Origin of the sequence: Pseudomonas sp. 21615526, assembly GCF_013386245.1 — a bacterium.
Taxonomy (GTDB): domain Bacteria; phylum Pseudomonadota; class Gammaproteobacteria; order Pseudomonadales; family Pseudomonadaceae; genus Aquipseudomonas.
This window is the reverse complement of sequence record NZ_JACAOM010000113.1, coordinates 1-42,004: the sequence shown is the minus strand read 5'-3', so window position 1 is coordinate 42,004 and position 42,004 is coordinate 1. Positions and strand designations below refer to the sequence as shown.

Genomic DNA, 42,004 nt, shown 5'->3' with positions numbered 1-42,004 from the left:
GTCACGGGCCCGGGTGTGTCGTCAAGGTAACTGCGCAGGTTGCGCCGGGCCCGTGACAGCAAGCTCTCCAGTGCCTCGACGCTGATGTTCATCAGCGCCGCGGCGTCGATATTCGACAGCTCTTGGTAATACTGCAACACAATCGCCTCACGCTGGCGATCAGGCAGCGACGCTAACGCCGCCGCCATGTGCTCACTGCGGGCGGCCGCTTCCAGCTGTTCATCGGGCGCAGGCGCTGTGTCGACCACCTCGCTCATCGCCTCCTCATCGCGCAACGGGCGCTCCTTGCGCCGACGCAAATGGTCGTGGCACAGGTTGAGTGCCACGCGGTGCAGCCAGGTGTCGAAACGCGCTTCGCCACTGCGCCAGCTTGCAGCCTGGCGCCAGATACGCAGAAAACTTTCCTGGGCCACGTCCCTGGCCTCGTCGGCATCCCCGAGGATCCGACTGGCGAGCGCGAGCAAACGCGGCAGTTTGCGCGTCACCATTTCGTTGATGGCCGCCGGTTCGTTGTTACCGATGCGGGCCAACAGCTCAACGTCCGGATCAGTGTCTTTCAATAGGGCAAGTCTCGGTCCGGTGGCTAAGGGTCAGGTTGACGGAATGCTCAGCGGATCCAGTGCCCTTCTCTCCAGTACCAGTTGGGGCCGCGCGATTCCCAGTGGCCAGGTTCCCAACGGGCGTTGCGCATCACCGGCTGCCAGTGGCCCGGTACCCAGGCATAACCGCGCCCTTCGTAGCGCCAGTGCCCGCGATCCCACACATAGCCAGGGCGTTCGACGGGAACGGCCTCGACGCGCATCGGCGGTGGCGCTTCGCGGATGATCACTTCGGTCTGGGCAAAGGTCGGCGTGCTGACCAGGGCGGCCAGTGCCAGCGGGATCAACAGGGCATAACGTAATTTGGCCAGCGGTCGTGCAAGTCTCATGACAACTCCTTCATCGGCGATCGCCAGTGATCGCAGTTGTAGGGTTGAACGGCAGGTGTCCGAAAATCCGTCGCAACAAAAAGAACTTTTTATCGCGACCGCTCAGGACGGCAGGCAGGGCCAGTATTGCCCAGGGTTTGCGGGGAGTTGATGAAATTGTTGAAAGGTCGCGACGGATTTATCCATATGGCCGCGTTCAAGGGCTAACCGTTGGTAATCGACAGGCGCTTTCTGTTGGTTGGCGACGTCCATCACCTTGAGGAAATCACCATGTCTCGTCGAATTTCACTGCTGGTTGCCGCCGTCCTGCTCATGAACCTTGGCGGCTGCGTGTTCCTGCCGGGGCACCGCGAGCATTGCTGCTGGCGCGGTTACGGGGTAGTGACTACCCCGACGGCACAAGCGATCTCCTGATCCGCTAACTGACCGCTGCAAAACCCCTGCGCCCGGCCTTGATCTCGGTGCGCAGTTCGCCAATCAGGTTTGAGATGGAACGGATGCTGTCCAGACCCTGGGGCGACACACGGGGCAGCAGCAGGTCGACGCGCCCGGAGGCCGGGTCGAAGATGTTGATGCGCAGCGAACCGTCGCTGTTCAATGAGCAGTCACAGGCGAGGGGCAGGAAGCCCGACTCCATGATGTGGCGAAACTCGGCGATCGAAATCATGCGGGCACCCTTCCCTGTACGGGGCTCGGAGGACGTGATCCGTCTAGGGTAGATGAGCTTTTTCAAACTGCCCGGGAATTAATTCAAAAGTGATACTTGGTGCGCATTTCGGCTAAAACCGCTGGCCGGCTGACGCCAGAAAAACCACACAGCCCCCCTCTTATCCGATGCCACGCGAAGGGCTTGCTTCCTGGCGATGATGGCCAGATGCTCTGGTTTTTTCCGACACCGAGAGCACCCCGCATGAGCATCGAACCTTTGATCGAACCCGACAGTGCTGTGTACAAGACGTTGCTGGAATCGACCAAGGCCATCCCCTGGCGCATCGACTGGCCGACCATGACCTTCAGCTACATCGGCCCGCAAATCGAGGCGCTGCTGGGCTGGACGCCACAGAGCTGGGCCACCGTGGACGACTGGGTGGAACGCATGCACCCGGATGACCGCGAATACGTGGTCAACTTCTGCGTCTCGCAGTCCCGGGCCGGGGTCGATCATGAAGCCGATTACCGGGCGCTGACCGCCAGCGGTGAGTACGTGTGGATTCGCGACGTGGTGCACGTGGAGCGCAAGGACGGCGAGGTGCAGGCGCTGATCGGCTTCATGTTCGACATCAGCGAGCGCAAGAAGACCGAAGAACACCTGATTCGCCTGCAAAAACAGCTGGAGGAGTATTCGTTCCAGGACGGCCTCACCGGCATCGCCAACCGGCGCATGTTCGATACCGTGCTGGCGCGGGAATGGACCAGCGCCCAGCGCAGCCAGTTGCCGCTGTCGCTGATCCTGTTGGATATCGACTATTTCAAGCAGTACAACGACCTCTACGGGCATATCAAGGGCGACGAATGCCTGCGCCAGGTGGCACGCACGCTGTCGCAGGCGGCCAACCGGCCACGGGACTTCATTGCGCGCATCGGCGGCGAGGAATTTGTGTGGTTGTTGCCGGAAACCGATGCCGAGTCGGCACGGCGCGTGGCCGAACGCTGCCTGCACTTGATCCGCCAGCAGCAGATCGCGCATGAGCACTCGGCGGTGTCGGACCTGCTGACACTGAGCCTGGGCGTAGGCACTTGCACGGTAACGCCGGGCGGCGCGGCGCTGGCCTTTGTCGAAGCCGTCGACAAATTGCTGTACCAGGCCAAGCGCAATGGCCGGATGCGCGCAGAGTTTGCCGACGTAGAGGATTGATACAACGCTCAAATCGCGGGCAAAAAAAATCCCAAGTAGCTGATGGAAACTTGGGATTTAAAAATGCATAAACCGTGGGAGGTGAACGCCCGGCTATATTACCCAGCGGGAAAACTTGTAACAAGATAATTTTCAACCTTTCGTCGGATTAAAACAGCGCTAAGTCATTCAATAACCACACTTTTTTAATGGATCCGATTATTGGAAATGCCACTTTTTGGTGCAATAACAGCGCATCGTTAAACAAACTTCGCTGTTTAATTCCGCGATAAAAATAAGGTTATTGATTAAAAGTGCGTGGGCTTCTTCAAATAGTGCTGATACAGGTGTTTGCACGGATCCACCAACACAAGTTCGTCCTGGGGCGTGGCGCGCGAAACACTGGCTGCCTGACGGCATAACGCCAGGCGCTCCGCCGCCTCTTCCCGCTGCCGGTCGACCTGGGCATTGAGCCGAACGAAATAAGTCCCCAACAACACCGCGACACATAGAACGCCGACGCCAAAATAGCGCAAGGCGTTGGATTGAGGGGGTTCCAGCTCACTCATACACTCATTGCACCTTGTGTTTCTGATAGCGAACATCGTCGCCCAGCTTCTCACCGAGACGCCCAATTGTATGTAAATTGAAACACATCGGTTGTGGTGGATTTGTAAAACAGTCAGCCGGATTGCGCGTTAATCCTGCTCACGCCGCCTGAACTGCCCCGGCGCCAGCCCGTGGGCCTTGCGGAAACACCGGGAAAAATACGCCTCGTCGGTAAACCCGCAACGGTGCGCAATCGCGCCGATCATCTGCGGGCTGTTGAGCAGCAGCGTGCGCGCCAGTTGCATGCGCCGGTCGAGCACCAACTGGGAGAAGGGTTTGCCGGTTTCCTTGCGCAACAGGTGGGTCAGGTAGTTGGGCGACAGGAACGCCGCCGCCGCGGCATCCGTCAGGTTCAGCGACGGCTCGTGCAAATGCTCGCGGATGTAGCCTTGCACCCGGGCCAGGGCATCCTTGCGCCCACGCCGGGTGGCGTTGTTGGCGGCGAACGCCTGGAGCGGTTCGGCGTACTGTTGGCACACCAGCCCGATCAACTGGAACAGGTAACCCTTGAGCCGCTCCCGGGCGCCGAAGCTGCGGTGGGCGTCCAGGCTACGCATGTGTTCCAGCCAGGTTTTGACTTCTTCGAAGGCCGCGTCGTCGAGGATGAAGTCCAACTGCTCCTGGAAGCGAAACGGCGACAGCTCCGGCGCCTGGCCGATGGGGATGTCTTCCAGGTCCAGCGGGTCGCAGGTCAGTTGCGGCAGGAAAAAACCCTGGCTGAAATTGATCAGCATGAAGTCGCCGTCTTCGGGATGGGGAATCACATGCAGGCGATGGGGCAGGATAAAGGCCAGGGCCTTTTTCGGGAACGGGCGCACCGCACCGCCGATGTGCTGCACGGTGTCGCCACCCAGGTTGATCTGGATCTGGAAATATTCGTGGCGATGGGGACTGGTCAGCGCCGCCCTGCCCCGCTTGTCGCGGATGTAGAAGTCGGAGCGGTCGCTGCGTTGTTCCATGCCATAGGTGGTGATGCGGGTGCCGGGCATACGTACTTCTCGGAGGGCCTGGGCACCACTGTAGCGTCAACCCTGGCCGAGGGTGAAGCTCAGTTCCGCCAGGCCGTCGATCCCGGCGGTCACCACATCGCCCGGTTGCAAGGCGCCAACGCCCGCCGGGGTGCCGGTGAAGATCAGGTCGCCGGCTTTCAGCGCCACGGATTTGGACGCATGGCTGATCACCTCGCTGACCGACCAGATCTGGTCCGCCAGGTCGCCCACTTGGCGTTGCTCGCCGTTGACCTTGAGCCAGATACGCCCGCTGGCCGGATGGCCGACGGCGCTCACCGGCTGCAACGGGGTGCAGGGTGCCGATTCATCGAAGGCCTTGGCCCATTCCCACGGCCGCGACAGCTTTTTCGCCTGGGCCTGGAGGTCGCGGCGAGTCAGGTCGATGCCCAGGCCGTAACCCCAGATATGCGCAAACGCATCTTCCGGGGAGATGTCCACGCCGCCCTTGCCGATGGCCACCACCAACTCGACTTCATGGTGCAGGTCGGCGGTCAATGGCGGATAGGCGATCACGCCCTCGGCAGGCACCACGGCATCCGCCGGCTTCATGAAAAAGAACGGCGGCTCGCGGTCGGGGTCGTGGCCCATTTCGCGGGCATGTTCGCTGTAGTTGCGCCCGACACAGAACACCCGGCGCAGCGGGAAGCGGGCGTCGTCGCCGTGGATGGCAAGGGACGGGGTTTCGTTGGGAGTGATGACGTAGCGGGTCATGGCATGTGCCTCTTCGGTTACCTGGGGCCAGTATGAGGACTGGCTCCGGGGCGAAGTTGGACAGGCTTACGCAGATTTTGTACTGGGCGGTGCAATCATTTACGCGCCAGCTTGTAGCGCAAACAGTCCTGATAAAAACTCTGGCGAATCACTTCGGGCTTGACCCGCGAACGGCTGTCGTAGGTCTGCTCGGTGATGCCCATGGCCATCATGTGCATCCAGGGTTTCTTGAACTGGTAGGTCTTCAGCTTCTGCCGCGCGGCGTACAGCGAGACGCCCGACAGCTTCAATTCCTGGGCCCGGGCGGCGGTGCCAGCCCCCCAACTGCACATGTACTTGTCGTTGTCCCGCAGCTCCCGTGCCTCAACCGAAACCGCCCCACCCGCCAGGGAACAGGCGATCAGCATGATTCCAACATTGCGCATTTGCATCCCGCCTAACCACCTGAAAATAAAAGTGATTTTGGCGAGAATTTTGTTACAAAGGGGCCAGCAAATTGCCTTCTCGATGAATTTTCCGACCTGAAACCGAACCAAGTAACAGCGCTGCCACTCAGGCATTTTGCCACTATTGGTTGCCGATGGCCCATTGCCTGACGATAATCGCGGCGCTCTCCCACACTCACGCAAGGAAACGCCGTGAAAAAGCTTCTACTGTTGACCCCATTGCTCGCACTGCTGTTGCAAGGCTGCGGCGTCACCATGACGCAATACGAGCCGAACTTCGATAACGTCCAGGTCCTCAAGCAAGCAGCGCCGCTGCAACCCGTCAGCAATGCCCAGGTGACGGCCGCGTCGGGCGAAGGCTCGTTGTCTGTACGTGCCAACCCGATCCGCTCGCCCAGTGGCAGCATCCCGGCGCATATCCAGGCTGCAATCACCCAGGAACTGCAACTGGCAGGCCTGCTGAACCCGCAAGCAGAACGTCATCTGCAAGTGCTGGTGGTGAAGAATTCGCTGTCGGCAGGCATGGGCTCCGGCAACGGCACCCTGGCCGCGCGGTTTACCCTGCTCAAGGGCAATGACGTGGTGTACGACGCGACCAAGGAAGTGAATCACACCTGGCCCAGTTCGTTCTTCGGGTTCATTGCGATCCCGAATGCCGCCAACGCCTACAACCCGATGGTGCGGGATTTGCTCAAGTCGCTGTACAGCGACCCGTTGTTCATCAAGGCGCTTAAGTAAGGCCTGGGCTGCGAGGATCGGCCACCCTGCCCTCGCAGCTGTTTCAAACGTTCAGTTACGTGTCACGCCCGTGGCACGCCGGCATCCAGCGCCGAATACTTCAGGTTATTACCGTCGACCATTTGCTTGAGCAGGGCATTGACCTGGCGGGTGAAGGTATCGGTCACCGCGTCTTTCGGCGTATTGGCCATCAACGGGATGAACCAGATGCCCATCCAGGTATTGATCGAGTCGTGGTTGGAGCCGGTGCTCAGTGCCTGGCCTTGTGCGTCCACCGATTCCAGCTTCATGGTGTACTGATCAGTCCCCAGCGCCGGAATGATGGTGAAGGTAAAGCCGCTGATAAAGGCCAATACCAGTTGGCCGCCACCCGGTGGATGGTTGTAGACCTTCAGGCGCAGGCTGTAATCGCCTGGCTGCTTCTGGAATTCATCCAGGGTCACGCGACCAAACAGGCCGGAGTCAGTCAGGACTTTCTGCAGCTGTGGCTTGAGCATGTCACGCGCTTGTGGGACTTCGGCCGCGGCGGCATTTGTCGGCTCGCCCTGGTAGAACTTGAAGTCTACGTAGACGTTCGGTTTGTTGGCGTAGCTGGCCTTCGACGGCAGCGTGACGGGTGCTACTTCGTCTTTCGTGAAGCTGGCGCAGCCGCCCATCGACAACGTGATCAGGGCCAACCCCAGCATTTTTCCAATGTGCATTACGACTTCCTTAGTGAATGGAGCGTCTCCATGGCCGGAGTTGCTGGGGGCGGATGATAAAGAGTGGGTGGGAATGTTAAAAGGCCATCTCCGAGAAATACCCGCTCGCAGGCAGCACTAGTTGGCGGAGACCAGTTTCAGGCCGATCACGCCGGCCAGGATCAGCACGATGCACAAAACCCGCAATGGCGCGGTGGAATCGCCCAGCAATGCCATGCCGAGGATCGCGGTGCCCGCTGCGCCGATTCCAGTCCAGACCGCGTAGGCGCTGCCCACCGGCAGGGTGCGCAGTGCCATCGACAGCAGGATCACGCTGGAAACGCCGGTCACGACGGTGAGCAATCCGGGGGTGAATCGGGTGAAACCGTCCGAGGCCTTCATCGCGAACGCGAAGGCGATTTCAAGGATGCCGGCCAAGCCGAGCAGTAGCCATGCCATGGGATGAGCCCTCAGGAAATACAGTGAGTGTGTGGCGAGCAGCCCCGCCACACCGAATCAGCGTTGGCTATGCCTTGGCAGCCGCCGCTGGCGTGGTACGGAAGGTGATGCCCAGTCGGTTGAAGGCATTCATCAAGGCGATGCCGTAGGTCAGGTCAGCCAGTTCCTTGTCGCTGAACTCGGCGGCCGCTGCCGCATAGTCGGCGTCCGAAACATCACTGGCGGTCACGGCTTCGGCAAAGGCCAGCGCCACGCGCTCACGCTGGGTGAAGACTGCGCCAGCGTCGTGCCACACTGGCACCAGCACCAGCTTGTCCACGGCCAGGCCTTGCTTGAGCAGGTCCCGCGAGTGCATGTCGATGCAAAAGGCGCAGCCGTTGACTTGCGAAACCCGCAGGTAGACCAGGTCGATCAGCTCCTTGGACAGGCCGCTGTTTTGCAGGTAGACGTAAACCCCGCCGAACGCCTTGTAACCTTCAGGGGAAGCTTTGGAGTAGTCGAGACGCGTTGTCATGGTGAAATCCTGTAGCGGTTGGATGAAGCCGCCATCTTGCGGCGTCATGGCCTACCCCAAAAGATCCATGATCTGGCTTGAACACCAGACCATGAATGCGCGGATATGGCCTACTCTGAATCTTGATTCTTGGCTCTTTGGCATGGGTCATGGGGTTCGTAGACTGAGGGCCATCCATCCAGGAAGCAACGCACCATGAATATCCTCCATGTCAGTGCCAGCCCTCGCGGGCAAGCGTCGGAGAGCAACGCCCTCTCCCTCAAGATCATTGAATGCCTGCGCCAGCGGCACCCGGACGCCGAGGTGATCCAGCGCGGCATTGCCGCAAATGCCCTGGCACCGGTGGACGAGCCTTATGCAACGTCCCAGCAGTCCCTCGTGGACGTCTCGTCCGAGGGGTCGATGGCCCAGTCCGAGCGGCTTGTTCAGGAACTGGAGCTGGCCGACATTGTGGTGATCGCCACCCCCATGCATAACTACTCGGTGCCCGCGGCCCTCAAGCTATGGCTCGATCACATCGCACGGGTGCGCCGCACCTTCGATATCTCGGCCCAGGGCAAGATCGGCCTGTTGCAGGACCGGCCAGTGTTCGTCGCGATCGCCTCAGGCGGGCGGTTTTCCGGGGAGCGCGCGCACCAGCCGGACTTCCTGACGCCGTACCTGAAAACCATACTGGGCATGATCGGCCTGCATGACGTGACCTTCTTCACCGTCGAAGGCACCGCTTCCCGCCCGGAAACTCTGGCCCAGACGCGCCGCCAGACCGACCAGGCGCTGCACGATTATTTCGCCACCTGAACAGGACCCGCCGCCGGATGAGCACTTCGATCAAGGCCTTTTCACCGCTGGACGCCGGCGCCGCGGAGCCGATTTACCGGCAACTTTACTGGCGGTTCCGCAGCGCGATTGCCGACGGTTTGCTCAAGCCGGGCGAACGCATACCCGCAGCCCGGGCCCTGGCCAAGGAGTTGGGGTTGGCCAGGGGCACCATCGACACGGCGTATTCGCTGCTGGCAGCCGAGGGCTATATCCAGGCCCGAGGCCAGGCCGGCACGGTGGTGGCTGAAGGGATCAAGGCCAGCCTGCCGGAGCGCCCCATGACGGCCAGCGACCAGAATGCCGTGCGGCACAAGGCCGCCGTGTTGCCGTTTCAAATGGGGCTGCCCGCACTGGATGCGTTCCCTCGCAAGATCTGGTCGAAAATCGCCGCCCGCTGCGTGCGGGCCACCCAGGTCGCCGACATGGCCAACCCGTGCGTGTTCGGCCTGCACTCGCTGCGCACGGCGATTGCCAGCTACTTGCAGGTCGCCCGGGGCATCCACTGTTCGCCGGCGCAGGTCTTCGTCACCTCGGGCTATCGCAATACGCTGGGGCTGATCGCCCACGCACTGCTGGAACCGGGCGATCGGGTGCTGGTGGAAGACCCGGGCTACCTGTTCACCCGGCCGTTGCTGGATTACCTGAATATCAAGGCCATACCGGTGCCGGTGGACCCGGATGGCATGCAGGTATCCCAGGCCGTGCAACAGGGCAAAGGCGCCCGCGCCGCAGTGGTCACGCCGGCCCATCAAAGCCCGCTGTGTGTCTCGCTGGCCTTGCCCAGGCGCCTGGAGCTGCTGGATTGGGCGAGTCGCCAGCAGGCCTGGATCATCGAGGACGACTACGACGGCGAATACCGCTACGTGAGCCGCCCGCTGCCGGCCCTCAAGAGCCTGGACCGAGACGGCCGGGTGCTGTACGCCGGAACCTTCAGCAAGGTGTTGTTCCCCGGCATCCGCCTGGCCTATCTGGTGGTGCCGGCAGCTCAAGTGGAACGCTTCGAACATGTCAGCCAGACCTTCCTCGGGGGCTGCCCGGAGTTGACCCAGGCGATCGTCGCAACGTTTATGACCGAGGGGCATTTTGCGCGGCATATCCAGCGCATGCGCAAACTCTACGGTGAGCGTCGGGAGGCCACCGCCAGGGGCTTGCGCAAGGCCTTGGGCGAGCATATTTCGATTGACGCCCAGCCGGGCGGGATGCACTTGATCCTGCGCCTCAATGCACAACAGTCAGACCGCCTGTGCGTGGAACGCCTGGCGCAGGCCGGCATTTATGCCGAAGCCTTGAGCGACTGGAATATTCAAGGCCAGACCGGCCCCGGCCTGCTGCTGGGCTTTGCCAATATCGAGTCCGAGGCCATCGCCGAAGCCCTTGGAAAACGCATCCTGGACGCACTCATGGCCTGATCCGCCAGCCGGTTCTTGGCTCTTTTGCCCACCGGCGAGTGGCGCCATGCTGGACAGCCTGTCCTCACCCGCCTGGAATGCCCATGCCCACTCCCCTGCGCAGCCTCGCAGTTTTCTGCGGTACCAATTTCGGCTTCAACCCGCGCTATGCGGATGGCGCCCAAGCCCTCGGCCGGGAAATCGCCCGGCGCGGCATACGCCTGGTCTACGGCGGCACCCACAAGGGCTTGATGGGCGTGGTGGCGGACGCTGCGCTGGCTGAAGGTGGCGAAGTCATCGGCGTGATCACCGAGTTACTGCATGAACGCGGCCATTCCCACGCCGGGCTTACCCACCATGAAGTGACCCAAGACATGCGCAGCCGCAAGACACGCATGAGCGACTGCGCCGACGGTTTCATTGCCTTGCCCGGCGGGCTGGGAACCCTGGAGGAGTTGTTCGAGGCGGCCACGCTGACCCAGGTCGGCGAACACCACAAGGGCGTGGCGTGCCTGAATACGGCGGGGTTCTTCAACCCGGTGCGCGCCCTGCTCGATCACGCTGTGCAGGAGGGCTTCATGAAGGTCGAACACAGCCGGATGCTGATGTTCAACGCAGACCCCGGCGCCCTGATTGATGCCCTGGAGCAGTGGCAGGCGCCGGTGGTTTCCAAGCTGATTGAGCCGGTGGCGAACTAACGTTTTTCGGCCTTGGCGATGCTGCTCCCGAATCCTTTCGCCAAGGCCTTTTTATTTACCACTGATAGGTCGCGCTGGCCTGCACGGTACGCTGTGAGCCATACCAGCACCACGAGTAGGAATAGCAGGACGCGACGTACTCTTTATTCGCCAGGTTGGTGGCGTTCACTGCCAGGCGCAGGTTGTCACCCTGACGATTGATGTGCGGGATGTCGTAGTGCACCGCTGCATCGAACAAGGTGTAGCCCGGCACCTTCAGGGTGTTGGCGGTATCGCCCCAGGAAGAACCGACATAGCGCGCACCGGCGCCTACGCCGAAGCCCTTCAGCGTGCCGTCGTGCAGGGTGTAATCCGCCCAGGCCGACGCGGTATGACGTGGTACGGCGTAGGTAGTAGTGCCTTCGGCAGCCACCGCCGGGCCGACACCGATGTCGCTGATGGGCGCATAACGCACGGTGTTGTTGGATTTGCTGATGCGGTTATCCAGGTAGGCATAGGCCGCAGTGATATCCAGGTTGTCGTTCAGGCTGGCCTTGCCTTCCAGTTCAAACCCGCGGGATTGCACTTCACCGTCCTGAATCTGGCAGCGGGAGCCGTTGCACAGGTGGGAAGCGTCCGGGTCCAGCGTCGGTACGTTGGTCTGGCGCAGGTCGAAAATGGCAGCCGTGATGAAGCTGTTGCTGCCCGGCGGCTGGTACTTGATGCCGATTTCCGTCTGCTTGCCCTCGGTCGGCTGGAACGTCGAACCGCCGTAGCCCGTGCCGGATTGCGGCTGGAAGGATTCCGAGTAGCTGACATACGGCGCCAGGCCGTTATCGAACAGGTAGACCAGGCCCAGGCGGCCGGTGAAGGCCTTGCTGTCCTGGGACGACTTGGTCTTTTTCTGGGTGGTCATCGCCAGGGTACTGTTGTCGGTGCTGGCCCAGTCATAACGCCCGCCCATCAACAGCACCCATTTGTCCCACTTCATCTGCTCTTGCAGGTACACCCCCGTTTGCTCGCTGCGCGAGGTGGCGTCGCTGGTGTACGCCGGCACCGGCACTGCCGCACCGTAGACCGGGTCGAAAATATCCAGCGTAGGCCCTGCCGTGTACACGCCGCTGCCCGACTTGGTGTCGGTGCTGGTGTTCTGGTAATCGGCGCCCATCAGCACGGTGTGCTGCAACGGCCCGGTGTCGAATTTGGCCTGCAACTGGTTGTCGAGGGCATAGGCGTCGATATTCACGTCGCTGGCGATGGTCGAGCGGCGGATGGTGCGGTAATCGCTCTCCAGGTAGTTGCTGTAGAGGCTGCGGTATTGCCCTTCGCTGCGCAGGTAGCGCGCATTCTGGCGCACGGTCCAGACATCGTTGAAGTGATGCTCGAAGGCGTAGCCGATGGAGTAATACTCGCGGTCGCTCTTCTCGAAGTTTTTCTCGCCGTCGTAGAAATCCACGTCGATCTTGCGCCCCGTCGGGCTGTGCAGCACCGAGCCCCAGGCTGGCATCGAGCCGTAGGACGCGCCCTTGGGGTCCTTCTGGAAGTGCCCGAGCAAGGTCAGCGAGGTATTCTCGTCCGGTCGCCAGGTGAAGGCGCTGGACAGGGACTGGCGACGGGTTTCGGTGTGCTCGATCTGCCCGTCGGCATCGTCGAACAGGCCGGCAACGCGGTAGGAATAAACGCCTTGGTCGTCCAGCGGGCCACTCAAGTCAAAGGTCGTGCGCTTCTTGTTGAAGGTCCCGTACTCGACGCCGACTTCATGGAACGGCGTGTCCAGCGGGCGTTTGCTGACCATGTTGATCACACCGCTGGGGGTGCCCTGCCCGTACAGCACCGACGCCGGCCCGCGCAGCACTTCGACGCGCTCCAGGTCGAAGGCGTCTTTTTGCGGCAAGGCATCCCGGCTCGACGGCATGCGCAGGCCGTCGAGGTAGGTCGCCGGGGTGAAGCCACGGATGGTCAACTGGTCGAGACGCGAGGCGGTGGAGCCACGGGTTTCCGGGATCACGGCAGCGCTGTAGCGCAGGATCTGGTTGAGGCTCTCGGCGTTCTGCGCGCGCATCTGGTCCTTGGTGACCACGGAGATCGACTGCGGGGTTTCGATCAGTGCGGTGTCGGTCTTGGTGCCCGACAGGCTGCGGGTGGCCACGTAGCCAGACACCGGGCCGGTGGGGCTTTCCGACGGGTACGCGCCGCTGATGGTGGTGGCCTGCAACTCCATGGCGCCATCGGTGTGCGGGATGGCTTCGAGACGGTAGCGGTCGTCGGCGATCTTCAGGGCTTGCAGGCCGCTGCCGGCCAACACTTGGGCCAGGGCGGCGTCGGTATTGTATTGCCCGTTCAGGCCATTGCTGCGTTTGCCGCGGGTCAGGCTCGAATCAAAGGCCAATACCAGGCCCGCCTGTTCGGCGAGGCTGTTGAGGGCCTGGCTCAGGTCACCGGCGGGAATGGAGAACGCAGCGCTTTCAGCCGCGTAGGACGCTTGAACGGTCAGCAGGGGTACGGCGGCAAACGCCATCGCCACTGAAAGGGTCAATGGCTGTAAAGGACGAGCAAGGCGCGACATGAGAAGTCCTGGGAAATGGGGGTTCTATTAGTCATGACGGCCATGTCGGAAAATCGGGTATGAATGAGAGCAGTTTTTATTCAGACTTTTTACCGAGGCTTGATCACCACCACCAAATCGGTGAAGTACTCGACCTTGATCGGCAGGTTATCCGCCAGTGACGCCAGGGCCGCGCCGGTGTCGTCGAGCTTGAATACCCCGGACACGCGCATCCCTTGCAGCGCCTGCGGATCAAAGCGCACCAGCCCATGGCGGTAACCGGCGAGGGTTTGCAGGACCTCGCTCAGGGGTTGGTCGTCGACCTTGAGCAAACCACGGGTCCAGGCGTCCGGGTCGGCGTTGCCGATGGGTTGTGGGGTGCCGGCACGGCCGTCCTGGAGCGTGGACTTCTGCCCCGCCGGCACTTTCACGTCGCCCGCAACGGTGCCTTTGACGGCCACGGTGGACTCGATCACGGTGACCACGGTCGCGCCATCCTCGGCCTTGCGCACCAGGAACCGCGTGCCCAACGCCGTGGCCGTGCCCTGGTCGGTGTGCACCACGAACGGCCGTTGCGCGTCCTTGGCCACCTCGACCCACATCTCGCCCTGCAACAGTTCGATCACCCGTTGGTGGCCGTCAAACTTCACGTCCAGTGCCGAGTTGCTGTTGAGCTGTACCTGGCTGCCATCGGTCAGTGCCACCTGGCGCCGTTCGCCCACGCTGGTGCGTTGGTCGGCCATCCACACCGGCAGGCGCTCAATCCCGGCCCAGCCGCACAGCAACACACCCAACAGCGCGACGGCCTGGGTGCTACGGGCGGCAAACCTTGTTTTCTGTGGGGCAAATGCACGGTTCAGGGCCATGCGCGCCGGGGCGGCGGGCAACTCGTCGAGGCTGCCCCACAGGCTGCGCATGCGCTCGATGGCGACGGCATGCCGTGGATCGGCCTGGCACCATTTCTCGAAGGCCGCGCGGTCGGCCTCGGTCACGTGGTCGTCGTGCAACAACGTCAGCCAGCGGGCGGCTTCACTGATGATCTGCTCGGAACTCACGACAGCGGGTCCGCCCCGTGCAGGGTGTGATAGCAATGCACCAACGCACTGGAGATGTAGTTCTTCACGGTGCTGGAAGACACCTGCAGTTGTTCGGCGATTTCGCTGTAGGTCAGCCCGTCGAGGCGACTGAGCAGGAATGCCTCGCGGGCCTTGGCGGGCAGGCCGATGAGCATTTCGGCAATGCGTTCCAGGGCCTGCAGTGCCACATGAATCGCCGCCGGGTCCGGCATGCCGGCATCTTCGCTCTGGATCGCCAGGGCTTCCATGTAGGCCTTTTCGATGCGCCGCCGACGCGCGCCATCGATCATCAAGCGCCCCGCCGTGGTGGCCAGGAAGGCGCGGGGTTCCTTGATGGTATGGGGATCGGCCAGCAGCAGGATGCGGATAAACGCGTCGTGGGCCAGGTCGGCGGCATGTTGCGAGCAGCCGAGTTTCTTGCGCAGCCAACCGTGCAACCAGGAATGATGGTCGCTGTAGAGGGTGGTGATGGTCTGCTGGCGACGGGTTGTATCACCATCAGCTACAGGAAAGTCATGCATGCGCAAAAATTTCTCAAACAAGAAAGATTACCAATTGCGCGAACGATGACAGTAAAACGAAGGGGGAGCAAGGATGGAGTGATGGGTTGCAATGAATCTGCGACTTGCTGTGCCCACCTTGAAAGCGACCAGTGCGCACGCGACACTTCTGCGACTCATACAAGGACATCACGCATGACAACCTTCGCCAACACGGTCTCTACCCGCGAGGCCTATCAACTGCTCAAGGACGTGGCATTAGAGGTTCGAACGCTGAAACCCGTCAGCTCCAGCGACGAGCAAATGGTTGTCGACATCGACGGCTGGCAGGTCACGCTGTCAACCTGCGGGATGGCTCTGGAGTGCTGCCTGCGCTGTATTGCACCGGATAACAGGCAAGGTTCACTGGACACCTGGCAACGTTACGGCACCAATCCGCTCGATCTGATGAGCCTGTGGGAGCGAACGCAGCTGCAGCGCCTGGTGCATGCAGCCTTCGTTCGCTGAACGTGCCCTTTGCCAGCAATCACCCACTGCCAACATCAAACACTTTATGGATTAACGCCAGCTCCAGGAAACCCCGGTGTAAACCCCCATGCCATCCCCCGGCGTCGACCGCGCCACGTCCAGCCCCTTGTCGTCATAACCCGGCGTGACCGTGTTCGCGTAACGCTGGTTGGTCAGGTTGCGCAGGTCGACCCAGGCTTGCCAGTCGTGCTTCGGCGCGTCGTACCCGAGCGTCGCGCCGAGCAGTGTGTAGGCCGCCGCGTAGTAGGAGTTGGCGTAGTCCACCGCGACCCGCGATGAATGTTCGCCATTGAGGCTGGTGTAGAAACCGCTAGGGTGGCTGTAGCGCAATTGCGCCTGGTAGTAGTGCCTGGGGATGCCGGGCAAGGTGTTGTCGCCGAAGCGGTCGTCGTTGCGGTAGTGGAAGTCGCTGTAGGTGTAGGCCTGGCGCAGGGCGAGCTGGCCCGTGCGGCCACCGTCCCACAGCGGGCTGATCAGGCTCAGCTCCAGGCCTTGGTGCACGGTTGGGCTGGCGTTGGATTCGGCGATTATTGCGGACGTGGTGGACGTCGCGGCCTGGGTTTCGACGCTGAGCAGTTCGTGGCGCACCTCGGAGCGGTACAGCGCCAGGTCCCACTGACCGAACCACGCTTCACCGCGACCGCCGACTTCCAGGGTGGTGGCGGTCTGGTTTTTCAGCTTCACCCCTTCACGTTGCAAACCGCTGGCCGGGCCGCTGCCCACGGGGAAGTACTTGTTGGAACCCCAGATCATCGACCACGCATGGGGCGGTTCCACCGAGCGACTCAGGTTGCCGTACACCTGCAATTGGGGGCTGAAGTCGTAGCGCAGGCCAACCCTGGGCGCGTAATCCCAATCGTGCTGGCTGACGGGTGTGTGGGTCTGCGGGTAGCTGACTTCGGTTTCACGACGGGTATAGATCGCCGCCAGCCCGGTGGTCAGCCACAGGTCCGGCAGCAGTTCCAGGTCATTGCCGATATGCAGCACGGTGTCCGAACCCAGGTAGCTGTAGTCGCGGGTCCTGGTGCCGGGTGTGTAGCCCTCCGTATTGCCGGTGGGGATCCGCACGAATTCCGAGCCGCCGTTGTTCGGCATCGCCTGGGTGGTGCGCAGGCCGAGGGTGGTCTTGCTGTCACGCCCGAACAATGTGTCCTGGCGGATGTAATTCAGGGTGCCGCTGACGTCGGTGTAGGCAACCTTGAGACGGTTGGTGCCCTCGCGCAGGTCCATCGGATAATCGTGATACGCCAGCCCGACCTCGACCCGGGCGTTGTCGTCCAGGTGCAGGGTGGTTTTGTTGGCGATCCAGGTCGAGCCCGGTTGCGTGCGTTTCGAGTCTCGCGCCACGTTGAGGCTGGCGGCGGCGCGCGGGTCGTGGCTGATCTGGTCGCGGGTCAGTTTGCCGGGGGAATCGTTGTCGGTTTCGCGGTAGCGAAAGTAGAAGCGGGTTTCCAGGTCGGGGTTGAAGCGGTAGCCGAAGTTGGCCGCGATGCCCTTGCCGCTGCCGGCGCTGTGGTCCTGGAAACCGTCGTATTGCGAGTCGGTGAGGCTGATGTAGTAGTCGGCATCCCCCAGCACCTGGCCCGAGCTGATCTCTCGCTGGCCGTAGCCATGGCTGCCGGCTTCGTAGCGTACTTGCAGCCTGGGCGCGTCGTAGCCGGTGTGGGTCACGTAATTGACTGCCCCACCCAGGGCCAATGCGCCCTGGTCAAAACCGTTGGCGCCACGCAGCACTTCAACGCGGCTGAGCCACAACGGGTCCTTGAGTTCGTAGGGCGTGCCACCCGGGCCGGTCAGTGGCAGGCCGTCGAAGGTTTCATACAGGCCGGAAGCGTGGGCGCCCGGGCCCCGGTTGATACCCGAGCCACGGATCGAAAGCTTCACCCCTTCGTTGTTTGCCGCCTTGGCATAAACACCGGCCTGGTACTTGAATACGTCCTCGTTGGTGCTCACCCGCCCCTGATCGACGCTGCCCATGTCGATGTAGTTGGTAGCGCCGGGAACGCTCTTGAGCTGGACCTCGGCCAGTTCGTCGGCGCTGAGTTCGGCGCTGCTGACTTCGACGGGTGCCAGTTGCAATGTGTCGTCGGCCTGGGAAACCGGGCTGAAGCTCAGGGCGGCGCCAAAGCCCAGCAAGGGCCAGGCTTTTCGGGAGGTGAACGGAAACGCGGGGGGCATGGGGGTAAATCCTTGGAATTCGTTTTTGCGACGGGCTCGGTCCGGCACAAGGTCTGTGGTGGGAAGCCCGTGAAGCGCGGCGGGTCACCATTGATGAACGCACAGGCCCCCATCGGCGTTAAGTCCAAAATAGAATTACCAAATGCAAACTCAGTATTTATGGAAATAAGCGGCACCGATTACTGTAGAGCCATTGAGTCCCCAGAGATTTACGTCATGCAAACATCCGCCACCGTCATCGATTTCACCCTCCACCGCAAACGCCGCCAGGCTCGCGCAGCGGCTGAACTGATGTGGGCGATGTATGCGGCACGGGCCGGGGTCGCGCTGTTCACCGCACACGTCACCACGTCCAGCGATACCCGCCGGGCGTGAGGCGATGAATTTCCTGCACGCGATAACCGAAGTGCCCGACCTCCCCACCAAACCCAAGGACTGCAACAGCGGCGACGATGACGCCATCGGCCAGTGCGTCGCGCAGAACCTGCAGCGCCTGCGCAGTAAACGCTACCTGTCGCTGGATGCCCTGGCGCGCAACTGCGGCGTAAGTCGGGCGATGCTTGCGCAGATCGAGTCCGGGCGCAGCGTGCCGTCGATCAAGGTGCTGTGCAAGATCGCCAAAGGCTTGAAAGTCTCGGTGGCGGCGTTCCTGGAAAATCGAGCGTTCGAAGGGGTTGAGCTGCTGCCGGCGCAACAGAGCAAACGCCTGGTGAGTGCCGATGGCAGCTTCATCAGCCGGGCGCTGTTTCCCTACGATATGGCGCGCCAGTCGGAGTTCTACGAGATACGCCTGAAGGCCCTCGGCGAGGAAATTTCAGAAGGTCACGGGCCCGGGATCCAGGAAAACCTGGTGGTGGCCCAGGGCGTGCTGGAAGTCAGCGTCAACGAGGAACGCTACCTGCTGTCCACCGGTGATTCGATCCTGTTCTACGCCGACCAGCCCCACCGCTACCGCAACCCCGCAGACAGTGAGGCGGTGGCGTTCCTGGTGATCACCTACCCAGAACGCCTGGACTGAAACGCAAAAAGCCCCGGCACTCGCCGGGGCTTTTTAGATTTCACGCCAAACCAATCAGCAGGTGCAGCACATCATCGGCATGCCGTTGCAGCTCATCATCATCGGCATGGCGCAGTCGTTCATCATCTTCATCATCAGCATGCAGCAGTTGTTCATCATGTCCATGCTCATGCCAGGCATCGGCATCATCTTGCAGGTCATGCAGTCGGCTTCCATCTTGCATTCCATGACGCACTTCATCATCGGCATAGGCATGCCCATCGGCATCATCATCGGCATGTTCATGGTCGACATGCTGTTCATCATCGCCATGCCGTCTTCAGACATGCACATCATCGACATGTTGGCGCACTGCATCATCATCGGCATGCCGCAGTTCATCATCATCGCCATCATTTCGGCGTTGTTCTTGAACATCGCCATGTCCATGCCCGCGGCCGGCTTCATGGTGCACATCATGGCCTCGTCGGTCATCTTGCAGGTCATGGTTGCCATCATCATCGGCATGCCCATCATCGGCATCATCGGCATCGCGTTGTTCATTGGCATCTGCATGGCGTTCATCATCTTCGAAACTCCGTAATCGACAGGAAATGAGTAAGTTCTGGGGCCGATTCTAGAGAGGCCGCACAACGGCGCAAGACGCTGGCCCAGCAGCAGGAATAGACGCTGCATGGGGATTTCCCGGGGCGCGGCAGCGGATAATTCCGCGATGACAGATTCTTTGGCGTGATCACGCCGGCCGGCTCCGCTATCAGGGCCAAACCGGCGCGATGGATATGCGATTGGGGAATGGCCCCCAATCAGAAGGAAATAAACGATCTAACCACGGTAGAAATACCCGCTCATTCGGCGAAGAAGCGGTTCGCCGGACGCGGCAGTCCGAGGTTTTCCCGCAGGGTAGAGCCTTCGTACTCGCGCCGGAAGATCCCGCGCCCCTGCAACTCGGGCACCACCCTGGCCACAAAGTCATCGAGCCCGCCCGGCAGCCACGGGAACATGATGTTGAAGCCATCGCTGCCCTCTTCTTCCAGCCACTGCTGCATCTCATCGGCAATACTGTGGGCGGTGCCGACAAACGAGAGACCTGCATAACCGCCAAGACGCTGGGCCAATTGGCGCACCGTCAACTGTTCGCGATCAGCCAGCGCCAGTACCCGTTCGCGGGAGCTCTGGCTGGCGTTGGTTTGGGGAATCGCCGGGAGGTATTGGTCGGGATCAAACTTCGTCGCGTCGGTACCCAGCGCGATCGACAGCGAGGCAATCGCACTTTCGTAATGCACCAGGCTGTCGAGATGCGCACGAATCCGCCGCGCATCTTCCAGCGTATCGCCGACCACCACAAACGCCCCGGGCAAGATCTTCAGATGGTCGGGATGCCGCCCCACCGCCAGCATCCGGCGCTTGATATCGGCATAGAATTTACGCCCTTCCTCGAGCGTGCCGGGCGCCACGAAGATCACCTCGGCGGTTTCTGCCGCCAATTGCCGGCCGGGCTCCGAGGCGCCGGCCTGCACGATCACCGGCCAGCCCTGCACCGGGCGGGCAATGTGCAGCGGGCCGCGCACATTGAGGTAGCGGCCCTGGTGATTGAGGGTGTGCAGCTTGTCGGGGTCGAAGTACACACCGCTGTCGGCATCGCGGATGAAGGCATCATCGGCCCAACTGTCCCAGAGCCCGGTGACCACATCGTAGAACTCCCGCGCACGGGCGTAGCGCTCGTCGTGGGCATAGGCCTGCTCCAGGCCGAAATTCTGCGCCGCATCCGGGTTGGCAGTGGTGACGATATTCCAGCCGGCGCGGCCGTTGCTCAGGTGATCCAGGGACGCAAAGCGCCGGGCAATGTGGAACGGCTCGTCGTAGGTGGTCGAGGCCGTGGCTACCAGGCCGATGTGCTCGGTGGCCTGGCTCAGGGCCGACAATAAGGTGAACGGTTCGAAGGAGGTGGCGGTGTGGCTGCGCTTCAACGCGTCGATAGGCATGTTGAGCAGGGCCAGGTGGTCGGCCATGAAGAACGCATCGAAACGCGCTTTCTCCAGGGTTTGGGCAAACTGCTTGAGGTGCGTGAAGTTGAAGTTGGCGTCACGGTAAGCGCCGGGATAGCGCCAGGCGCCGGTGTGGATGCTGACCGGGCGCATGAACGCGCCCAGCTTCAGTTGGCGTTGAGTGGTCATGGAAAGCCCCTGATCGAGAGGGGCCCAGCATCGGATGGGCGAACGGCGTCTGTCTAATAACCAAAGGATCTGACTTATGCCTGCGCGGATCGGCTGTTGTAGTCCGCCAGAAATTCTTCGGAGGCGACATGGTCTGCCATGCCCCGCAGCTGCGCGGCCGAATCATGCCCCAACACCTCCTCTACCCGGTTATTGGCCGCCGCCCAATACACCAGCGCCTCACTGAACAGGGCTTCGCCCTTGGGCGTGAGCACGCAGCGTTTGGTGCGCTTGTCCAGGGCATCCGGGCGCAGCTCGACAATCCCGTCGCGCACCAGCGGCTTCATCGCATGGGTCAGCGCCGACATCAGGATCGCCAGGCGTCCGGCCAGCTCCTGCAACGTCGGCCCTGCCTGCTCATCCACCGCCGCCCACCGGGCGATTTCACCCAGCAAGCCGACCTGCGTAGCCTTCAGGCCAATCGGCGCCAGCGCTTCGTCATACAGTTGGCCCAGCCGCCGGGCTGCACGGCGCAGTGCGTTGTTGGTGCACGCCACGTCCCCCAGCAGGCTCAAAAGGTCGGCACGGGCATCAGGCTTGTCAGTCTTGTGTGTTGGCATTTTCAGATCCTCCATGCCGGTAGAATGATTGAGTACTAAACCATTGACAAGGACAAACGCCAAGCCTATAACTTGAGCCCTCAACAATATTGGTTGAGTACTCATCTATTGGAGCCGTTCATGTCGATCCCTGCTTCCACAAAAATTGCCCTGATCACGGGTGCTTCTTCAGGTATTGGCGCTGTGTATGCCGACCGATTGGCAGCCCGTGGCTACGACTTGATCCTGGTCGCCCGTCGTGAAGACCGCCTCGAAGCCCTGGCGGCGAAGATCACTCAAGCCTACGGGCGCGAGGTCCAGACCATCGGCGCCGATCTGGTAAACCCCGCGGACCTGGCCCGTGTTGAAAGCCTGCTCGCCGGCAACCCGGCGATCCAGGTGCTGGTGAATAACGCCGGCCTGGCCCGCCTGCATCCGCTGGCTCAATCCTCGGTCGAGGATTCCACGACCCAGATCGCCCTGAACATCACCGCCCTCACCCGCCTGACCCACGCGGCGCTGCCGGGCATGCTGGTGCGCAATGAAGGTTTGATCATCAACGTGGCATCGGTGTTGGGCGTGCACTCGCTGCCGGTCAGCTCGGTGTACAGCGGCACCAAGAGCTATGTCCTGGCATTCAGCCGTGGCTTGCAATCGGAACTGGCGGAAACCGGGGTGAAGGTGCAGATCGTGTTGCCGGCAGCCACCGCTACCGAGATCTGGGACGCGTCGGGCATTCCGCTTTCCGCCCTGGAACAGGAGTCGGTCATGACCACCGAAAACCTGGTGGACGCGGCACTGGCCGGGCTGGATCAGGGTGAGACGATCACCTGGCCGTCGGTGGCCGATGGTTCGTTGTGGGAGACCTATGATGCGGCGCGTGGTGCGTTGTTTGCGGCCACGCAAACAGGCAAGCCGGCGCCCCGGTATGGGATCGTCTGAGGCGCCAGCCGGCTTTATTGAATACCGATGGAAATACGCCGCACAGTCTGCTCCTCACGGGGCAGGCTGATGTCGCCTTCGTAGGTGCACTCGCGGCCGGTGCAGCTGTTTTCCACGGTCATCGGCGCAAGGCTTTTGACCGGAAAGCGCGGCTTGGGCTCAACCTGCGGCGTGAGCGGTACAGCGCTGAGGACAGGTGCCTCGTAGGTCAGGTCCAGGCTGGACGCGTGGGCCTGGGTGGCCAGAACGGCGAGCAGTGCGCTCGCCATGACAGTCCTTGTAAACAACATCGAAATCTTTCCGGGCAGCAAAAAATGAAGGGGCAATGATAACCCCTTGAGCTGGCGGGTTGAAGTCAACGTGCCTGGACGGCAGGTTCCAGCACCAATACGTTGGAGGGGCCCGCACGGAATGTCGGGTTGTGCTTCGCGGCTTCCAGCATGTGCGGCGCTGCGTGGTGATCCTTGAGCGCCGCCTTTGAAGCCCACGTCTCGATCAACACAAAACTGTCGCTGTTGCCCTCGACCGGATGCAGGTCGTACTGGATGCAACCGGCTTCGGCCCGGACCAGCGGAGCGAGCCCGGCAAAGGCCGCCAACTGGTCCGCACCCCGGCCAGGCTGGGTATTGATGATGACGACAAGCCGCACTTCATCGGACATAAACAGCACCGTTATCGATAAGGAAATTGAGAGGCCACAGTAAGGGATGCCATTCTCTGGCGCTATGAAAAATCTATCAGTAAGCTACTTTCACTGATTGGATTGAGTCAGCACTCAAGCCCTCCCCCTTTTCTGCACCCGGCGATAACCACGTGATCGAAGTAACCGAAGTTTCCATTGCCCAGCTGCGCACTGCGCTCGAATCCGGCCAGACCACGGCGGTTGAACTGGTCGAGGCTTACCTCGCCAGGATCGACGCCTACGACGCCCCCACGACTGCCACCGCGCTCAACGCGGTGGTGGTGCGCAACCCGCAAGCGCTGGAGGAAGCCCGCGCATCCGACGCACGCCGGGCCAGCGGCACAACCCTGGGCCCGCTCGACGGCATTCCCTACACGGCCAAAGACAGCTACCTGGTCAAGGGCCTCACCGCCGCTTCCGGCAGCCCGGCTTTCGCGAACCTGGTTGCCTACCGCGATGCGTTCACCATCGAGCGACTGCGGGCAACAGGCGCCATTTGCCTGGGCAAGACCAACATGCCGCCGATGGCCAACGGCGGCATGCAGCGCGGCGTGTATGGCCGGGCCGAGAGCCCGTACAACGCCGACTACCTCACCGCACCGTTCGCCTCGGGCTCCTCCAACGGCGCCGGCACGGCCACTGCGGCGAGCTTCGCGGCGTTTGGCCTGGCGGAAGAAACCTGGTCCAGCGGGCGCGGCCCGGCGTCCAACAATGGCCTGTGTGCCTACACCCCGTCCCGTGGCGTGATCTCGGTGCGCGGCAACTGGCCGCTGACCCCGACCATGGACGTGGTCGTGCCTTACGCCCGGACCATGGCCGACCTGCTTGAAGTGCTCGACGTCGTGGTCGCAGAAGACCCCGACACACGCGGCGACCTGTGGCGGATGCAACCCTGGGTGCCGATCCCCGGCGTCGCCTCGGTACGCCCGCAATCCTACGCAGACCTGGCCGCGACCGGCGATGCACTCGCCGGCAAACGCTTCGGCGTGCCGCGCATGTACATCAACGCCGACCCCGAGGCAGGCACCAGCGACGCCCCGGGAATCGGCGGCCCTACTGGCCAGCCAATCAAAACCCGGGCCTCGGTGATCGAGCTCTGGGAAGCTGCGCGCAAGGCACTTGAAGCCACCGGCGCAGAAGTGGTCGAGGTGGATTTCCCGCTGGTCTCCAATTGCGAAGGCGATCGCCCGGGCGCACCGAAAGTGTTTACCCGAGGCCTGGTGTCCAAGGAATTCCTCCACGATGAATTGTGGGAACTGTCGGCCTGGGCGTTCGATGATTTCCTGCGGGCCAATGGCGACCCTGCGCTGAACCGCCTGGCGGATGTCGACGGCCCGAAGATCTTCCCCCACGACCCCGGCACCCTGCCCAACCGCGAAGACGACCTGGCCGCCGGCATGGACGAATACGTGCGCATGGCCGAGCGCGGCATCACGCCGTGGGACAGGATCAGCACCGTGCCCGACGGCCTGCGCGGCCTGGAACAGACACGACGCATCGACCTTGAAGACTGGATGGATAACCTGGGGCTGGATGCGGTGATTTTTCCGACAGTCGCCGACGTAGGTCCGGCGGATGCGGATGTGAATCCCGCGTCGGCGGATATCGCCTGGAGCAACGGAGTGTGGGTCGCCAACGGCAACCTCGCCATCCGCCATTTGGGCGTGCCGACAGTGACGGTGCCCATGGGCGTCATGGCCGACATCGGCATGCCGGTGGGGCTGACATTTGCCGGCCGGGCGTATGACGATTCGGCGCTGCTGCGATTGGCATCGGCCTATGAGTCGACGGGCAGCAAGCGCCTGGTGCCGCCGCGCACGCCGGCGCTGGTGGCTCGTCAGGACTGATTGATTTCGCTGCTGATCTTGCGCATCAACCGATCGGCTTCCGACCCGGGTTCAAATCGAAAGCCACGCATCTCATCGAGGAGCAGGCAATCGCTGATGGCCTCCCAAAGTTGCTCCTGGGTCGGCTTGTTGCGCAACAGTATGTATGAAAGCAGCAGGCGTTCGATGGGAACGCCTCGAATACAGGCCGTTTCAATGATTGCCAGCAGGATAAAGCGCAGTCGAACTTCCCGCTCCGTGGGCCAAACCGTTTTTCGCTTACCCAATGCCGGGCCTCAGTGTCAGGAAAAGCGTGAGGCTATGGCCCAGAGGGGTGGCGTTTCAAGCGCTGCATGGGGAGAAAGCCCTGCTCCTACACAAAACAGGGAAAAAGCCCACGAAATCACCCCGCAGATCAACAGCCTTTCACACACGCTTGCCCATCAACGGATCACTGATGCTATGCGCCCCCGTCTCGATTCGCCCCGCCACCCGCCGCACCCAACCATGCTCGTCGCGTAGCTTGAAGTCATACCAGCCTCCATTGGGCTGGCAGGAGAACGTGCGTTGCACGGTACTGCCGCCCGCAATCTCGAGCAGCCACGGCCCCTGCCTGGTGTAAGGGCAACGCTCGATGGTGATTGAGGCCGCACGCTTGCCGGGGTTGACCAGGGTCAGCAGCAAGGTGTCACCGTGATACGCCAGGGATAACTCCGGCTCGCGACGCTGCAGGTGGCCCTTGAACGAACGGTGGAACCCATTCGGCCCCAACAGCCAGAGCTTGTAGGCGCCCGCGACTTGCCAGGTGTCACTGAGGTGTTTGCCGGCTTCCACCGTGTAGCGGCGCGGTACCTCGTCCAGGTGCAGGCGGTCGTAGACGTGGAAGACCACGCCCTGTTCGCCATTGTTGAAGAAGTCCAGGCTCACCGAACTGGCGCGACGGTCAACCGAGCCTTCAACGTTCAACTGGTACGGCAGCGCCCGGGATGGCCGCGCCATTCGCACCTGGAACGGCGCCTGTTGCTGGCCCACCGTCGGCAGGGCGACCTGGGGCAGTTGCTCCTGGCGTTGACGCAGAGAGTCGGCGGCCTGGCGGCTGATGGTGTGCAGCGGTGGCAGGGTCTCGGTGTTGGGGTTGACGAAGTTGAAGGCCGAGGTGAGGTCGCCGCACACCGCCCGGCGCCAGGCGCTGATATTGGGTTCGCGCACGTGGAAACGCTTCTCCAGAAATTGCAGCACGGAGGTGTGATCAAACGCCTGGGAATTGACCCAGCCACCACGGCTCCACGGCGACAGCACCAGCATCGGCACTCGCGGCCCGGGGCCGTACACCCCGCCGTCCGGCGCGGGTTGCTGGCTAGAGCCGGGCGGTGCCGGGTGGGTGAAGATCTCGCTGTCGAACTTCACCGTGGACTTGCCGGCAAAGCTGCCATCCAGGCGCTTGGACGGGGCTGACGGCGACGGCACGTGGTCGAAGAAACCGTCGTTTTCATCGTAGTTGACCAGCAGCACCGTCTTGCTCCACACGTCCGGGTTGGCGGTCAGTGCCTTGAGGATTTCCTGGGTGAACCAGCCGCCTTGCACCGGGCTGGAAGGCCCGGGGTGTTCGGAGTAATCGGCCGGCGCCACCAGCCAGCTCACCTGTGGCAGGCGCCCGTCGTTCACGTCCTTGCGAAAGCCCTGGATGATCGATTCCAGGTCGCTGCCGCTGACCGCCGGCAGGGTGTTGCCATTGCCTTTGTACAACGGCACGCGGGCGTTCAGTTGATCGCTGTAGGGCACAAAATCCTTGAAGTCTTTCGGTGGCACGGCGGGGTTGCCGGCCGCGACGCTGGCCGCACGAAACTGGCGAAACCCGGCCAAGGGGTTGTCGCCAAAGTTATCCGGCAGGTACTGGTAAACCTTCCAGCTCACACCCGCTTCTTCCAGGCGCTCGGGATAGGTTTTCCAGGTGTAGCCCACGCCCACCGCGCCGGGGCCGTCCCATTCGTTGACCACCGCCGCCACATTCGCACCGGTCGGGCCGTTGGTGCCGGTCCAGTGGAACAGCCGATTGGGATTGGTACCTGCGTGTACCGAACAGTGGTAGGCGTCGCACAGGGTAAAGGTGTTGGCCAGGGCGAACTGGAACGGCACTTCCTGCTCACGGTAGTAACCCATCGAGGTGGGTGTCTTGAACGTTGGCCAGGCGTTCATCCGGCCGCTGCTCCAGGCGGCGTGCTCGTCGACCCAGGAATGCGGCGTGCCGCTGACCCGCTGCGCGTTGCCACGGGAGCTGTCCAGGTGATAGGGCAGGATCCGCCGCCCAACGCCCTGCTGCTCCCACACCCGGTGCCCGCCCGGCAGTGGAATGGTGAAGCGGTCACTGAACCCGCGCACACCCGGCAAGGTGCCGAAGTAGTGATCGAAGGAGCGGTTTTCCTGCATCAGGATCACCACATGCTCGACGTCCATCAGGGTGCCGGTGCGGTTGTTGGCGGGGATCGCCAGGGCCTGGCGAATGGAGTCGGGCAACAGGGTGTAGGCGGATCCGATGGCAGCTGCTTGCAACAACGTTCTGCGTGTAAGAGTCGGCATAAGACGATTCAATCCCTTGAAGTTCTGGAGCGAAGCTCAGGACAAAATAGGGACTCAAGGCGACAAAGAAATGACATCGCTCGAATCGCGCTCGACCTGCCCTACCTGGTACTCCCTCGGCGTACACCCGAACTCGCGCTTGAACACCGTGTGCAGGTACTGCGCGGATTTGAACCCGCAGTCATAGGCAATATCCGCAATCGCGGCCCTGGTATTTTCCAGGCTGGAAACCGCAGCCGCGAGTTTGAAGCGCAGGATTTCATCGTGGACGCTGCGGTTCAGTTCACTGCGAAAATGCGCTTCCAGGGACGACCGCGACACGCCGACGTAGTTGGCGACCTGGGCGGTCTTGATGCCCTGGCAGGCGTACTGGCGAATGAAATGCAGCGCCTGCATCACGTAGGGATGGCCGAGGGGTTGGTGCAGGCTTGAGGTCTGCACGTTGACCGCTTCCGGCGGCACCAGGATCTGGCTGCCTGCCGAAGGCATGCCGTGCAGCATCTGGTGCAGCAGGCGCGCGGCGGTGCGGCCCATTTTTTCAGTGCCCTGGATCACCGAGCTCAGCGGCACGCGGGTCAGGGTGCGGGTCAAGGGGTCGTTGTCGATGCCGATCAGTGCCACTTGCTCCGGCACCGGGATGCCGGCGGTGAGGCAGGCCTGCAGCAACTGGCGGGCTCGGGCGTCGCTGACCGCGATGATGCCGATGGGTTTGGGCAGGCTGTGCAACCAGGCAATTTGTTGCTCCACCGCCGAGTCCCACAGCGGCGCGCTGGTGCCGAGCCCGCGATACACCTCCACCGGCAAGCCATCGCGCTCCAGCAGGCGGCGGAAGGCTTTTTCGCGCTCCTGGGCCCAACGGTTGATATCGGCTTCAGGCAGGCTGAAACAGGCAAAGCGCGTCAGCCCGGCTTCGATCAGGTGTTCATAGGCCAGCTTGATCAAAGCAAAATTGTCAGTGGCCACATACGGAGTATGCCGTGGGTAAGCCCGCTCATCCTCATAAGACCCGCCCACCGCCACCACCGGCACATGCACACCCGCCAACGCGGGGCCCATCGCCGGGTCGTCGAAGTCGGCAATGATCCCGTCGCCATGCCAGCGCTCGATACCCTTGAGCCGGCAGACGAAGTCCTCTTCCAGGAACAGATCCCACGACACCCGCGTACTGCTCAGGTAGTTGCCGATCCCGGTGATGATGCCGCGATCGTAGATCTTGTTGCCATTGAACAGCAGGGCAATCCGGTGCACAGGCGGGACAGTTTTCACAGGGGCGGCTCCATGCGATATGTCGAGCCACTATGCGCGCAAAACCACTCAAAATCGAACCCCGCTCTGGTGATTTTCATAATCGGTTGGCCGGGGGCCGTTGCTAGTATCGAGGCAAGGTTAACGTGCACTCATAACAACAAGGATCTGGCGATGCCCTACTTTCCCGCGGTCGAAAAAATCCTCTATGAAGGCCCCGATAGCGACTCTCCCCTGGCCTTCCGGCACTACGATGCAAACAAGCTGATCCTCGGCAAACCGATGCGCGAGCACCTGCGGATGGCCGCGTGTTACTGGCACAACTTCGTCTGGCCCGGCAGTGACATGTTCGGCTCCGGCACCTTCCAGCGGCCCTGGCAGCAACCAGGGGAAGCCCTGCAAGTGGCACGCGGCAAGGCCGAAGCGGCGTTCGAGTTTTTCTCCAAGCTGGGCATCGACTACTACAGCTTCCACGACACCGACGTGGCCCCCGAAGGCGCAAGCCTGGCGGAGTACCGCGACAACTTTGCGCGGATGGTCGACCAGCTCGAAGGCCATCAGGAACAGACCGGTATCCGGCTGCTGTGGGGCACTGCCAACTGCTTCAGCAACCCGCGCTTTGCCGCCGGCGCCGCCAGTAACCCGAACCCGGAAGTGTTTGCCTATGCGGCGGCCCAGGTATTCAGCGCGATAAATGCCACCCACCGTCTCAAGGGCTCCAGCTATGTGTTGTGGGGCGGCCGCGAAGGCTACGAGACCCTGCTCAATACCGACCTCAAGCGCGAGCGCGAGCAACTCGGGCGGTTCATGCGCATGGTGGTCGAGCACAAATACAAGATCGGCTTCACCGGCGAGCTGTTTATCGAGCCCAAGCCACAGGAGCCCACCAAGCACCAATACGACTACGACAGCGCCACCGTGTTTGGCTTCCTGCATCAGTTCGGCCTGGAGAAAGAGATCAAGGTCAACATCGAGGCCAACCATGCCACCCTCGCCGGCCACAGCTTTCACCATGAGATCGCCACCGCCGCGTCCCTGGGGATTTTCGGCAGCATCGACGCCAACCGTGGCGACCCGCAGAACGGCTGGGACACCGACCAGTTCCCCAACAGCGTCGAGGAGCTGACCCTGGTCACCTACGAGGTACTCAAGGCCGGTGGCTTCAAGGGAGGTGGCTACAACTTCGACTCCAAGGTACGCCGCCAAAGCCTCGACGAAGTGGACCTGTTCCATGGCCACGTGGCCGCAATGGACGTGCTGGCGCTGTCCCTGGAACGTGCCGCCGCCATGGTGCAGAACGACGCCCTCGAACAGTTCAAGGCCCAGCGGTATGCCGGCTGGGACCAATCCTTCGGGCGTGCCGTGCTTGGCGGCGACTTCAGCCTGGCGTCGCTGGCCGAGCATGCCTTCAGCCACCAACTGAACCCACAAGCCGTGAGTGGCCGCCAGGAGATGCTCGAAGGCGTAGTGAATCGCTTTATCTACCCATGACCGCTACGCTCCAGGTCCAGCAGTGCGTCTAAACAACAATAAAAGGGACTCACCATCATGAAACACCTGAAAACTGTCTTGCTCACCAGCGTTCTGGCACTGCTTTCCAATTCGGTCATGGCCGACGCGGCCCATCCGAAAATCGGCTTTTCCATCGACGACCTGCGCCTTGAACGCTGGGCCCGCGACCGCGATTATTTCACCGCCGCCGCCGAGCAACTGGGGGCCAAGGTCTACGTGCAGTCGGCGGACGCCAACGAGCAACGGCAGATCTCGCAGATCGAAAACCTGATCTCCCGGGGCGTCGACGTGATTGTGATCGTGCCGTTCAATGCCACGGTGCTGAACAACGTGGTGGCCGAGGCCAAGAAAGCCGGGGTGAAAGTGCTGTCCTACGACCGGCTGATTTTGAATGCCGATATCGACGCCTACATCTCCTTCGATAACGAAAAGGTCGGCGAGATGCAGGCCCAGGGCGTGTTGAACGCGCAGCCTAAAGGCAATTACTTCCTGCTGGGCGGCGCACCTACCGACAACAACGCGAAGATCCTGCGCCAGGGCCAGATGAAGGTGCTGCAGCCTTCGATCGACAAGGGCGACATCAAGATTGTCGGCCAGCAATGGGTCAAGGAATGGAACCCCACCGACGCCCTGAGCATTGTCGAAAACGCCCTGACCGCCAACAGCAACAAGATCGACGGCATCGTCGCCTCCAACGACGCCACCGCCGGCGGCGCGATCCAGGCCCTGGCGGCACAAAAACTCGCGGGCAAGGTGCCGGTCTCGGGCCAGGATGCCGACCTCGCCGCGATCAAGCGCGTGATCGCCGGCACCCAGACCATGACCGTCTACAAGCCCCTGAAGCTGCTGGCGTCCGAGGCGGCCAAGCTCTCGGTGCAACTGGTGCGTGACGAGAAACCGGCCTACAACTCGCAGTACGACAACGGCAGCAAGCAGGTGTCGAGCATCCTGCTCAAGCCGACCGCGTTGACCAAGGACAACGTCAACGTGCTGGAAGAAGACGGGTTCTACACCAAAGCGCAAATCGCCGGGCAGTAAGCGTACGGCTCACTGCAGGGGCGGTTTGAGGCCGCTCCTGCCTTATCGCTGTGGAATGAGTGCCCGCCATGTCCGACTACCTGCTGGAAATGAACAACATCGTCAAGACCTTCGGTGGCGTCAAAGCCCTGAATGGCATCGACATCAAGGTAAAACCCGGGGAATGCGTAGGGTTGTGCGGTGAGAACGGCGCCGGCAAATCGACCCTGATGAAAGTGCTGTCGGCGGTGTATCCCCATGGTACCTGGGACGGCGAAATCCTTTGGGACGGCCAGCCGTTGCGCGCCCACTCCATCGCCGAAACCGAAGCCTGCGGCATCGTGATCATCCATCAGGAACTGACCCTGGTACCCGACCTCTCGGTGGCCGAAAACATCTTCATGGGCCACGAGCTGACACTGCCCGGCGGGCGCATGAACTACCCCGCCATGATGCACCGTGCCGAAGCCCTGATGCGCGAGCTGAAAGTGCCGGACATGAACGTCGCCCTGCCCGTTTCGCAATACGGCGGCGGCTACCAGCAACTGGTGGAAATCGCCAAGGCCCTGAACAAGCAGGCGCGCCTGCTGATCCTCGACGAACCCTCCTCGGCGCTGACCCGCTCGGAAATCGAGGTGCTGCTGGACATCATCCGTGGGCTCAAGGCCAAGGGCGTCGCCTGCGTGTACATCTCCCACAAGCTCGATGAGGTCTCGGCCATCTGCGACACCATCGCGGTGATCCGCGACGGCAAACACATCGCGACCACGGCCATGGCCGAGATGGACGTATCGCGCATCATCACGCAGATGGTCGGCCGTGAGATGAGCAACCTCTACCCCACCGAACCCCATGCGGTCGGCGAGGTGCTGTTCGAGGCGCGCAACGTCACCTGCTACGACGTCGACAACCCGGGCCGCAAGCGGGTGGACAATGTCTCGTTCAGCCTGCGCCGTGGCGAAATCCTCGGCATCGCCGGGCTGGTGGGCGCCGGCCGCACGGAACTGGTGTCGGCGCTATTCGGCAGCTACCCCGGGCGCTACCAAGGCGAGGTGTGGCTGGATGGCAAACCGATTGATACACGCACGCCGCTGAAGTCGATTCGCGCCGGGCTGTGCATGGTCCCGGAAGACCGCAAGCGCCAGGGCATCGTCCCGGACCTGGGCGTTGGGCAAAACATCACCCTGGCGGTGCTGGACCGTTTCTCGCACCTGACGCGCATCGATGCCGAGGCGGAACTGGGCAGCATCGAGCAGGAAATCAAGCGCATGCACCTGAAGACGGCGAACCCGTTCCTGCCGATCACCAGCCTCTCCGGCGGCAACCAGCAGAAGGCCGTACTGGCCAAGATGCTCCTGACCAAACCCCGGGTGCTGATCCTCGACGAACCGACCCGTGGCGTGGACGTGGGCGCCAAATATGAGATCTACAAATTGATGGGCGCGCTGGCGGCCGAAGGCGTGTCGATCATCATGGTGTCTTCGGAGCTGGCCGAGGTGCTGGGGGTCTCCGACCGGGTGCTGGTGATCGGCGAGGGCCAGTTGCGCGGCGACTTCATCAACCAGGGCCTGACCCAGGAACAGGTGCTCGCCGCCGCCCTCAGCCAACCGAACGGGCATGACAATAATAATGATCGGAAGTCCGCGTAAATGAACCAGGTCAAACAGCTCTTCACCCGCTACAAAATGCTCGCCCTGTTGATCGCCGTGGTGCTGATCTGGGTGTTTTTCAGCTGGCAGACCGAAGGCGGTTTCCTGACCCCGCGCAACCTGTCGAACCTGCTGCGGCAGATGTCCATTACCGGCATCCTGGCCTGCGGCATGGTGCTGGTGATCATCAGCGGCGAGATCGACCTGTCGGTGGGCTCGATGCTCGGTTTGCTCGGCGGCGTCGCGGCGATCCTGGATGTGGTTTATCACATTCCCCTGCCGCTGAACCTGGCCATCGTCGCCCTCTGTGGCTTGCTGATTGGCCTGGGCAACGGCTACATGACCGCGTACCTGCGCATCCCCTCCTTCATCGTCGGCCTGGGCGGCATGCTCGCGTTTCGCGGGGTGCTGCTGGGCATTACCGGCGGCACCACGATTGCACCGGTTTCGCCACAACTGGTGTACATCGGCCAGGGTTACCTGCCGACAGTGGTCGGGGTGATTCTCGGCGTGTTGCTGTTCGGGCTGGCGATATTCCTGACCTGGCGCCAACGCCACAACCGCGCCCTGCACGGCTTGGCGCTGCCGTCGATGCTGCGCGACAGCGTGCGCGTGGTGTTGATCGGTTTCGTGCTGGCCGGCTTCGTCTACACCCTCAACAGCTACGACGGCATTCCCGTGCCGGTGCTGCTTCTGCTGGTGCTGCTGGGGGTGTTCAGTTACGTCACCAGCCAGACCGTCTTTGGCCGGCGCATCTACTCGGTAGGCAGCAACATGGAAGCCACGCGCCTGTCGGGGATCAACGTGCAGGCGGTCAAGCTGTGGATCTTCGGGATCATGGGCGTGATGTGCGCCCTCGCCGGGCTGGTCAACACCGCGCGCCTGGCGGCCGGTTCACCTTCGGCGGGCAACATGGGCGAACTGGACGCTATCGCGGCGTGCTTTATCGGCGGTACTTCAATGCGCGGCGGTTCGGGCACCGTGTACGGCGCCCTGCTCGGCGCACTGGTGATCAGCAGCCTGGACAACGGCATGTCGATGCTCGACGTGGACAGCTACTGGCAGATGATCGTCAAGGGCAGCATCCTGGTGCTGGCGGTGTGGGTGGATGTGAGTACGCGGACGGGGCGTCGCTGAGGTTGGGGCAATGGCATGGAGCTTGCTCTTGACCAGCAGGCGGCCGATATCGGCCTCGACTTGAGCAGAAACGACCCACGAGGCACATGCCATGCACAGTTTGTTCTTTGCAACCGCTCAGATGATCAACGGCCGCGTACAGTCCGTTGATTCCATGGACAAACATCCGGACCCTAGGGCAATGCCCCTTGAACTGCAGGCAAAGCTTGGCATCGCCCTTGGGCTGCTGGCCCTCGGCAGCTGTTTCGCGCTGTGGTTGATCGGCGCCTGAGCCTGCCCCAAAAAGAGGCTGGTGTTACCGCCCGGGCAACCCTATCGGGCGGTCCGGATCATGTCGGCAGCTTTTTCGCCGATCATGATGCACGCCGAGTTGGGGTTGCCTGAAATCAGGGTCGGCATGATCGACGCATCGGCCACCCGCAGCCCTTCGATGCCATGCACCTTGAGGTCCGGCCCCACCACCGCCCGCTCATCCACACCCATGCGACAGGTGCCGGATGGATGCAGTGCGGCGTGGGCTTCCTCGTGACAGAACTGCTTCATCGCTTCGCGCGAGCGCACGGTGGGTTCCGGTACATGCCGACGAGCCACGTAGGGTTTGAAAGCCGCCTGGGCCATGATCTGTTCGCCCACCAGGCAACCGTCCACCAGGCTTTCAATGTCGTACGGATCGGAAAAGTAGTTGGGCACGATGCGCGGCGGGGACATCGGGTCGGCGGAGTAAAGCTCCACATAGCCCCTGGACCTTGGCCGTATCTGCCCCAGGTTCAACGTGCAGCCATTGCCGCCGGGCACCGAATCCACGCCCTCCTCGATGCCCGCGCCCACCACCATGAAATACTGGATATCCGGGTGCACCGCCGTCTTGTCGCCCCACCAGAACGCCCCGCCTTCAATCAGGTTGGACGCCGCCGGGCCTTGCCGGAACAACGCGTACTGCAACCCCGCCATAAGCTTCCACCACGGTTTTTTGTACTTGTCGTAGCTGTGGGGGCCGGTCAGCTCATACACCAGTGAAATTTCGATATGGTCCTGCAGGTTCTGCCCCACACCGGGCAAATCCTGAACCACTTTGATCCCGTGTTTTTCCAGTTGCTCAGCGGGCCCGATCCCCGACAACATCAGCAACCGGGGTGAGTTGATGGCGCCGCAGGACAGGATGATTTCCTTGTCGGCGTGCATCACCTGGCGCACGCCCTTCTCCAGGTATTCGATGCCGACGGCCTTGTTGCCCTGCATCAGGATACGCAGCACCCGGCAGCCGGTCTTCACCGTCAGGTTCTTGCGCGACTTGGCCGGCGCCAGGTAGGCCACGGCGGCACTGCTGCGAAAGCCGTTTTTGGCGGTGATCTGGTACAGCCCGCAGCCCTCGGGCTGGCCCGAGTTGAAGTCTTCGTTATAGGGCAATCCAAACTGCTGGCAGGCCCGCAGCCAGACTTTGGTCAAGGGGTGGATATTGATCGGGTCCGACACCCCCAACGGCCCGCCGACACCGTGCACCTCGTTGCAGAACCGCTCGTTGTCCTCAGCCTTTTTGAAGTACGGCAACACGTCTTTATACGACCACCCGGCGGCGCCCTGTTCGGCCCAACCGTCGTAGTCGGCGGGTACGCCACGGATATAAATCATCGCATTCACCGAGCTGCCGCCCCCGAGTACGCTGGCCTGGACCATGGTCGGCGTTTCGCTGCGGTGCTGGTCCTCGGTCGGCTCCCACGCATAACGCTTGAGCAGCGGGCCCTGGGCGGTCTTGTAGTAGGCGCCGGGAATATGGATGTAAGGGCTGCGATCCCGCGGGCCTTCCTCGAACAGCACCACCGACGCTCCCGCATCCTCACTCAGGCGCGATGCGACTGTGCAGCCCGTGGAGCCGCCCCCGATTACGATGAAATCCACCATGACAACCTCAGATCTTTTTAGTATTCAGCCAGTGTCGAAACGCGCGTTATCAACCGACCAGGCCGGTTAACAGCGTCTTCAATTGTTGGGCGACGGCGTAGCTGTTTTGCTGCTGCTGTTTTTTGCAGAACAGCTCACAACTCCACCACCCGGCGTAACCGGTGGCCTTTACGGCGGCGGTCCACTCGACCAGGTCGAGCACGCCGCTGCCGGTGGGCACATCGCGCAGCACTTCCTCATTCGGGATACCGCCTTCGAAGGCCAGTGAGTCGCAGACATGCACGCCGTAGATCACGTCCTTGTCGAGCCGGGCGACGTCCGCAGGGGTCACGCCGCTGGTAAAGCAATGCCAATAGTCGATCACCATCTTCACGTTGCTGCGCCCGGTGCGTTCAATCAGCTGCAGTTGGTGATCCAGGGTGTTGAGTGGCGTCCAGGACAAGGCTTCGAGGTAGAGCAGCAGACCGTATTGCCTGGCCACATCGGCCAACTCCGCCAGGTTGCTTGCCGTGCGGGCGTACTGTTCGGCTTGATCCAGGCCCAGCAAGCCTGAGTAATGCAGGCTCTTGCCGGTCGCCTGAAAATCAATCACCGCCTGTACATTGATCGGACCGGTGAGGACTTGCACGCCTTTGGCGCCCACCAGATTGGCCAGCTCAAATAGCCGCCGGGCTTCCTTGAACAGGTCCTCGCGCTCGGCGCCCTGGCGTTCGATATCCCGCAGGTAGCCGATGCCGGTGACAGGCACGTCGTTGAGCAGTGCTTGAAGCTCTGACTCGCAATAGCCGGCCTGCAGATACGCCTCCAGCTTGCCGCTGTTGATCTCCAGCGCGTCAAAACCCAGCGTCCGGGCGATGTCGATATCCATCGCCAGGGTCGAGTGTTTCGCAACGGTGGAATGCAGGGCGAGGACGTTATTTTGGGTTGCCATATGGCGCTCCTACGGTTGAGTAGCGATCAGCCAAGGCACCAACGGCCAACGCCGCGGCGTCCAGCCGTGCTTGGGGCAAGAGGCCCTCGGCGACGGCGGCGACAATCGCCCGAACGATCTGCGGCACGTGGGGCATAGCCTTTGCGGAAATCAGTAATAAGTCGGCCCCGGCATTCAGCGCGGCCACTGCGACCTCGCCGAGGGACATCTGGCCGATGGTTGAGCGGTGATCGAGGTCGATGGTCATCACCAGCCCCTTGAAGCCCAACTCCTGGCGCAACACGCCGATCAATTCAGGCGACACCGAGGCTGCCGTGGGCGGTGTGCATGCGGCGAATATCGCCGGGCCCATCATCACCGCATCGGCGCCAGCGTCGATCCCGGCCTGAAACCCGCGCCAGAAGGCCCGCAGTTGCTGCATGGACTCGCTGACCACCGCCGTTTCAGTCGACGGCTGCTGAAACAGCACCGGGTGCCCGGGGAAGTGCTTCAGGGTGCTGGCCATCCCGGCCCGCCGCACGCCGCGCACATACGCCCCGACCATCGCCGCCGTCTGGTGGACATCGCCCGACAGCGTGCGCCCCGCCAGCCACACATTACGGCCGCCGACCACATCCGCCGTCGGCGACAGCAGCAGGTTGACCCCGGTCGCCCGCGCGGCGGTGGCGACCTTGAAGCACGCCTGCTCCAGCGCCGCACAATCCATCGCCCGGGCCACATCGGGCTCCGGCAGCGCCGGGGTCACCCCTTGCAAGCGGTGCACGGCGGAGATGTCGGCATCGGCTGCCAGCAGCAGCGGCCCACCCAGTTCGGTGGCCGTGCCGGTAAAACGCTGCCAGATGTCCAGGGTTTCGGTTTGCAGGCGGCTGGCGCTCATTTTTCCGCTGACGTATTCCTCTCCCGTCTCGCCAAACAACAGGCTGCGCCCGCCATTGCCGAGGAACCGACGCACGTCATCCGTCATCTGCACGTCCAGCAATACCGGGAACAGTACGCCGTAGGCCTTGCGGTCATTCGCGCTCATGGCTGGTTTCCTGGGTGGCGATTGCCAGTTGACGAACCTTGGCAGCGGCGTCCAACAGAACCTGGCGGTCCAGGGTGCCTTCGTGGACGGCGGCGACAATCGCCTCGGCGATGCTGTCCAGACCTGACTCGCTGGACACCAGCAACAGGTGCGCACCGGCCACCAGGGAGGCTACGGCGGTGTCGGGGATGGTGTTGCCGCGCAGGATCGACACGGCGTCTAGGTCATCGGAAATGATCAGGCCTTCGAAGCCGAGGGTGTCACGCAGTACGCCGATGACCTTCGACGAGGTGGACGCCGACTGCTGCGCATCAATCGCAGGAAACACCGCCGGGCCAGGCATGACGGCTTTTACGCCGGTGGCGATGACCTGCTTGAACACTTCAAGATTGTCATGCAGCAATTCCAGCGGCCCCGGCACGGTGGCTTCGGCAATCGCCGGATCGTGCTCGGTGACGTAGTGCCCGGGGAAGTGCTTGGCAGTGGCGATCACTCCCGCGCGCTGCACCCCGCGGATAAACGCGCAGGACACTCGGCTGACTTCCACTGGATCCGCGCCCAGGTGCCGGTTGTGCAGCCATGGATTGACGCCGGTGACCACGTCCACGATGGGCGCCAGGAACAGATTCACGCCCAGCCCGCGGGCCGCGGCGGCCATCTCGAAGCAACGTTGCTCGAGGTCCTCGGCGCCGAGGTCCTGGAGCTGCGCCCGGGTGGCGACCGCCGGGACCAGTTGGTGCAGGCGTTCGATTCCGCCGAGTTCCTGGTCTACCGCGATCAGCACCGCAGAGCCCGCCAGCGCCGTGGCTTCCTTGACGATACTGATGAAATCGGCTTTGGACTCGCCCGCCTTGCGCGCCGGGCTCATGCCTCGGCCCACGTATTCATCCCGGGTTTCCCCAAGCAACAGGGACACACCACCACGGCTCAGGTAACGGCGCACATTGTCGTCCAGGTGCAAATCCCCGAATGCGGGAAGCAGTACCGAATACGCGGCGCGATGCAGTTCGCTTGACATTGTTTTTCCTCAACAGCGTTTGGGTGAGTCGTTGGATGCGCAGCGATGCCACGCATGAAATCAATTACCGCGGGAAAGGCACCCAGGCCCGCTGCTGGTGGGATTCGAGGCTGGCCTGGGACAACAACACCCCGCGCACGCCTTCGTGAATATCCGGCAACGGGACGCTGGTCGCTGTGCGCCATTGCGCCCCGGCGTCCAGGGCCTCGGCGAAGTCGGCGTACAGCACGGCCAGCGCTTCCAGATAACCTTCGGTATTGCCCGCCGGCAAGCTGGTGAACGTCAGCGTCTGCGGCCTGTTGTCGGACTGGCCTCGCCGATAGATGCGGTCTGCACCGTCAGTGGGCGTGAACAACAGGGTTTCCGGTGACTCCTGGCACCATTCGAGCGAAGCCAGGCTGCCGACGACCTTGAAGCGCAAGCCGTTGCGATGCCCGGGCGCGGCGAAACTGGCCCACAACAATCCATCCACGCCGCCGTCGAATTCCAGTTGCACCACGCAGGTATCGTCCAGGCCCCAACCCGGCACCACGCTGGTCAACTTGGCGTTGAGCTGGGTGCAGCGCTGCCCGGACAGAAACTCCAACAGGTTGAAGGCGTGGGTGCCGACGTCTCCCAACGCGCCGGTGGGGCCGGCCTTTTGCGGGTCACCGCGCCACGCCAGGCTATTGCTCAAGCCGGACACGCCGGGGGCTAGCCACTCCAGCAGGTATTCGACGTACAGGAAGCGCAGCTCACCCAGCTCGCCGGCCTGGATGCGACTGCGGGCGTCCCTGACCATCGGGTAGCCCTGGTAGGTGTAGGTCAGCGCAAAAAATGTCCCATGGCGCTCGGCAAGGCTCGCCAACTCACGGGCTTCGTCAGGGTGGTTGACCAGGGGCTTGTCGCAGATCACCGGGATGCCCGCCTCCAGGAACAACCGGCACGGTTCGAAGTGCAAGTGGTTGGGCGTCACGATAACCACCGCCTCGATCGGGTCGGGGCGGCGAGACTCGGCGGCCGCCATGTCCTCGAACGACAAGTAGATACGTTCGGGTTCAATAGTGAGCGCTGCGCCCGCCTCGCGGCATTTATCTGCGTCGGCAGAGAATGCGCCGGCGACGATATCGAAGCGATTACACAGGCGCATCGCGGCGCGGTGGTAACTGGCGAAGTAAGCGCCCTGCCCGCCGCCGACCATGCCGACCTTGAGTCGCCTCTTTCCGGGAATGTCGCCGGTCAACCTTGCCATCGCCCAATCCTCCGCAAAAAGCATTGGCCCGAGTATCAGGGGTGACCGGTGTTTCCACCATTTCGCACCCTTGGCGATACCTGACGCGGACTGAAGCACTCCTGCGCAGCACGGGGTGTTACCCGTCGCTATCGAATGTGTTACTGGGCGGACCGCCACCGTCACGATTGACCCGTGAAAACCACAACGCACTGGCGCCGAACCTTCAGTAAAAGCGCTTACAATCTGACGCATTCAGTTATGCTCAAACTTCATGTTTGAACTTAAACAAACGGCATGAAAGATGCTTTGGTAATGATCGGAAGTTTCAAACGCTTAAACGGTTATTACGGTTATGCCCAAGGTTATTCGATAACCGCGCTATAACTTTAATAACTGGCGCCTTAACCCAGCCAAGTACATCGAGATAATAATGCCCAGCCGCCCGGACTCATCGCCCCTGTCATTAGCCGCCGCCACCTCCCACCCCGAGCGACAGCAGGCGCGCAGCGACTTGCAGGCCAATGTGCAAAAGAACCTGAGCACGCTGGTGGAGTCCTGCCGGTCGGTGGCCGACATGTGCCGCAAAGTTGATGTGAACCGCCAGCAGTTCAACAAGTACCTGGTGGGCCAGCACGTGCCGTCGCAGAAGATTCTGCAAAAGATCGGCCGCTATTTCATGATGGAAGCCGAAGACCTCTTCCGCCCGCCCGCCGAGTTCAAGAAGTTCTATGAAGGCTATGAAAACGAACTGCCGACCGGCTTGCGGGCTTCGGAGCAGTTCAATCATTTCCTGCCGCTGGCCAAGCAGTCGGCTGACGTGCTCGAAGACTATCTGGGGGTGTATTACCGCTACCACAATTCATCGATCTACAAGGGCCGGATCCTGCGTTCGGTCACCTGCCTGTACCGCGCCGACTCGATGGTGCAGTACGTCACCGTCGAGCGCTTTCCGCTGCGCGATGGCAGCGGCAAGATCGGGTATTCATTCACCTACCACGGGTTCTGCCTGCTGCTGGGCGATCGCCTGTTCATGGTGGATTTCGAAGGCAAGCAACGTAACGAAATGACGTTCTCGATCCTGACGCCGCAGCATCGTCGGCCGATCCGTTTTCTCTATGGGTTGGTGACGGGTGTGGCGTCGTCCTCGTTCCGCCAGCCTTTCTCCACGCGCATGGCGCTGGGACTGGTGGACAAGGGCAAGATCCGCAAGCACCACTTGCGCAATGCAACGGTGCTGTTGCCCAGCGACCAGTCGATCCCGCTGGACGTACGTGAATACATGACCGGCGACAACGCCACCATTGTCTGGGGCGGTCAGGACTGAGGGACCTGCAGGGGCTGGCGTGCCGTCATCATTTCAACCAGCGACGGGCCCTTGCTGTTGAGGGCTTTGACGAGGGTCGCGTTGAGTTGTGACGCGTGTTCCACGCGCCAGGCTTCAAGGCCGAAGTTTCGGGCGATGCCGGCGAAGTCCGGGGCATAGGGTTTGCCATCCGGCAGGTTGAATTCACCGGCCCGGTGCTGCTCGATGGGCGACGTCTGTACGTCGCCCAGGGCTTCGTCACCGTTGCTGTTGAAGACCAGGAATACCACCGGAATGCTGTGCATCACGCACACGGCCATCTCTTGCATCGACTGCAGGAAATCCCGGCTGCCCACGGCACAGACCACCTGGCGGGCGGGCATGGCGAGCTTGGCGCCGATAGCCGCCGGGACGGCCCAGCCGAGGGTGGCGGGGTTGCCGGCGCACAAGTGCCTGCCGGGGTAATGCACCGGGAACATCTTGCGGGCCATGGGCTGGGTGGGGCCGCTACCGATGACGAGAATGGCGTCGTTTTCCAGCACGGAGGATGACGCGCGGCCTTCGCGCAGTACGCTGATTTTACGCGGGGTGGGTTGGGGTTCTGCACGCAGGGTGGCGG

At 62.2% G+C, this 42,004-nt stretch carries 44 protein-coding genes; 17 read left to right on the top strand and 27 right to left on the bottom strand.

What is annotated here, in order from left to right; translation table 11 throughout:
- A partial coding sequence (locus HX786_RS26645; protein WP_178912825.1) for an RNA polymerase sigma factor occupies positions 1-560 on the bottom strand: 560 nt, incomplete at its 3' end.
- A gap of 47 nt (positions 561-607) precedes the next feature.
- Positions 608-928 carry a YXWGXW repeat-containing protein gene (locus HX786_RS26640; RefSeq protein WP_003219711.1) on the bottom strand — a complete coding sequence of 107 codons (321 nt, stop codon included), beginning with the start codon at positions 926-928 and terminating at the stop codon, positions 608-610.
- 270 nt (positions 929-1,198) lie between these two features.
- Here HX786_RS26640 and HX786_RS26635 point away from each other — a divergent pair, with 270 nt between their 5' ends.
- A complete protein-coding gene (locus HX786_RS26635) occupies positions 1,199-1,342 on the top strand; it encodes a hypothetical protein (RefSeq protein ID WP_166742173.1) in 144 nt (47 codons plus the stop codon).
- 4 nt (positions 1,343-1,346) lie between these two features.
- Here HX786_RS26635 and HX786_RS26630 read toward each other — a convergent pair whose 3' ends face one another.
- Entirely contained in the window at positions 1,347-1,595 is a 249-nt protein-coding gene (locus HX786_RS26630) for a DUF1652 domain-containing protein (protein WP_008435982.1), read from the bottom strand.
- 243 nt (positions 1,596-1,838) lie between these two features.
- Between HX786_RS26630 and HX786_RS26625 the strand changes: the two genes are divergently transcribed.
- On the top strand, positions 1,839-2,783 hold the full coding sequence (locus HX786_RS26625) for a sensor domain-containing diguanylate cyclase (protein ID WP_003219704.1): 945 nt from the start codon (positions 1,839-1,841) through the stop codon (positions 2,781-2,783).
- 287 nt (positions 2,784-3,070) lie between these two features.
- On the opposite strand, the gene HX786_RS26620 is transcribed toward HX786_RS26625, so the two are convergent.
- The 4 genes from HX786_RS26620 to HX786_RS26605 all read right to left on the bottom strand — a co-directional run bounded on the left by HX786_RS26620 (position 3,071) and on the right by HX786_RS26605 (position 5,517).
- Positions 3,071-3,331, bottom strand: a complete 261-nt coding sequence (locus tag HX786_RS26620) for a hypothetical protein (RefSeq protein WP_003219703.1) — start codon at positions 3,329-3,331, stop codon at positions 3,071-3,073.
- A gap of 129 nt (positions 3,332-3,460) precedes the next feature.
- Positions 3,461-4,360, bottom strand: coding sequence for an AraC family transcriptional regulator (locus tag HX786_RS26615; protein ID WP_177009775.1), 900 nt, complete (start codon positions 4,358-4,360; stop codon positions 3,461-3,463).
- A gap of 36 nt (positions 4,361-4,396) precedes the next feature.
- Positions 4,397-5,092 carry a fumarylacetoacetate hydrolase family protein gene (locus HX786_RS26610; protein WP_178903409.1) on the bottom strand — a complete coding sequence of 232 codons (696 nt, stop codon included), beginning with the start codon at positions 5,090-5,092 and terminating at the stop codon, positions 4,397-4,399.
- Positions 5,093-5,187: 95 nt separating this feature from the next.
- On the bottom strand, positions 5,188-5,517 hold the full coding sequence (locus tag HX786_RS26605) for a hypothetical protein (protein ID WP_023658946.1): 330 nt from the start codon (positions 5,515-5,517) through the stop codon (positions 5,188-5,190).
- Between the two features lie 213 nt (positions 5,518-5,730).
- Here HX786_RS26605 and HX786_RS26600 point away from each other — a divergent pair, with 213 nt between their 5' ends.
- Positions 5,731-6,276: a hypothetical protein gene (locus HX786_RS26600; RefSeq protein ID WP_003219695.1), complete on the top strand. Its 546-nt coding sequence runs from the start codon at positions 5,731-5,733 to the stop codon at positions 6,274-6,276.
- A 62-nt stretch (positions 6,277-6,338) separates the two neighbouring features.
- Here HX786_RS26600 and HX786_RS26595 read toward each other — a convergent pair whose 3' ends face one another.
- The 3 genes from HX786_RS26595 to HX786_RS26585 all read right to left on the bottom strand — a co-directional run bounded on the left by HX786_RS26595 (position 6,339) and on the right by HX786_RS26585 (position 7,929).
- The gene (locus tag HX786_RS26595) at positions 6,339-6,977 is read right to left on the bottom strand and encodes a hypothetical protein (RefSeq protein WP_177067194.1); all 639 of its coding nucleotides are present in this window, start codon (positions 6,975-6,977) and stop codon (positions 6,339-6,341) included.
- A 117-nt stretch (positions 6,978-7,094) separates the two neighbouring features.
- Positions 7,095-7,415, bottom strand: coding sequence for a multidrug efflux SMR transporter (locus HX786_RS26590; protein ID WP_087693029.1), 321 nt, complete (start codon positions 7,413-7,415; stop codon positions 7,095-7,097).
- A gap of 67 nt (positions 7,416-7,482) precedes the next feature.
- Positions 7,483-7,929: a carboxymuconolactone decarboxylase family protein gene (locus HX786_RS26585; RefSeq protein ID WP_029615984.1), complete on the bottom strand. Its 447-nt coding sequence runs from the start codon at positions 7,927-7,929 to the stop codon at positions 7,483-7,485.
- 195 nt (positions 7,930-8,124) lie between these two features.
- On the opposite strand from HX786_RS26585, the gene HX786_RS26580 reads away from it, so the two are divergent.
- The 3 genes from HX786_RS26580 (at position 8,125) to HX786_RS26570 (ending at position 10,834) form a co-directional block, all read left to right on the top strand.
- The gene (locus HX786_RS26580) at positions 8,125-8,727 is read left to right on the top strand and encodes an FMN-dependent NADH-azoreductase (RefSeq protein WP_087693030.1); all 603 of its coding nucleotides are present in this window, start codon (positions 8,125-8,127) and stop codon (positions 8,725-8,727) included.
- A 17-nt stretch (positions 8,728-8,744) separates the two neighbouring features.
- Complete coding sequence (locus tag HX786_RS26575; protein WP_178912824.1) at positions 8,745-10,157, top strand: PLP-dependent aminotransferase family protein; 1,413 nt, start codon at positions 8,745-8,747, stop codon at positions 10,155-10,157.
- Between the two features lie 77 nt (positions 10,158-10,234).
- Entirely contained in the window at positions 10,235-10,834 is a 600-nt protein-coding gene (locus HX786_RS26570; RefSeq protein WP_168197513.1) for a TIGR00730 family Rossman fold protein, read from the top strand.
- 55 nt (positions 10,835-10,889) lie between these two features.
- Here HX786_RS26570 and HX786_RS26565 read toward each other — a convergent pair whose 3' ends face one another.
- The 3 genes from HX786_RS26565 to HX786_RS26555 form a co-directional block, all read right to left on the bottom strand.
- The gene (locus HX786_RS26565; protein WP_177068243.1) at positions 10,890-13,379 is read right to left on the bottom strand and encodes a TonB-dependent siderophore receptor; all 2,490 of its coding nucleotides are present in this window, start codon (positions 13,377-13,379) and stop codon (positions 10,890-10,892) included.
- Positions 13,380-13,468: 89 nt separating this feature from the next.
- Positions 13,469-14,413, bottom strand: coding sequence for a FecR family protein (locus HX786_RS26560; protein WP_134326913.1), 945 nt, complete (start codon positions 14,411-14,413; stop codon positions 13,469-13,471).
- Entirely contained in the window at positions 14,410-14,955 is a 546-nt protein-coding gene (locus HX786_RS26555) for a sigma-70 family RNA polymerase sigma factor (RefSeq protein ID WP_102605591.1), read from the bottom strand. Before HX786_RS26555 ends, HX786_RS26560 begins: the two co-directional genes overlap by 4 nt.
- A gap of 174 nt (positions 14,956-15,129) precedes the next feature.
- Here HX786_RS26555 and HX786_RS26550 point away from each other — a divergent pair, with 174 nt between their 5' ends.
- Entirely contained in the window at positions 15,130-15,441 is a 312-nt protein-coding gene (locus HX786_RS26550; protein WP_178912823.1) for a hypothetical protein, read from the top strand.
- A gap of 51 nt (positions 15,442-15,492) precedes the next feature.
- Here HX786_RS26550 and HX786_RS26545 read toward each other — a convergent pair whose 3' ends face one another.
- Positions 15,493-17,640, bottom strand: a complete 2,148-nt coding sequence (locus tag HX786_RS26545) for a TonB-dependent receptor domain-containing protein (RefSeq protein WP_178912822.1) — start codon at positions 17,638-17,640, stop codon at positions 15,493-15,495.
- Between the two features lie 216 nt (positions 17,641-17,856).
- Between HX786_RS26545 and HX786_RS26540 the strand changes: the two genes are divergently transcribed.
- The 3 genes from HX786_RS26540 to HX786_RS32215 all read left to right on the top strand — a co-directional run bounded on the left by HX786_RS26540 (position 17,857) and on the right by HX786_RS32215 (position 19,241).
- The gene (locus tag HX786_RS26540; RefSeq protein ID WP_003219684.1) at positions 17,857-18,015 is read left to right on the top strand and encodes a hypothetical protein; all 159 of its coding nucleotides are present in this window, start codon (positions 17,857-17,859) and stop codon (positions 18,013-18,015) included.
- Between the two features lie 4 nt (positions 18,016-18,019).
- Complete coding sequence (locus HX786_RS26535) at positions 18,020-18,658, top strand: helix-turn-helix domain-containing protein (RefSeq protein ID WP_178912821.1); 639 nt, start codon at positions 18,020-18,022, stop codon at positions 18,656-18,658.
- 61 nt (positions 18,659-18,719) lie between these two features.
- Entirely contained in the window at positions 18,720-19,241 is a 522-nt protein-coding gene (locus HX786_RS32215; protein WP_043225000.1) for a hypothetical protein, read from the top strand.
- Positions 19,242-19,503: 262 nt separating this feature from the next.
- Here the strand turns inward: HX786_RS32215 and HX786_RS26525 are convergent, their stop codons facing one another.
- Together HX786_RS26525 and HX786_RS26520 are read right to left on the bottom strand one after the other, a co-directional pair.
- Positions 19,504-20,832, bottom strand: a complete 1,329-nt coding sequence (locus HX786_RS26525) for an LLM class flavin-dependent oxidoreductase (protein WP_003219678.1) — start codon at positions 20,830-20,832, stop codon at positions 19,504-19,506.
- Positions 20,833-20,906: 74 nt separating this feature from the next.
- The gene (locus HX786_RS26520) at positions 20,907-21,431 is read right to left on the bottom strand and encodes a MarR family winged helix-turn-helix transcriptional regulator (RefSeq protein WP_003219677.1); all 525 of its coding nucleotides are present in this window, start codon (positions 21,429-21,431) and stop codon (positions 20,907-20,909) included.
- A gap of 120 nt (positions 21,432-21,551) precedes the next feature.
- On the opposite strand from HX786_RS26520, the gene HX786_RS26515 reads away from it, so the two are divergent.
- Positions 21,552-22,352: an SDR family oxidoreductase gene (locus HX786_RS26515; RefSeq protein ID WP_087693038.1), complete on the top strand. Its 801-nt coding sequence runs from the start codon at positions 21,552-21,554 to the stop codon at positions 22,350-22,352.
- A gap of 14 nt (positions 22,353-22,366) precedes the next feature.
- Here the strand turns inward: HX786_RS26515 and HX786_RS26510 are convergent, their stop codons facing one another.
- Both HX786_RS26510 and HX786_RS26505 read right to left on the bottom strand, forming a co-directional pair.
- Positions 22,367-22,621, bottom strand: a complete 255-nt coding sequence (locus tag HX786_RS26510; RefSeq protein ID WP_178912820.1) for a hypothetical protein — start codon at positions 22,619-22,621, stop codon at positions 22,367-22,369.
- Positions 22,622-22,707: 86 nt separating this feature from the next.
- Positions 22,708-23,013 (bottom strand): putative quinol monooxygenase, encoded by a 306-nt coding sequence (locus tag HX786_RS26505; protein ID WP_003219672.1) that lies wholly within the window; start codon positions 23,011-23,013, stop codon positions 22,708-22,710.
- A gap of 152 nt (positions 23,014-23,165) precedes the next feature.
- On the opposite strand from HX786_RS26505, the gene HX786_RS26500 reads away from it, so the two are divergent.
- Positions 23,166-24,881: an amidase gene (locus HX786_RS26500; protein ID WP_178912819.1), complete on the top strand. Its 1,716-nt coding sequence runs from the start codon at positions 23,166-23,168 to the stop codon at positions 24,879-24,881.
- On the opposite strand, the gene HX786_RS26495 is transcribed toward HX786_RS26500, so the two are convergent.
- The 3 genes from HX786_RS26495 to HX786_RS26485 form a co-directional block, all read right to left on the bottom strand.
- Positions 24,872-25,147, bottom strand: a complete 276-nt coding sequence (locus HX786_RS26495; protein WP_008436022.1) for a hypothetical protein — start codon at positions 25,145-25,147, stop codon at positions 24,872-24,874. The genes HX786_RS26500 and HX786_RS26495 overlap by 10 nt on opposite strands.
- A gap of 139 nt (positions 25,148-25,286) precedes the next feature.
- Positions 25,287-27,437, bottom strand: a complete 2,151-nt coding sequence (locus HX786_RS26490) for a phosphocholine-specific phospholipase C (protein WP_178912818.1) — start codon at positions 27,435-27,437, stop codon at positions 25,287-25,289.
- 54 nt (positions 27,438-27,491) lie between these two features.
- On the bottom strand, positions 27,492-28,703 hold the full coding sequence (locus HX786_RS26485) for a DNA-binding transcriptional regulator (RefSeq protein ID WP_003219663.1): 1,212 nt from the start codon (positions 28,701-28,703) through the stop codon (positions 27,492-27,494).
- A gap of 153 nt (positions 28,704-28,856) precedes the next feature.
- Between HX786_RS26485 and xylA the strand changes: the two genes are divergently transcribed.
- From xylA to HX786_RS26465, 4 genes are all read left to right on the top strand, one after another.
- Entirely contained in the window at positions 28,857-30,173 is a 1,317-nt protein-coding gene (gene xylA / locus HX786_RS26480) for a xylose isomerase (RefSeq protein ID WP_178912817.1), read from the top strand.
- A gap of 57 nt (positions 30,174-30,230) precedes the next feature.
- Positions 30,231-31,232, top strand: a complete 1,002-nt coding sequence (xylF, locus tag HX786_RS26475) for a D-xylose ABC transporter substrate-binding protein (protein ID WP_178912816.1) — start codon at positions 30,231-30,233, stop codon at positions 31,230-31,232.
- 68 nt (positions 31,233-31,300) lie between these two features.
- On the top strand, positions 31,301-32,860 hold the full coding sequence (xylG, locus tag HX786_RS26470) for a D-xylose ABC transporter ATP-binding protein (protein WP_008436027.1): 1,560 nt from the start codon (positions 31,301-31,303) through the stop codon (positions 32,858-32,860).
- The gene (locus tag HX786_RS26465) at positions 32,861-33,997 is read left to right on the top strand and encodes a sugar ABC transporter permease (RefSeq protein WP_003219656.1); all 1,137 of its coding nucleotides are present in this window, start codon (positions 32,861-32,863) and stop codon (positions 33,995-33,997) included.
- A 312-nt stretch (positions 33,998-34,309) separates the two neighbouring features.
- On the opposite strand, the gene HX786_RS26460 is transcribed toward HX786_RS26465, so the two are convergent.
- From HX786_RS26460 to HX786_RS26440, 5 genes are all read right to left on the bottom strand, one after another.
- Positions 34,310-35,896 (bottom strand): GMC family oxidoreductase, encoded by a 1,587-nt coding sequence (locus tag HX786_RS26460; protein WP_177040045.1) that lies wholly within the window; start codon positions 35,894-35,896, stop codon positions 34,310-34,312.
- 49 nt (positions 35,897-35,945) lie between these two features.
- Positions 35,946-36,827, bottom strand: a complete 882-nt coding sequence (locus tag HX786_RS26455; protein ID WP_177021626.1) for a sugar phosphate isomerase/epimerase — start codon at positions 36,825-36,827, stop codon at positions 35,946-35,948.
- On the bottom strand, positions 36,811-37,851 hold the full coding sequence (locus HX786_RS26450) for a glycoside hydrolase family 3 N-terminal domain-containing protein (protein ID WP_178912815.1): 1,041 nt from the start codon (positions 37,849-37,851) through the stop codon (positions 36,811-36,813). The genes HX786_RS26455 and HX786_RS26450 overlap by 17 nt, the downstream gene beginning before the upstream one ends.
- Positions 37,838-38,869 carry a glycoside hydrolase family 3 N-terminal domain-containing protein gene (locus tag HX786_RS26445; protein WP_102369424.1) on the bottom strand — a complete coding sequence of 344 codons (1,032 nt, stop codon included), beginning with the start codon at positions 38,867-38,869 and terminating at the stop codon, positions 37,838-37,840. The genes HX786_RS26450 and HX786_RS26445 overlap by 14 nt, the downstream gene beginning before the upstream one ends.
- Positions 38,870-38,933: 64 nt before the next feature.
- Entirely contained in the window at positions 38,934-40,100 is a 1,167-nt protein-coding gene (locus HX786_RS26440) for a Gfo/Idh/MocA family protein (RefSeq protein WP_177040046.1), read from the bottom strand.
- Positions 40,101-40,539: 439 nt separating this feature from the next.
- Here HX786_RS26440 and HX786_RS26435 point away from each other — a divergent pair, with 439 nt between their 5' ends.
- Positions 40,540-41,406 (top strand): helix-turn-helix transcriptional regulator, encoded by an 867-nt coding sequence (locus HX786_RS26435; protein WP_032899479.1) that lies wholly within the window; start codon positions 40,540-40,542, stop codon positions 41,404-41,406.
- Here the strand turns inward: HX786_RS26435 and HX786_RS26430 are convergent.
- Positions 41,397-42,004 (bottom strand): thiamine pyrophosphate-dependent enzyme (locus HX786_RS26430; protein ID WP_256735328.1); only part of this gene is annotated, 608 nt, incomplete at its 5' end. The genes HX786_RS26435 and HX786_RS26430 overlap by 10 nt on opposite strands.

Bases quoted from the DNA above. Each gene is read 5' to 3' on its own strand.
- HX786_RS26630 (WP_008435982.1), bottom strand. From the start codon at position 1,595: ATGATTTCGATCGCCGAGTTTCGCCACATCATGGAGTCGGGCTTCCTG.
- HX786_RS26610 (WP_178903409.1), bottom strand. From the start codon at position 5,092: ATGACCCGCTACGTCATCACTCCCAACGAAACCCCGTCCCTTGCCATC.
- HX786_RS26440 (WP_177040046.1), bottom strand. From the start codon at position 40,100: ATGGCAAGGTTGACCGGCGACATTCCCGGAAAGAGGCGACTCAAGGTC.
- HX786_RS26540 (WP_003219684.1), top strand. From the start codon at position 17,857: ATGCAAACATCCGCCACCGTCATCGATTTCACCCTCCACCGCAAACGC.
- HX786_RS26575 (WP_178912824.1), top strand. From the start codon at position 8,745: ATGAGCACTTCGATCAAGGCCTTTTCACCGCTGGACGCCGGCGCCGCG.
- HX786_RS26605 (WP_023658946.1), bottom strand. From the start codon at position 5,517: ATGCGCAATGTTGGAATCATGCTGATCGCCTGTTCCCTGGCGGGTGGG.
- HX786_RS26510 (WP_178912820.1), bottom strand. From the start codon at position 22,621: ATGGCGAGCGCACTGCTCGCCGTTCTGGCCACCCAGGCCCACGCGTCC.
- xylF (WP_178912816.1), top strand. From the start codon at position 30,231: ATGAAACACCTGAAAACTGTCTTGCTCACCAGCGTTCTGGCACTGCTT.
- HX786_RS26555 (WP_102605591.1), bottom strand. From the start codon at position 14,955: ATGCATGACTTTCCTGTAGCTGATGGTGATACAACCCGTCGCCAGCAG.
- HX786_RS26565 (WP_177068243.1), bottom strand. From the start codon at position 13,379: ATGTCGCGCCTTGCTCGTCCTTTACAGCCATTGACCCTTTCAGTGGCG.
- HX786_RS26635 (WP_166742173.1), top strand. From the start codon at position 1,199: ATGTCTCGTCGAATTTCACTGCTGGTTGCCGCCGTCCTGCTCATGAAC.
- HX786_RS26445 (WP_102369424.1), bottom strand. From the start codon at position 38,869: ATGTCAAGCGAACTGCATCGCGCCGCGTATTCGGTACTGCTTCCCGCA.
- HX786_RS26585 (WP_029615984.1), bottom strand. From the start codon at position 7,929: ATGACAACGCGTCTCGACTACTCCAAAGCTTCCCCTGAAGGTTACAAG.
- HX786_RS26505 (WP_003219672.1), bottom strand. From the start codon at position 23,013: ATGTCCGATGAAGTGCGGCTTGTCGTCATCATCAATACCCAGCCTGGC.
- HX786_RS26535 (WP_178912821.1), top strand. From the start codon at position 18,020: ATGAATTTCCTGCACGCGATAACCGAAGTGCCCGACCTCCCCACCAAA.
- HX786_RS26570 (WP_168197513.1), top strand. From the start codon at position 10,235: ATGCCCATGCCCACTCCCCTGCGCAGCCTCGCAGTTTTCTGCGGTACC.
- HX786_RS26595 (WP_177067194.1), bottom strand. From the start codon at position 6,977: ATGCACATTGGAAAAATGCTGGGGTTGGCCCTGATCACGTTGTCGATG.
- HX786_RS26640 (WP_003219711.1), bottom strand. From the start codon at position 928: ATGAGACTTGCACGACCGCTGGCCAAATTACGTTATGCCCTGTTGATC.
- HX786_RS26455 (WP_177021626.1), bottom strand. From the start codon at position 36,827: ATGGCAACCCAAAATAACGTCCTCGCCCTGCATTCCACCGTTGCGAAA.
- HX786_RS26490 (WP_178912818.1), bottom strand. From the start codon at position 27,437: ATGCCGACTCTTACACGCAGAACGTTGTTGCAAGCAGCTGCCATCGGA.
- xylG (WP_008436027.1), top strand. From the start codon at position 31,301: ATGTCCGACTACCTGCTGGAAATGAACAACATCGTCAAGACCTTCGGT.
- HX786_RS26450 (WP_178912815.1), bottom strand. From the start codon at position 37,851: ATGAGCGCGAATGACCGCAAGGCCTACGGCGTACTGTTCCCGGTATTG.
- HX786_RS26550 (WP_178912823.1), top strand. From the start codon at position 15,130: ATGACAACCTTCGCCAACACGGTCTCTACCCGCGAGGCCTATCAACTG.
- HX786_RS26460 (WP_177040045.1), bottom strand. From the start codon at position 35,896: ATGGTGGATTTCATCGTAATCGGGGGCGGCTCCACGGGCTGCACAGTC.
- HX786_RS26525 (WP_003219678.1), bottom strand. From the start codon at position 20,832: ATGACCACTCAACGCCAACTGAAGCTGGGCGCGTTCATGCGCCCGGTC.
- HX786_RS26615 (WP_177009775.1), bottom strand. From the start codon at position 4,360: ATGCCCGGCACCCGCATCACCACCTATGGCATGGAACAACGCAGCGAC.
- HX786_RS26515 (WP_087693038.1), top strand. From the start codon at position 21,552: ATGTCGATCCCTGCTTCCACAAAAATTGCCCTGATCACGGGTGCTTCT.
- HX786_RS26590 (WP_087693029.1), bottom strand. From the start codon at position 7,415: ATGGCATGGCTACTGCTCGGCTTGGCCGGCATCCTTGAAATCGCCTTC.
- HX786_RS26520 (WP_003219677.1), bottom strand. From the start codon at position 21,431: ATGCCAACACACAAGACTGACAAGCCTGATGCCCGTGCCGACCTTTTG.
- HX786_RS26580 (WP_087693030.1), top strand. From the start codon at position 8,125: ATGAATATCCTCCATGTCAGTGCCAGCCCTCGCGGGCAAGCGTCGGAG.
- HX786_RS26625 (WP_003219704.1), top strand. From the start codon at position 1,839: ATGAGCATCGAACCTTTGATCGAACCCGACAGTGCTGTGTACAAGACG.
- HX786_RS26545 (WP_178912822.1), bottom strand. From the start codon at position 17,640: ATGCCCCCCGCGTTTCCGTTCACCTCCCGAAAAGCCTGGCCCTTGCTG.
- HX786_RS26465 (WP_003219656.1), top strand. From the start codon at position 32,861: ATGAACCAGGTCAAACAGCTCTTCACCCGCTACAAAATGCTCGCCCTG.
- xylA (WP_178912817.1), top strand. From the start codon at position 28,857: ATGCCCTACTTTCCCGCGGTCGAAAAAATCCTCTATGAAGGCCCCGAT.
- HX786_RS26620 (WP_003219703.1), bottom strand. From the start codon at position 3,331: ATGAGTGAGCTGGAACCCCCTCAATCCAACGCCTTGCGCTATTTTGGC.